This is a genomic window from Nocardioides nitrophenolicus (genome assembly GCF_016907515.1).
Lineage (GTDB): Bacteria > Actinomycetota > Actinomycetes > Propionibacteriales > Nocardioidaceae > Nocardioides > Nocardioides nitrophenolicus.
This window is the reverse complement of record NZ_JAFBBY010000001.1, coordinates 4,220,653-4,277,079: the sequence shown is the minus strand read 5'-3', so window position 1 is coordinate 4,277,079 and position 56,427 is coordinate 4,220,653. Positions and strand designations below refer to the sequence as shown.

At 72.8% G+C, this 56,427-nt stretch carries 53 protein-coding genes, 1 tRNA gene and 1 riboswitch (2 of these 55 cut by a window edge); of the genes, 28 read left to right on the top strand and 26 right to left on the bottom strand.

Annotated elements, in window-relative coordinates; translation table 11 throughout:
- Positions 1–844, bottom strand: the 5' portion of a protein-coding gene (locus JOD66_RS20580) for a helix-turn-helix domain-containing protein (RefSeq protein ID WP_204838671.1). The gene continues 188 nt to the left of window position 1, outside the view; 844 of the gene's 1,032 nt are visible here — the first part of the coding sequence; the start codon lies at positions 842–844; its stop codon lies off the left edge, out of view.
- A 338-nt stretch (positions 845–1,182) separates the two neighbouring features.
- Between JOD66_RS20580 and JOD66_RS20575 the strand changes: the two genes are divergently transcribed.
- Genes JOD66_RS20575 through JOD66_RS20565 form a run of 3 tightly spaced genes read left to right on the top strand, consistent with a single transcriptional unit; the run spans position 1,183 to position 8,737 of the window.
- The gene (locus JOD66_RS20575) at positions 1,183–1,746 is read left to right on the top strand and encodes a hypothetical protein (protein ID WP_204838670.1); all 564 of its coding nucleotides are present in this window, start codon (positions 1,183–1,185) and stop codon (positions 1,744–1,746) included.
- Positions 1,707–8,279, top strand: coding sequence for a CLIPPER-2 domain-containing protein (locus JOD66_RS29245; RefSeq protein ID WP_204838669.1), 6,573 nt, complete (start codon positions 1,707–1,709; stop codon positions 8,277–8,279). Before JOD66_RS20575 ends, JOD66_RS29245 begins: the two co-directional genes overlap by 40 nt.
- Entirely contained in the window at positions 8,276–8,737 is a 462-nt protein-coding gene (locus JOD66_RS20565; protein ID WP_204838668.1) for a hypothetical protein, read from the top strand. Before JOD66_RS29245 ends, JOD66_RS20565 begins: the two co-directional genes overlap by 4 nt.
- A 37-nt stretch (positions 8,738–8,774) precedes the next feature.
- Here the strand turns inward: JOD66_RS20565 and JOD66_RS20560 are convergent, their stop codons facing one another.
- From JOD66_RS20560 to JOD66_RS20540, 5 genes are all read right to left on the bottom strand, one after another.
- Entirely contained in the window at positions 8,775–9,053 is a 279-nt protein-coding gene (locus JOD66_RS20560) for a MoaD/ThiS family protein (protein ID WP_204838667.1), read from the bottom strand.
- A gap of 141 nt (positions 9,054–9,194) precedes the next feature.
- Positions 9,195–10,478 carry a threonine synthase gene (thrC, locus tag JOD66_RS20555; protein ID WP_204838666.1) on the bottom strand — a complete coding sequence of 428 codons (1,284 nt, stop codon included), beginning with the start codon at positions 10,476–10,478 and terminating at the stop codon, positions 9,195–9,197.
- 10 nt (positions 10,479–10,488) lie between these two features.
- A riboswitch (SAM riboswitch) is annotated at positions 10,489–10,632 on the bottom strand.
- Between the two features lie 78 nt (positions 10,633–10,710).
- Positions 10,711–11,562, bottom strand: coding sequence for a trehalose-phosphatase (otsB, locus tag JOD66_RS20550; RefSeq protein WP_372442661.1), 852 nt, complete (start codon positions 11,560–11,562; stop codon positions 10,711–10,713).
- Positions 11,563–11,628: 66 nt separating this feature from the next.
- A complete protein-coding gene (locus JOD66_RS20545) occupies positions 11,629–12,168 on the bottom strand; it encodes a LytR C-terminal domain-containing protein (protein ID WP_204838664.1) in 540 nt (179 codons plus the stop codon).
- A gap of 32 nt (positions 12,169–12,200) precedes the next feature.
- Positions 12,201–12,503 (bottom strand): DUF3263 domain-containing protein, encoded by a 303-nt coding sequence (locus JOD66_RS20540; RefSeq protein WP_204838663.1) that lies wholly within the window; start codon positions 12,501–12,503, stop codon positions 12,201–12,203.
- 104 nt (positions 12,504–12,607) lie between these two features.
- On the opposite strand from JOD66_RS20540, the gene JOD66_RS20535 reads away from it, so the two are divergent.
- Entirely contained in the window at positions 12,608–13,618 is a 1,011-nt protein-coding gene (locus JOD66_RS20535; RefSeq protein WP_204838662.1) for a Gfo/Idh/MocA family protein, read from the top strand.
- On the opposite strand, the gene JOD66_RS20530 is transcribed toward JOD66_RS20535, so the two are convergent.
- Positions 13,603–14,262: a response regulator gene (locus JOD66_RS20530; RefSeq protein WP_204838661.1), complete on the bottom strand. Its 660-nt coding sequence runs from the start codon at positions 14,260–14,262 to the stop codon at positions 13,603–13,605. The genes JOD66_RS20535 and JOD66_RS20530 overlap by 16 nt on opposite strands.
- Positions 14,259–15,539, bottom strand: coding sequence for a sensor histidine kinase (locus tag JOD66_RS20525; RefSeq protein ID WP_204838660.1), 1,281 nt, complete (start codon positions 15,537–15,539; stop codon positions 14,259–14,261). Before JOD66_RS20525 ends, JOD66_RS20530 begins: the two co-directional genes overlap by 4 nt.
- Positions 15,540–15,639: 100 nt before the next feature.
- Between JOD66_RS20525 and JOD66_RS20520 the strand changes: the two genes are divergently transcribed.
- The 6 genes from JOD66_RS20520 (at position 15,640) to JOD66_RS20495 (ending at position 22,886) form a co-directional block, all read left to right on the top strand.
- The gene (locus tag JOD66_RS20520) at positions 15,640–17,064 is read left to right on the top strand and encodes an alpha,alpha-trehalose-phosphate synthase (UDP-forming) (RefSeq protein ID WP_204838659.1); all 1,425 of its coding nucleotides are present in this window, start codon (positions 15,640–15,642) and stop codon (positions 17,062–17,064) included.
- Between the two features lie 29 nt (positions 17,065–17,093).
- A complete protein-coding gene (locus JOD66_RS20515; RefSeq protein ID WP_204838658.1) occupies positions 17,094–18,278 on the top strand; it encodes an alpha/beta fold hydrolase in 1,185 nt (394 codons plus the stop codon).
- A complete protein-coding gene (locus tag JOD66_RS20510) occupies positions 18,275–19,609 on the top strand; it encodes an MFS transporter (RefSeq protein WP_204838657.1) in 1,335 nt (444 codons plus the stop codon). Before JOD66_RS20515 ends, JOD66_RS20510 begins: the two co-directional genes overlap by 4 nt.
- Positions 19,599–21,023, top strand: coding sequence for a pyridoxal phosphate-dependent decarboxylase family protein (locus JOD66_RS20505; protein WP_239545359.1), 1,425 nt, complete (start codon positions 19,599–19,601; stop codon positions 21,021–21,023). Before JOD66_RS20510 ends, JOD66_RS20505 begins: the two co-directional genes overlap by 11 nt.
- Before the next feature lie 320 nt (positions 21,024–21,343).
- Positions 21,344–22,042, top strand: coding sequence for a uracil-DNA glycosylase (locus JOD66_RS20500; protein ID WP_307823632.1), 699 nt, complete (start codon positions 21,344–21,346; stop codon positions 22,040–22,042).
- 58 nt (positions 22,043–22,100) lie between these two features.
- Positions 22,101–22,886 carry a dioxygenase family protein gene (locus JOD66_RS20495; RefSeq protein ID WP_239545357.1) on the top strand — a complete coding sequence of 262 codons (786 nt, stop codon included), beginning with the start codon at positions 22,101–22,103 and terminating at the stop codon, positions 22,884–22,886.
- Between the two features lie 6 nt (positions 22,887–22,892).
- On the opposite strand, the gene JOD66_RS20490 is transcribed toward JOD66_RS20495, so the two are convergent.
- Together JOD66_RS20490 and JOD66_RS20485 are read right to left on the bottom strand one after the other, a co-directional pair.
- Positions 22,893–23,453 (bottom strand): hypothetical protein, encoded by a 561-nt coding sequence (locus JOD66_RS20490; RefSeq protein WP_204838655.1) that lies wholly within the window; start codon positions 23,451–23,453, stop codon positions 22,893–22,895.
- A 111-nt stretch (positions 23,454–23,564) separates the two neighbouring features.
- On the bottom strand, positions 23,565–23,864 hold the full coding sequence (locus JOD66_RS20485) for a MerR family transcriptional regulator (RefSeq protein WP_307823631.1): 300 nt from the start codon (positions 23,862–23,864) through the stop codon (positions 23,565–23,567).
- An 87-nt stretch (positions 23,865–23,951) separates the two neighbouring features.
- Here JOD66_RS20485 and JOD66_RS20480 point away from each other — a divergent pair, with 87 nt between their 5' ends.
- Entirely contained in the window at positions 23,952–24,395 is a 444-nt protein-coding gene (locus JOD66_RS20480; protein ID WP_204838654.1) for an Hsp20/alpha crystallin family protein, read from the top strand.
- A gap of 158 nt (positions 24,396–24,553) precedes the next feature.
- Here the strand turns inward: JOD66_RS20480 and JOD66_RS20475 are convergent, their stop codons facing one another.
- Both JOD66_RS20475 and JOD66_RS20470 read right to left on the bottom strand, forming a co-directional pair.
- The gene (locus tag JOD66_RS20475) at positions 24,554–26,113 is read right to left on the bottom strand and encodes a succinic semialdehyde dehydrogenase (RefSeq protein WP_204838653.1); all 1,560 of its coding nucleotides are present in this window, start codon (positions 26,111–26,113) and stop codon (positions 24,554–24,556) included.
- Entirely contained in the window at positions 26,110–27,765 is a 1,656-nt protein-coding gene (locus JOD66_RS20470) for a GMC family oxidoreductase (RefSeq protein WP_204838652.1), read from the bottom strand. Before JOD66_RS20470 ends, JOD66_RS20475 begins: the two co-directional genes overlap by 4 nt.
- Before the next feature lie 110 nt (positions 27,766–27,875).
- Here JOD66_RS20470 and pdxY point away from each other — a divergent pair, with 110 nt between their 5' ends.
- The 5 genes from pdxY (at position 27,876) to JOD66_RS20445 (ending at position 30,939) form a co-directional block, all read left to right on the top strand.
- Positions 27,876–28,739 carry a pyridoxal kinase PdxY gene (pdxY, locus tag JOD66_RS20465; protein ID WP_204838651.1) on the top strand — a complete coding sequence of 288 codons (864 nt, stop codon included), beginning with the start codon at positions 27,876–27,878 and terminating at the stop codon, positions 28,737–28,739.
- A 35-nt stretch (positions 28,740–28,774) separates the two neighbouring features.
- Positions 28,775–28,847, top strand: a tRNA-Thr gene (locus JOD66_RS20460).
- Positions 28,848–28,966: 119 nt separating this feature from the next.
- Positions 28,967–30,079 (top strand): ATP-dependent DNA ligase, encoded by a 1,113-nt coding sequence (locus JOD66_RS20455; protein ID WP_204838650.1) that lies wholly within the window; start codon positions 28,967–28,969, stop codon positions 30,077–30,079.
- A 41-nt stretch (positions 30,080–30,120) separates the two neighbouring features.
- Positions 30,121–30,648: a hypothetical protein gene (locus JOD66_RS20450; RefSeq protein ID WP_204838649.1), complete on the top strand. Its 528-nt coding sequence runs from the start codon at positions 30,121–30,123 to the stop codon at positions 30,646–30,648.
- 30 nt (positions 30,649–30,678) lie between these two features.
- Positions 30,679–30,939, top strand: a complete 261-nt coding sequence (locus JOD66_RS20445; RefSeq protein ID WP_204838648.1) for a hypothetical protein — start codon at positions 30,679–30,681, stop codon at positions 30,937–30,939.
- A 7-nt stretch (positions 30,940–30,946) separates the two neighbouring features.
- Here the strand turns inward: JOD66_RS20445 and JOD66_RS20440 are convergent, their stop codons facing one another.
- Positions 30,947–32,032: a DNA polymerase domain-containing protein gene (locus JOD66_RS20440; RefSeq protein ID WP_204838647.1), complete on the bottom strand. Its 1,086-nt coding sequence runs from the start codon at positions 32,030–32,032 to the stop codon at positions 30,947–30,949.
- Between the two features lie 30 nt (positions 32,033–32,062).
- A complete protein-coding gene (locus JOD66_RS20435; protein WP_204838646.1) occupies positions 32,063–33,529 on the bottom strand; it encodes an MFS transporter in 1,467 nt (488 codons plus the stop codon).
- A gap of 228 nt (positions 33,530–33,757) precedes the next feature.
- Here JOD66_RS20435 and JOD66_RS20430 point away from each other — a divergent pair, with 228 nt between their 5' ends.
- The gene (locus JOD66_RS20430; RefSeq protein ID WP_204838645.1) at positions 33,758–34,507 is read left to right on the top strand and encodes a TetR/AcrR family transcriptional regulator; all 750 of its coding nucleotides are present in this window, start codon (positions 33,758–33,760) and stop codon (positions 34,505–34,507) included.
- On the opposite strand, the gene msrB is transcribed toward JOD66_RS20430, so the two are convergent.
- Genes msrB through JOD66_RS20415 form a run of 3 tightly spaced genes read right to left on the bottom strand, consistent with a single transcriptional unit; the run spans position 34,470 to position 35,794 of the window.
- A complete protein-coding gene (gene msrB / locus JOD66_RS20425; protein WP_204838644.1) occupies positions 34,470–34,883 on the bottom strand; it encodes a peptide-methionine (R)-S-oxide reductase MsrB in 414 nt (137 codons plus the stop codon). The genes JOD66_RS20430 and msrB overlap by 38 nt on opposite strands.
- Before the next feature lie 33 nt (positions 34,884–34,916).
- The gene (locus JOD66_RS20420) at positions 34,917–35,348 is read right to left on the bottom strand and encodes a rhodanese-like domain-containing protein (RefSeq protein ID WP_204838643.1); all 432 of its coding nucleotides are present in this window, start codon (positions 35,346–35,348) and stop codon (positions 34,917–34,919) included.
- Positions 35,345–35,794, bottom strand: coding sequence for a cysteine dioxygenase (locus JOD66_RS20415; RefSeq protein ID WP_204838642.1), 450 nt, complete (start codon positions 35,792–35,794; stop codon positions 35,345–35,347). The genes JOD66_RS20420 and JOD66_RS20415 overlap by 4 nt, the downstream gene beginning before the upstream one ends.
- A 182-nt stretch (positions 35,795–35,976) precedes the next feature.
- Here JOD66_RS20415 and lysX point away from each other — a divergent pair, with 182 nt between their 5' ends.
- On the top strand, positions 35,977–39,255 hold the full coding sequence (lysX, locus tag JOD66_RS20410) for a bifunctional lysylphosphatidylglycerol synthetase/lysine--tRNA ligase LysX (RefSeq protein ID WP_204838641.1): 3,279 nt from the start codon (positions 35,977–35,979) through the stop codon (positions 39,253–39,255).
- Entirely contained in the window at positions 39,249–39,995 is a 747-nt protein-coding gene (locus tag JOD66_RS20405; RefSeq protein ID WP_204838640.1) for a DUF998 domain-containing protein, read from the top strand. Before lysX ends, JOD66_RS20405 begins: the two co-directional genes overlap by 7 nt.
- On the opposite strand, the gene hemQ is transcribed toward JOD66_RS20405, so the two are convergent.
- The 6 genes from hemQ to JOD66_RS20375 are packed head-to-tail and all read right to left on the bottom strand — an operon-like array spanning position 39,886 to position 46,559.
- Positions 39,886–40,617 (bottom strand): hydrogen peroxide-dependent heme synthase, encoded by a 732-nt coding sequence (hemQ, locus tag JOD66_RS20400; RefSeq protein WP_204838639.1) that lies wholly within the window; start codon positions 40,615–40,617, stop codon positions 39,886–39,888. The genes JOD66_RS20405 and hemQ overlap by 110 nt on opposite strands.
- A 20-nt stretch (positions 40,618–40,637) precedes the next feature.
- On the bottom strand, positions 40,638–41,297 hold the full coding sequence (locus JOD66_RS20395) for a response regulator transcription factor (RefSeq protein WP_204838638.1): 660 nt from the start codon (positions 41,295–41,297) through the stop codon (positions 40,638–40,640).
- Positions 41,294–43,408, bottom strand: a complete 2,115-nt coding sequence (locus JOD66_RS29615) for a sensor histidine kinase (protein WP_204838637.1) — start codon at positions 43,406–43,408, stop codon at positions 41,294–41,296. The genes JOD66_RS20395 and JOD66_RS29615 overlap by 4 nt, the downstream gene beginning before the upstream one ends.
- A complete protein-coding gene (locus JOD66_RS20385) occupies positions 43,405–44,118 on the bottom strand; it encodes a hypothetical protein (RefSeq protein WP_204838636.1) in 714 nt (237 codons plus the stop codon). Before JOD66_RS20385 ends, JOD66_RS29615 begins: the two co-directional genes overlap by 4 nt.
- A gap of 60 nt (positions 44,119–44,178) precedes the next feature.
- On the bottom strand, positions 44,179–45,519 hold the full coding sequence (locus JOD66_RS20380) for a protoporphyrinogen/coproporphyrinogen oxidase (RefSeq protein ID WP_204838635.1): 1,341 nt from the start codon (positions 45,517–45,519) through the stop codon (positions 44,179–44,181).
- A 35-nt stretch (positions 45,520–45,554) separates the two neighbouring features.
- Complete coding sequence (locus tag JOD66_RS20375) at positions 45,555–46,559, bottom strand: stage II sporulation protein M (protein ID WP_239545355.1); 1,005 nt, start codon at positions 46,557–46,559, stop codon at positions 45,555–45,557.
- A gap of 430 nt (positions 46,560–46,989) precedes the next feature.
- Between JOD66_RS20375 and JOD66_RS20370 the strand changes: the two genes are divergently transcribed.
- The 9 genes from JOD66_RS20370 to JOD66_RS20330 are packed head-to-tail and all read left to right on the top strand — an operon-like array spanning position 46,990 to position 54,249.
- A complete protein-coding gene (locus JOD66_RS20370) occupies positions 46,990–47,844 on the top strand; it encodes a hypothetical protein (RefSeq protein WP_204838634.1) in 855 nt (284 codons plus the stop codon).
- A 5-nt stretch (positions 47,845–47,849) separates the two neighbouring features.
- The gene (locus JOD66_RS20365; protein WP_204838633.1) at positions 47,850–48,263 is read left to right on the top strand and encodes a PIN domain-containing protein; all 414 of its coding nucleotides are present in this window, start codon (positions 47,850–47,852) and stop codon (positions 48,261–48,263) included.
- Positions 48,264–48,294: 31 nt separating this feature from the next.
- A complete protein-coding gene (locus JOD66_RS20360; RefSeq protein WP_204838632.1) occupies positions 48,295–49,122 on the top strand; it encodes an RDD family protein in 828 nt (275 codons plus the stop codon).
- A gap of 30 nt (positions 49,123–49,152) precedes the next feature.
- Entirely contained in the window at positions 49,153–50,211 is a 1,059-nt protein-coding gene (locus JOD66_RS20355) for an AAA family ATPase (protein ID WP_204838631.1), read from the top strand.
- Entirely contained in the window at positions 50,208–51,098 is an 891-nt protein-coding gene (locus JOD66_RS20350; protein WP_204838630.1) for a DUF58 domain-containing protein, read from the top strand. Before JOD66_RS20355 ends, JOD66_RS20350 begins: the two co-directional genes overlap by 4 nt.
- Entirely contained in the window at positions 51,082–51,582 is a 501-nt protein-coding gene (locus JOD66_RS20345; protein ID WP_204838629.1) for a hypothetical protein, read from the top strand. Before JOD66_RS20350 ends, JOD66_RS20345 begins: the two co-directional genes overlap by 17 nt.
- Positions 51,555–52,628, top strand: coding sequence for a VWA domain-containing protein (locus JOD66_RS20340; protein ID WP_204838628.1), 1,074 nt, complete (start codon positions 51,555–51,557; stop codon positions 52,626–52,628). Before JOD66_RS20345 ends, JOD66_RS20340 begins: the two co-directional genes overlap by 28 nt.
- Positions 52,625–53,545 carry a VWA domain-containing protein gene (locus tag JOD66_RS20335; RefSeq protein WP_204838627.1) on the top strand — a complete coding sequence of 307 codons (921 nt, stop codon included), beginning with the start codon at positions 52,625–52,627 and terminating at the stop codon, positions 53,543–53,545. The genes JOD66_RS20340 and JOD66_RS20335 overlap by 4 nt, the downstream gene beginning before the upstream one ends.
- On the top strand, positions 53,542–54,249 hold the full coding sequence (locus JOD66_RS20330) for a hypothetical protein (protein ID WP_204838626.1): 708 nt from the start codon (positions 53,542–53,544) through the stop codon (positions 54,247–54,249). Before JOD66_RS20335 ends, JOD66_RS20330 begins: the two co-directional genes overlap by 4 nt.
- A 327-nt stretch (positions 54,250–54,576) precedes the next feature.
- Here the strand turns inward: JOD66_RS20330 and JOD66_RS20325 are convergent, their stop codons facing one another.
- The 3 genes in view from JOD66_RS20325 to JOD66_RS20315 are tightly spaced (at most 2 nt apart) and all read right to left on the bottom strand, a layout consistent with a single transcriptional unit that may run on beyond the window.
- Entirely contained in the window at positions 54,577–55,308 is a 732-nt protein-coding gene (locus JOD66_RS20325) for an SRPBCC family protein (protein WP_204838625.1), read from the bottom strand.
- A 2-nt stretch (positions 55,309–55,310) separates the two neighbouring features.
- Entirely contained in the window at positions 55,311–56,168 is an 858-nt protein-coding gene (locus JOD66_RS20320; RefSeq protein ID WP_204838624.1) for an FAD binding domain-containing protein, read from the bottom strand.
- Positions 56,165–56,427, bottom strand: partial view of a xanthine dehydrogenase family protein molybdopterin-binding subunit gene (locus tag JOD66_RS20315; protein WP_204838623.1) — the 3' portion only. It continues 2,179 nt past the right edge of the window; 263 of the gene's 2,442 nt are visible here — the last part of the coding sequence; the start codon falls outside the window, past its right edge; it ends in the stop codon at positions 56,165–56,167. The genes JOD66_RS20320 and JOD66_RS20315 overlap by 4 nt, the downstream gene beginning before the upstream one ends.

Below are 56,427 nucleotides of genomic sequence, written 5' to 3'. Positions count from 1 at the left end.
CCGCCGCGATCCGGCTCACGGGCTCTCGGGGCCGCGCCAGCAGCAGGGCCGCGGCGCGATGGAGGCGCACTCGGCGCAGGTACGTCGCCGGACCGTCACCCGACCTCGTGAACAGCATCTCCAGGTAGCGCCGGGAGATCATGAAGTGACGGGCGACGTCGTCGATGGTCAGCCTCGGGTCGGCGTGGTGGTGCTCGAGGAACCACCGTGCGGTGACCAGGATCGCCTGGCCACTCATCAGGGCGCGGGATCGCTCGGAGTAGACCATGGGGTGCACCGCGACGTGAAGGAGCTCCAGGGCGAGCTCCTGATGCTCCTCGACCTCCGCGTCGCGGATGGCGGCGTCCATCGCGACCAGGCCCGCCAGGTAGCGCCGGAGCACGTGGAGGCCACCGAACTCGTTGGACATGGCCGCACTGGTGAGCTGCCGCAGGTCACGTTCGCGCAGGTCGAGACGAGTCCGGGGCAGGCGGAGGACGAGCAGGTCGTTGCGCTCGTAGCGCATGCTGTACGGCCGGTCGTCGTCCATGAGGAAGCCGCCGCCGCTCGACAAGGCCGCGATCCGCCCGTCCTGGAGGGTCACGCCGGCACCGGCGAGGAAGGTGCAGAACATGACGGTCTCGCGCGGGTCGGTCGCGACCGATCGGGCCGTGCGGGTCAGGGTCAGCGGGGTGGACGCGATCTGGCTGATGTCCAGCCCACCCACGACGCGCTGACGCAGCGCCCCCCGGAAGTCCTCGCCGATCGCATCGATCCGGAGGGGGACGTACGCCTGGGCACAGGCCTCGCGCCAGGCGTCGACGCCCACGATGCTGACCTGAGCGGTCGACGGATACCCACCCACGGCCCCGTGACTACCGCCGGATGGCGTGGGGACGACATGAGGTCGCCACTGGGTTCGCATTTCGTCGATTTCGTACCGGCGGAAATCGTCGTTTCGCGCAAGCGGCCGCCTGAACGCTGGCGATGGTCTCGCCCCGGCCAGCAAGGTGCGTTCGGGCCAGGCGAGAGCAGTGACGCTCCGCTCCCGACCGGGCTGCTGGCTACCTAAGGTCCGCACCGCTGCGGCCTCACCGCGAGAAGGAAAGGTGGCCGATGTCGAAGCGGCACCCTGTGGTTCGACCCTCGAGACTGCGCTCTCGCCTCGGCGTTCTCTGCGCGGCAGGTCTCCTCGGCAGTCTCGTGGCCGTCGTCGGGGTCAACGCCCCGCCCGCCGCCGCCGCGCCGCCCTTCGACTGCACGACGGTCTACTCCGAGAAGGGCCAGACCGCGCCCTTCGACATCCGCCGGGTCAACACCACCACCGGCGCCCTCACCACCGCCGGGGCGTTCGCCGCGGCCGGGGGGATCCTCAACGGGCTGGGCTTCACCGGTGACGGCCGCGCGGCGTACAGCGTTCGCTACCTCGCCTCCGGCGCCAACGCGGGCTTGGCGATCTACCGATGGGACGCCGCGACCGAGACCACGTCCACACCACTGTCCGGTCAGTCGTCGGTGTTCAACTCCACGCCCACGCACGGCGCGGTCAACCCGCGCACGGGCATCTACTACTTCGCCGGCGTCATCCCCAACACGACCAACATGGCGATCTACGGCTACGACCCGGCCAGCAACAGCTTCCTCGGCCAGGTCGCCCAGTCAACAGCGTCGGCGGCCAGGGCGGGACCAACGGCGACTTCGCCTTCGACGGTGCCGGGCGGGCCTACGTGTCGGTCGGCACCCAGACGCAGAGCCGGCTCTTCGTGATCGACGACCTGCTGCCGACCACACCCCAGTCATCCCCACAGTTCCCCACGAGCACCACGCTCACCACGATCGGCACGTCCAGCGCCATCAACGGGCTCGCGTTCGGCGGCGACGGGTACCTCTACATCGCCGGTCCGCAGCTACTCTTCCAGGTCCACCCGACGACCGGTGCGGTGATCCGGGAGCTGAACATGTCGGCGGCCGACTCGGTCGACCTGGCGTCGTGCGCCAGGCCGAGCACCGTCGTGGTCAAGAAGAACTTCCCCGAGGGCCGGGCCAACCCCGGGGAGCAGGTCGACCTCACCGTCACCGGCGGCGGCATCGCCCGCGGCAACACCGGCACCACGCGCGGCGACGACCCCGGCCTGCAGGACGCCGAGCCCGAGGAGTACGCCGGTCCGGTGCTCGGGCTGCCCGGGACGACGTACACCGTCACCGAGTCGGGTGCCGGCGCGAGCAGCCGCTACGCCCGCTCGTGGCGCTGCGTCAACGAGACCGACGGCACGGTCGTCGCGACGGGCCAGGGCACCACCGGCAGCTTCACGATGCCCAACGGTGGCGCGGCCGGCGCCGACGTGGTCTGCACGTTCTCCAACGTGCCGCTGCGCCCGGGGATCGAGGTCGACAAGCAGGCCGGTGCGCCGAGCGGCAACCGGGTCGGCGACACCATCACCTACACCTTCGTGGTCACCAACACCGGCAACGTGCCGCTGCAGACGCCGACGATCGACGACCCCAAGGTCGGCGCGGTCACCTGCCCCGCCGGCCAGGTGCCGCCGGGGCAGAGCGTGACCTGCACGGCGCCGCCGTACGTGCTGACCCAGGCCGACGTCGACGCGGGCGTCGTCCACAACACCGCGACCGTGACCGGGCGCCCGGTCGATCCGGACCTGCCGGTGGTCACCGACGACGACACGACCACCACGCCGATCACCCGCACGCCGCAGCTCGCGCTAGAGAAGCACGCCGGCACGCCCGTCGACGCCAACGGCTCCGGGCTGGTCGACGTCGGCGACACGATCCAGTACACGTTCACCGTCACCAACACGGGAAACGTGACGGTGCACGACCTGGCGATCGACGACGCCAAGGCAGGTGCGGTGACATGCGACCCGACCACGCTCGCTCCGGGCGCGGTCGCCACCTGCCGGGCCAACGATCCGTATGTGATCACCTCGGCCGACCAGAGCGCCGGTGAGGTGGTCAACACCGCGGTCGCGCTCGGCGAGGACCCGACCGACGCCGCGGTGCGCTCCAACGAGGACTCCACCCGCACTCCCGTCGACACGCCCGCCCCCCGGCTCGCGCTGGTCAAGCGCGCCGCGACCCCGGTCGACGTCAACGGCGACGGCCTGGTCAACGCCGGCGACACGGTGCAGTTCACGTTCACGGTGACCAACACCGGCAACATCCCGATCAACCAGATCCTGGTCGACGACCCGAAGCTCACGGCAGCCGGCATCGGCATCACCTGCGATGTCACCTCCCTCGCGCCGAACGAAGCGACGACCTGTCGCGCCGACGGCTTGTACACGATCACCGACGAGGACGAGGCCGACGCGAGCGCCGACAACGTCGCGACGGCGCGGGGCGTCGCCGCAACGGGGCGTCGTACGGAGTCGGAGCCGTCGGAGGTGTCGATCCCCCTCGAGGCGGCCGCGCCGGGGCTCAGCGTGGTCAAGGAGGCCGGCGACCCCGTCGACGCCAACGGGTCCGGCATCATCGACGCCGGCGACACGATCCAGTACACGTTCACGGTGACCAACACCGGCAACGTCACCATCGACGACCTCGTCATCGAGGACCCGATGCTGACCGACGCCGGCATCACGATCACCTGCGCCCCGACCACGCTGGCACCCTCCGAGGTCGCGACCTGCGCGGCCGACGACGTCTATGTCATCACCGCCGACGACGCCGCGGCCGGCGTGGTCAACAACACCGCCACCGCCGTGGGCGACGGCCCCGGCGGCGAGCGCGTCACGTCGGAGCCGGACTCCACCTCCACGCCCAGCGAGGAGGGCGCCGCCGCGCTCGAGATGGACAAGATCGCCGAGGCCCCGGTCGACGTCAACGGCAACGGCATCACCGACGCCGGCGACACGATCCGCTACCGCTTCACCGTCACCAACACCGGCAACGTCACCGTCTTCGACGTCGCGATCTCCGACCCCAAGCTCGAAGGGGCGGGCATCACCATCACCTGCGACCCGACCACGCTGCCGGTCGACCAGACCGCCACGTGCACGACCGACCGGCCCTACGTGATCACCGCGGACGACGAGGCCGCGGGCCTGGCCGAGAACACCGCTGCGGCCGTGGCCACGAACCCGGACGACGAGCCGGTCCGCTCGCCCGACGACACCACCCGCACACCCGTCGTGGCTCCCGCACCCGCGCTCAGCCTGGTCAAGACGGCCGACCAGCCGCGTGACGTCAACCGCTCCGGGATCACCGACGCGGGCGACTACATCCGGTTCCGGTTCGCGGTGACCAACACCGGCAACGTCCCCCTCACCGACCTGCGCATCGTCGACCCCAAGGTGGGCTCCGCGACCTGTGAGGCGACGTCCCTGGCCCCGGCCGCCTCGACCACGTGCGTGGCGGACGCGGTCTACGTCATCACCGAGGACGACGAGCGCGCCGGTCAGGTGCACAACACCGCGCTCGCCCGGGCGACCGACCCGGCCGACCCCGACGCCGGCCCGGTCGAGTCCGACGAGAGCTCCACGACGACGCCGGTGCAGACCCCGGACCCGCGTCTCGAGCTGGTCAAGCGGGCCGGCACGCCGACCGATGTCAACGGATCCGGCATCACCGACGCGGGCGACACCATCCAGTTCACCTTCACCGTGACGAACACCGGCAACGTGCCGCTCTCGCTGCTGAACATCGAGGACGACATGCTCGGCGGCCAGAGCATCCCGATCACCTGCGAGATCACGACGCTGGCGCCCGGGGCGAGCACCACCTGTCGTGCGGACCGGCCCTATGTCGTCACCGAGACCGACGAGGCCCGCGGCTCGGTCAACAACGTCGCTGTGGCCCGCGCCACCGACCCGGACGCCGGCCCGGTCACCTCGGACGAGAGCTCGACCTCGACCCCGGTGCAGACGCCGGCCCCGCGACTCGAGCTGGTCAAGGAGGCCGGTGACCTGGTCGACGCCAACGGCTCCGGCCGCGCCGACGCCGGCGACACGATCCGGTTCAGGTTCACCGTGACCAACACCGGCAACGTGCCGGTCCGCGAGGTCGTCGTACGGGACCCGATGCTGACCGACGCCGGGATCACGGTCACCTGCACACCGACCGCGCTCGCGCCGGGCGAGGTCGCGACCTGCACCACGGACGCCGACTACGAGGTCACCCAGGCCGACGTCGACCGCGGGGTCGTCGCCAATGTCGCCACCGCGCGCGGCGTCGACCCGGACGACGACCCGGTGGTGTCCGACGAGGCCGACACCCGCACGCCGCTCTCCAAGCAGGCGACGCTCAGCCTCGAGAAGGAGGTCAGTGCCCCGCACGATCTCAACGACTCGGGCATCACCGACGCCGGTGACGCGCTCGGCTATCGCTTCGTGGTCACCAACACGGGCAACGTGACCGTGTCCGACGTACGGATCGTCGACGACCTGCTCGACGGCGTCGGCATCGTGATCACCTGCCGCCCGACCACGCTCGCGCCCGGCGAGACCACGACCTGCACCACCAACCGGCGCTACTTCATCACCGAGGCCGACGAGCGCGCCGGTGTCGTCGACAACACGGCCACCGCCCATGGCATGGACCCGGACGACGAGCAGGTGGTGTCCAACGAGGACAGCACCTCCACCCCCGTCCAGACACCCGACCCGAAGCTGGAACTGGTCAAGCAGGCCGGCACACCGGTCGACACCAACGACTCCGGCATCACCGACGCCGGCGACACCATCACCTACACCTTCACCGTCACCAACACCGGCAACGTCCCGATCCGCGACGTGGCCGTGTCCGACCCGATGCTGAACGCGGCCGGCATCACCATCACCTGCGACCCCACCACCCTGGCCCCGCAGGAGACCACGACCTGCACCACGGACCAGCCGTACGTGATCACCACCGACGACGTCACCGCCGGCACCGTCGACAACACCGCCACCGCCACCGGCACCGACCCCGACGACGGCACGGTGACCTCCAACGAGGACAGCACCTCCACCCCAGTCCAGACACCCGACCCGAAGCTGGAACTGGTCAAGCAGGCCGGCACACCGGTCGACACCAACGACTCCGGCATCACCGACGCCGGCGACACCATCACCTACACCTTCACCGTCACCAACACCGGCAACGTCCCGATCCGCGACGTGGCCGTGTCCGACCCGATGCTGAACGCGGCCGACATCACCATCACCTGCGACCCCACCACCCTGGCCCCGCAGGAGACCACGACCTGCACCACGGACCAGCCGTACGTGATCACCACCGACGACGTCACCGCCGGCACCGTCGACAACACCGCCACCGCCACCGGCACCGACCCCGACGACGGCACGGTGACCTCCAACGAGGACAGCACCTCCACCCCCGTCCAGACACCCGACCCGAAGCTGCGGCTCGAGAAGTCGGCCGGGGCGGTCCGCGACGTCGACGGCTCGGGAACCGTCAGTGCCGGCGACACGATCGCCTACACCTTCACCGTCACCAACACCGGCAACGTCCCGATCCGCGACGTGGTCGTGTCCGACCCGATGCTGAGCGCGGCCGGCATCACCATCACCTGCGACCCCACCACCCTGGCCCCCGGCGCGGCCGCCAACTGCGCGGCCGACGACGACTACGAGATCACCCAGGACGACGTCGACGCCGGTCACGTCGTCAACGTCGCCACCGCACGTGGCACCGATCCCGACGGTGGTGCCGTCGCATCGCCCGAAGACGAGGCGACGACCACGCTGCCCCCGGTCATCGACCTGCGACTGGACAAGCTGGCCGGAGCCCCGACCGACGCCAACGGCTCAGGGATCACCGACGCCGGCGACACGATCCGGTACACCTTCACCGTGACCAACCAGGGCAATGTGACGGTCCGCGACATCGCGATCGACGACCCGAGGTTGGCCGCGGCGGGGCTCACCGTCACCTGCGATCCCACCACCCTGGCGCCGCAGGAGACCGCGACCTGCACGACCGACGGTGACTACGTGATCACCGCCGACGACGTCGAGGCGGGCACGGTCGACAACACCGCGACGGCGACCGGCGTCGACCCCACTGACGGGGAGGTGAGGTCGAACGAGGACTCCACCTCGACCCCGGTCACCCGGCCCGCCCCGAGCCTGCACCTGGTGAAGGAGGCCGGCACCCCCACCGATGTCGACGGCGACGGCGTCATCGCGGCGGGCGACACCATCGCCTACACCTTCACCGTCACCAACAACGGCAACGTCCCTGTCGACGACCTCGCCGTCTCCGATCCCAAGGTCGGCACGGTGAGCTGTGAGCGGACCCGGCTCGAGGTCGGCGCGTCGACCCGCTGTGCGGCGGACGCGGTCTACGTCATCACCGAGGCCGACCAGTCAGCGGGCCGGGTCGACAACGTCGCCGTCGCGAACGGGACCGACCCGGACGGTGGAGTCGTGGAGTCCCCGGAGGCGACCACGTCGACCCCGGTCGTCGCGCCGGACCCGAAGCTCGACCTGCTCAAGTCGGCTGCGGCGCCGGTGGACCGCAACGGCTCCGGGCGCATCGACGCCGGCGACACCATCGCGTTCACCTTCACCGTGACCAACACCGGCAATGTGCCGGTGAGCGGCATCCGGGTCGTCGACCCGCTGGTGGGCGAGGTGGCCTGCGACGAGACCACGCTGGCGCCGGGTGCCTCGACGCCGTGTCGCGCGGTCGAGCCGTATGTCCTGACCCAGGACGACATCGACGCCGGGACCGTGCACAACGTCGCGCACGCCGAGGGCCTGCCGCCGTCGGGCCAGCCGGTCGTGTCGCCCGACGCGGAGACCACGACGCCGATCAACCGCCAGCCGGGACTGTCCCTGGTCAAGCAGGCTGCGCTCCAGGACACCAACGGCAACGGCAAGGCGGACGTCGGTGAGTCGATCATCTTCACCTTCACGCTCACCAACACCGGCAACGTCCGGCTGACCGGCGTCACGGTGACCGATCCGATGGTCGGCGACGTGACCTGTGCCCGCACCAGCCTGGCGCCGGGCGAGCAGACCACCTGTCGCGCCGCGAAGCCCTACGTGGTGACCGCCGCCGACGCCGAGAAGGGCTCGGTGGTCAACGTCGCCACCGCGAGCGGCTCCGCCGGCGGCGACCAGGTCGTGACCTCACCGCCGTCCTCCACCACCACGCCGACCGTCCGTCCCGACGCGCCGAAGTCTCCGGATCCGACGTCGCCCAAGGAGCCGAAGGTGCCCGAGACGGCGGGGCTCCCCGATGCGGGCGGGCCGGCGGGGTGGCTGCTGGTCGGTGGGTTGGCGCTGCTGCTCGGTGGCGGCGTTCTCCTCCTCGGGGTGCGGGGGCGCCGGGGATGACGACGATCTCGACGCGGACCAGGGTGACGGCCCTCGGCGCACTGGTGGCGCTGGCCCTCACCGCCTGCGGCTCCGGTGGCGAGGAGCCCACCAAGCCGCGGCCGGACCAGGAGGCGACGAGCCGTCAGGGCACGACGGAACCGGACGCCGTGAGCGTCAAGCCCGGCGATGTGACCATCCCGGCGAAGGTGCCGAACCGGCCAGGCAAGCGTGGCGCGGTCGAGACGACCGAGTGTGGCCCGAGCGCCGGTGGATGGCAGGCCGCGGGGACCGCGACCGCTCGCGACAAGGCCCAGGAGTTCGTGATCACGGTGTTCTTCACCACCGAGCACGCCACGGTCGTGCAGTGGGGACGTACCCAGGTGTCAGTCGCTGCCGGGCAGAGCGCGCGCTGGCAGGTCGACGTGGACCTGGACGTCCGCGGCGAGCTGCGCTGCGTCCTGCGCGGCGTCGCCTGAGCTCGGATGTCCGGTCGCCGCGATCGGTCGTCCGGGCTCAGCAGCCGCCCGCGACCGCCGGGATCACCGAGACCTCGGCGCCGTCGGGCGTCGGGGTGGCGAGGTCCTGCTCGAAGCGCACGTCGTCGTTGTTGACGTAGACGTTGACGAAGCGGCGCAGCTTGCCGTCCTCGTCGAGGATCCGGCCCTTGATCCCGGCGTAGTTGGCGTCGAGGTCGTCGAGGATCTCCGCCAGGGTGGCGCCGGTGGCGCTCACCTCGGACTCACCGCCGGTGTAGGTGCGGAGGATGGTGGGGATCCGGACGCTGACTGCCATGGAAATTCCTTTGCTGTAGTGGTTGGGGAATGAGCGTCGCCTGGCGCGTGCGGCCGCAAGGCGGAGCCGCGCAGGCGACCTGGGAGCGAAGCGGTCGTCAAGCGGCGACAACGCCGCGGACGCTCCGCCAGGCGGCGCTCATCAGAGACCGGTCTCCTTGAAGGCCCTGTAGCTCGGGGCGATGGTGGCCGCGGCGCCGACCTGGCCGGAGACCGCGTCGAGGGTCTTCAGGCCGTGGCCGGTGTTGATGATGACGGTCTCGAGGGTCGGGTCGAGCTGGCCGGTCTCGACGAGCTTCTTGGTGACCGCGGTCGTCGTACCGCCGGCGGTCTCGGTGAAGATCCCCTCGGTGCGGGCCAGCAGCACGATGCCCTCGCGGATCTCCTCGTCGGTGACCTCCTCGACCGCACCGCCCGTGCGACGGGCGATGTCGAGGACGTAGATGCCGTCGGCGGGGTTGCCGATGGCCAGGCTCTTGGCGATGGTGTCGGGCTTGACCGGGCGGATCGCGTCGGTGCCGGCCTTGTACGCCGTCGCGACCGGACCGCAGCCGGTGGCCTGGGCGCCGAAGATCCGGTACTCCTTGGCCTCGACCAGGCCGAGCTTGATCAGCTCCTGGAAGGCCTTGTCGACCTTGGTCAGCTGGGAGCCGGACGCGACCGGGATGACGACCTGGTCGGGCAGCCGCCAGCCGAGCTGCTCGGCGATCTCGTAGCCCAGGGTCTTGGAGCCCTCGGCGTAGTAGGGACGGACGTTGACGTTGACGAACGCCCAGCCCTCCTCCTCGCCGGCGATCTCGGAGGCGAGCTTGTTGACGTCGTCGTAGTTGCCGTCGACGGCGACCAGGTTCTCGGTGAAGATCGCGGAGTTGACCTGCTTGGGCGTCTCGAGGTTGCTGGGGATGAAGACGACGGTCTTGATCCCGGCCCGGGCTCCGGCGGCCGCGACCGCGTTGGCGAGGTTGCCGGTCGAGGGGCACGCGAACGTCGTCGCGCCCAGCTCGCGGGCGGCGCTCAGCGCGCAGGCGACGACGCGATCCTTGAAGGAGTTGGTCGGGTTGGTGGAGTCGTCCTTGACCCAGAGCTTGGCGATGCCGAGCTCGGCGGCCAGGTTCCTCGCCTCGAGCAGGCGGGTGAAGCCGGGCTCGGTGTTGGGGCTGGTCTCGATGTCGTCGGGGACGGGCAGCAGCGCCTTGTAGCGCCAGATGTTGCGGGGGCCGGCCTCGATCTGCTCGCGGGTGACGGCCGGGAAGTCGTAGGAGATCTCCAGCGGCCCGAAGCACTCCGGGCAGGCGTAGAACGGGCCCAGCGCGACCTGGTGGCCGCACTCGCGACACGACAGGGCGGTGGCATTGCCGAACGCGCCCTCGCGCAGCCCGGACGGGTTCGACTCGGTCGTCTCGACCTCGGTCACAACGGCGCTCATGGGTTCCTCCTTCTCATCTGTCCCGGCGGCTCTCGCACGGGTCGGATTTGGCACCGTTTCCGCGACGTCGGCCTCTGCGAGCAGTGGTCGGCGGGAGTTCGCGGCGGTTGCCGGGACTTCTCAGGGCCGTTCCCTCAGTCCCTCTGGATGAGCACGCACAGCCTAGGGGCGATCCACCACCGGCACCCAATCGGGATCCCGGATGTCGAGACTGGCGTCCGAAATGTGAGACTCAGGGGGTGCGACGGGCCGCCCGCGCGTCCGTGGCGAGCCGCCGGAGCAGCTCGAGCACGCCTTCGGGACCGTGGACGACCACGTCCGAGAGCGTCACCAGCGCGCTCTGCTCGTCGGACGCCGAGCAGACCCGCAGCGCGGCCACCCCACGCTCGGCGAGCTCCTCGACCGCCTCGAACGCCTCGACGTCGCCGAGGTCGTCGCCCGCGAACAGGAAGCCCTCCGCATCGAGCACCGCGGCCAGCCGGTGCACCACCAGACCCTTGTGGGAGCCCGCCGAGCGCACCTCGATCACCGACTTGCCCGGCTCCAGCACCAGACCGTGCCGGTCGGCGAGCTCGCGCAGCGGCGGCAGCAGCCGGTCGAAGGCGCCCTCCGGGTCGGGCAGCCGGCGGGTGTGGACGGCGACCGCGAGGCCCTTGTCCTCGACGTACGCATCGCTGGCGTCGGCCCGCCGCAGCGCCCGCGGCAGGTCCCGCTCGAAGGTCGCCAGCCCCCGCGGCGGCCGGGCTCCCCGGATCCGGCGCTGGCCCGAGCTCCAGCGCTCGTTGCCGTACTGCCCGAACACGAACAGCTCCTTGCCGGCCGCCTCCAGGGCGTCGCCGACCTCCTCCAGGCCACCGAGGTCGAGCGCCTGACGCGCCGGCCGGCCGGTGATCACCGCGATCGCTGCGACCTCCTCGGCCAGCTCCATCAGCACCTCGGGCGCGTCGGGGTGGATGTGCGCCCGGCCCGGGTCGTCGACGATCGGCGACAGGGTGCCGTCGAAGTCCAGCCCGACGACGGTCCGGGACGCGACGCGCACCAGGGCGTCGTAGCGCTGCTGACCGGAGTCCGAGGTGAACCTCACGCACCCCATCCCATCACGTCACCCGCGACGGCGGATGACGGGTGGGTGAACGCTCGCCTTATCGGCTCAATCGAGCTCGCCCGTCAGGATGACGGTGATGTTGGTGTCGCTCATGTCGCTGTCGGTGTCGGCCGGGAGCACCCGGGCGATGCCGAGGTCGAGCGCGAGGAGCTGGGCCACGGCCTTCTTGCCCTTGGGGAAGTAGACGGTGGTCGCGGGAACCGTGCCGTACCAGTTGTCGGCGGCGGCGACCTTCCAGCCGGCGGCCTTGACCTTCTCCGAGACCCGGCCGGCGAGGCCGCGGATGCGGGTGTTGTTGAAGACGACGACCGCGTGGTCACCGCGGACGACGGGCGGGGGCGCCGGCTTCTCGGTGGCGGCGTCGGTCGGCTCGGTGGGGGCGTCGCTGGGCTGGTCGGCGGTCGCGGTGGGGGTGGCGGCGGCCTTGGTGGCGGAGATGTCGCGCTCCGCGGGGCCGTCACCGCGGGTGGCGACGAAGGCGATGGCCGCGAGGGCCACCGCGACGATGGTGAGCAGCACCACGGGCGAGGGCAGGACGGCGCCGCGTTCGTCTCGGGTGCGAGTGGGCCAGGTGGGGAAGGTCATGGCCGCCTCTCCGGGTAGCTGGTTCGGTGGGTTCAGATCTCGAAGCCCAGGCGCCGGGCGGACCGCTGACGCTGACGCTGCGAGCGCAGCCGCCGCAGGCGGCGCACGAGCAGCGGGTCGGCCTCGAGGGCCTCGGGGCGGTCGATCAGGGCGTTGAGCACCTGGTAGTAGCGGGTCGCGCTCATGTCGAACTGCTCGCGCACCGCGCTCTCCTTGGCGCCGGCGTACTTCCACCAGTGCCGCTCGAACTCGAGGATGGCGCGATCGCGGTCGCTGAGGCCACCCGGATCGGCCGCGCCGGCGGCGTTCTCCTGGGTCTTGCGCTCGGCGGTCATAGGTCTCCTCGACGCGTCAGAGATGTGCTGACTCGTACTGTAACCCGCGAATCACAACGATGTCATTCGGCCGCGCCGGGCGTTGCGCGCCCTAGGGTCGGATCATGACCGGCACCCCGGATCCCCTCGGCTGGGGCATCCTCGCCACCGGGAAGATCGCGCGCTCCTTCGCCACCGACCTCGCCCTGGTCCCCGGCTCCCGGCTGGCCGCCGTGGGCTCGCGGAGCGAGACGTCCGCCCGCGCCTTCGCCGAGGCGTACGGCGACGGGCGCACCCGCGCCCACGGCGACTACGCGGCGCTCGTGGCCGACCCCGCGGTCGACGTGGTCTACGTCGCGACCCCGCACTCCCTCCATCTCGACGGCTCCCGCGCCGCCTTCCGGGCCGGCAAGCACGTGCTCTGCGAGAAGCCGCTGACCCTGCGCGCCTCCGACGCCGAGGAGCTGGTCCGGCTGGCGCGCGAGCACGACCGCTTCCTGATGGAGGCGATGTGGACGGCGTGCCACCCGGTGATCCGGCAGCTGCGCCGTGAGCTGGCCAGCGGTCGGTTCGGTACGCCGCGCCACCTGGCCGCGGAGCTGGGCTTCCGGGTCGACGCTCCCCCGACCGACCGCCTGCTCGCCCCCGAGCTGGGCGGCGGGGCGCTGCTCGACATGGGCGTCTATCCACTGACCCTCGCCCACCTGCTGCTCGGCGAGGCCGAGGAGCTGCGCGCGGTCGGCGTCGTCACCGACGGCGGCGTCGACCTCGACCTCGCGATCGCGGGGCGCTATCCGGGTGGCGCGATCGCCAGCCTGCACGCCTCGATGACCTCGTGGTCCTCCCGGGCCGCGGCGCTCGCCACGGACCTCGGCCGGATCGAGCTCGAGGGCGACTTCCACCATCCCACCGCGGCGGTGTTCACGCCGGTCGGGCGGCCCGACCAGCGGGTCGTGCTGACCGGGGAGGAGCCGGTGGTCGGGCGCGGGTACGGCAACGAGATCGCGGAGGTGGAGCGGTGCGTGCGCGCCGGACTGCGCGAGAGCCCGCTCGTCCCCCACGCCCAGACCCTCACCGTCCTGCGCCAGCTGGACGCGCTGCGGGCCGACCTGGGGATCCGCTACCCGGACGACTGAGCGTCGGCGCGCAGGAAGCGGACCACCGCCAGCACCCGCCGGTGCGACTGGTCGTCGTCGGGGCTGAGCCCGAGCTTCGCGAAGATCCGCTGGGTGTGCTTCTCGACCGCGGCCAGCGAGACGACCAGCGCGTCGGCGACGGCGGCGTTCGACCGGCCCTCGGCCATCAGCGCCAGCACCTCCCGCTCGCGCGGGGTCAGCGCGCCGAGGGGATCGCTTCGGCGGCCCATCAGGTGCTTGACCACCATCGGGTCGAGCACGGTCCCGCCGTCGGCCACGCTCACCAGGGCGTCGAGGAACTCGCCGACCTCGCTCACCCGGTCCTTGAGCAGGTAGCCGACGCCGCCCTCCCCCGTGGCGAGCAGCTCGTCGGCGTACGACGCCACGACGTACTGCGACAGCACCAGCACCCGCGCCCCCGGCCAGGAGCGCCGGCAGGCCACCGCGGCGCGCAGGCCCTCGTCGGTGTGGCTGGGCGGCATCCGGACGTCGACGATGGCGAGGTCCGGGCGGTGCGCGAGCACCGCGTCGACCAGGGCCGGGCCGTCGCCGACGGCGGCGACCACGTCGTGGCCGGCCTCCGCGAGGAGCAGCTGCAGCCCCTCGCGCAGCAGCACGGAGTCATCGGCGACCACGATCCTCACCTCAACGGCACCTCCGCGCGCAGCCGGGTCGGGCCACCCTGCGGGGAGACCACGACGAGGGCGCCGTCGACCCCGGCCAGGCGCTCGCGCAGGCCCGCCAGCCCGTGCCCCGGTACGGCGGCCGCCCCGCCGCGCCCGTTGTCGACGACGGTGACCCGCAGCCGCCCGCCGACCGCCTCCAGGGCGACGTCGGCGCGGTCGGCGCCGCTGTGCTTGACGACATTGGTCAGCGCCTCGGCGGCCACGAAGTAGGCGGCCGTCTCGACCGCGAGCGGCAGCTCGGGCGGCAGGTCGGCCGTCACCCGCACCGGGATCGGCTGGCCGTCAGCCATCTCTCCCACCGCGGCGGCCAGGCCGCGGTCGACCAGCAGCGGCGGCGCGATCCCGCGGGACAGCGCGCGCAGCTCCTCGACCGCCTCCCGGGTCTGGGCCACGGCGGCGTCCAGGGTGCGGGCCGCGGTCGCCGGGTCCTGGGCGAGCTGCACCCGGGCCCGGCCGAGGTCCATGCCGAGCCGGATCAGCCGCTGCTGCGGGCCGTCGTGGATGTCGCGCTCCAGCCGGCGCAGCGAGTCGGCCTCGGCCCGGTGCGCGGACTCGCGGCTCTCCTCGACCCGGGCGACCCGGCCCTGCAGCTCGGCCCGGCTGGTCAGCAGCACCGACGCCAGGCTGGCGTGCACCACGGCGGCGAACCTCAGCGCGAACGGCAGCGTGACCAGGGCGGCGACGCCGATCGAGGAGACCAGCCCCACGTCGGCGGTCCGGCTCTCGCCGAGCCCGATCAGGTCGGCCAGGCTCTGCGCGTCGCTGCCGTCGCGCGGGATGAAGCGCTCCCAGAACCAGTAGCTCAGCCCGCCGAGCGCCGTCGCCCACCAGGTGATCGCCACGCAGAAGGACACGACCGCGGTGATCCAGCCGACCAGCGACCACACCACGTCCAGCCACGACTGCGGATCGCGCAGCGGCGTGAGCGAGCGGCGCCAGAAGCCGTCGCCGGCCCGCGCGCGCAGGTACGCCGGCTCCGGCACCGCCCGGCCGGACAGCGCGGCGAGGCGGCGCCGCTCGACGTGGGCGAAGCCGCGGGCGGCGTACACGCCCACGACGAGCACGAACACGCCGCCGACCACCACCGACAGCCCGAGCCCGGACGCCACCAGCGCGATCACCACGACGAGCGCGACCAGGGCCACCGGCAGCGCCGCGAGGGCATAGCCGGTGTCGCGCAGCCACCGCATCGCGGGGCGGGGCGCGGGCGGGCTCGTCACCAGGGCGTCGGTCATGGGTCCAGCATCGTTCCGGGGAGGTCGTCGGCAACATCCTGCCAGCGCGACACCGCTTGTCGGGCCAGCCCGACAACCTCCGTCCCACTAGGGTGACCACGTGGGCCATGACCTCGTGATCGTCGCCAACCGCCTTCCCGTCGACCGCGTCACCGACCACGCCGGGAAGGCCCGCTGGCGCCGCTCTCCCGGTGGCCTGGTCTCGGCGATCGAGCCGGTGATGCGCGCCCACGACGGAGTCTGGGTGGGCTGGCCGGGCGGCACCCAGAAGTTCAAGCCGTTCAAGGTCGACGGCCTCGACCTGGTCCCGCTCGCGATGTCCGCGGAGGAGATCGAGGAGCACTACGAGGGCTTCTCCAACGGCACCCTGTGGCCGCTGTACCACGACGTGGTCGCGAAGCCGGAGTTCCACCGCGAGTGGTGGGACACCTACGTCAAGGTCAACCGGCGCTTCGCCGAGCGCACCGCCGAGCTCGCCAACGACGGCGCCACGGTGTGGGTGCACGACTACCAGCTGCAGCTGGTGCCGCAGATGCTCCGCGAGCTGCGCCCGGACCTGCGCATCGGCTTCTACCTCCACATCCCGTTCCCGCCCGCCGAGCTGTTCCAGCAGCTGCCGTGGCGCCGCCAGATCCTCGAGGGCCTGCTCGGCGCCGACCTGGTCGGCTTCCAGCTGCCCGGCGCGGCACAGAACTTCATCCGCCTGGTCCGCCAGCGGGTCGGCCACAAGACGCACCGCGACCTCGTCTACCTGCCCGACGGCCGCACCGTGCGCGCCGCCGCGTTCCCGATCTCCATCGACGCCGCCGGCTTCGAGGAGCTGGCCCGCTCCGAGGCCGTCGCCGAGCGCGCGGACGCGATCCGCGACGCGCTCGGCAACCCGCGCAAGATCTTCCTCGGCATCGACCGCCTCGACTACACCAAGGGCATCCACGCCCGGCTGCGTGCCTTCGGCGAGCTGATCCGCGACGGCGCGCTCACCGTCGACGACGCGGTCTTCGTCCAGGTCGCGGTCCCCTCCCGCGAGCGCGTGGAGCACTACCGCAACCTGCGCGACGACATCGAGCTGCTCGTCGGCCGGATCAACGGCGACCTCGGCCGGATCGGCCGCCCGGCGGTGAGCTACCTGCACACGTCGTACCCCCGCGAGGAGATGGCCGCGCTCTACCGGGCCGCCGACATCATGGTCGTCACGCCCTACCGCGACGGGATGAACCTGGTGGCCAAGGAGTACGTCGCGTGCCGCATCGACGACGACGGCGCCCTGGTGCTCTCGGAGTTCGCCGGCGCGGCCGACGAGCTGCGCCAGGCCTGGCTGGTCAACCCCTACGACATGAACGGCATGAAGGCAGCGCTGCTCGAGGCCTACGCGGCCGAGCCCAAGGAGCTCACCCGCCGGATGAAGGCGATGCGCCGTCAGATCGCGCAGCACGACGTGAAGGCGTGGGCCGACAGCTTCATGACCGAGCTCGAGGACGAGAGCCACAGCCACACCAAGTCGGTACGTCCGGCGACCCGCTCCTGAACCCGGCTACCGCGCGGTAGCGTTCGGCCATGGATCTGGTGCCCCTGCGCTCGGTTCCGGGCGCCGGCCTGCTCCCCGCCCCGGACCAGGTCGTCGCTGCCGCGAGCAATGTCGCCCACAAGCTGCTCTACGGCGGGGTGGCCGACCTGCGCCCGATGCCGCGCACGCTGATCGACGACGGCACCCTGCGCGAGGTCTACCACTACCGACCCTCGGGCCACGTCCAGGAGCACGGCGACCCGGTGCTGCTGGTGACCCCGCTCGCCGCGCCGTCGAGCTGCTACGACCTGCGCCGCGGCTGCTCGCTGGTCGAGCACTTCGTCACCGAGGGCCGGCCGACCTATCTCGTGGAGTACGGCGAGGTCTCCTTCCGCGACCGCAACCTCGGCATGGAGCACTGGGTCGACGAGGTCGTGCCGACCGCGATCCGGGAGGTCTCGGCGCACGCCGGCGGCCGTCCCGTGCACGTCATCGGCTGGTCCCTGGGCGGCATCTTCTCGCTGCTCACCCTCGCCGACCAGCGCTCCGGCGACCTGCCCGTCGCGTCGCTGAGCGTGGTCGGCTCGCCGATCGACATCTCGCTGGTGCCGCTCCTGGCGCCCTTCCGGCCGCTGCTCAACCTGTTCAACGGCAACGGCCCGATCACCAAGGGCTACCAGATGCTGGGCGGGGCGCCGAAGCCCCTGGTGAAGTGGGCCTTCCAGCTCACCGCCTTCCAGAAGCTGGTCACCAAGCCGATCGCGCTGGCGACCCATGTCGACGACCGCGAGTTCCTCGCGCAGGTCGAGGCGGTCGACCACTTCACCGCCAACATGATCGCCTACCCCGGCCGCACCTTCGGCCAGCTCTACCACCGCTTCGCCAAGGGCAACCAGCTCGCCAGCGGTACCTTCGAGCTCGACGACCGCACCATCGACCTCGGCGAGATCACCGTCCCCGTGCTGGTGTTCGGGGGCGCGACCGACGGCATCGCCCCGGTGCCCGCGGTGCGGGCCGTCGTACCCCTGCTGACCAAGTCGCCGGAGGTGCGCTTCGAGGTGGTGCCCGGCGGTCACCTCGGCATGCTGACCGGTCGCGCGGCCCGGACCACCACCTGGCTGGCGATGGACGAGTGGATCACCCAGTGGTCCACCGACAACCGGCCCACCACCCCGATCGGCACCAACCGGAGGCGGCGGCACTCCTCGGCCGCCTCGCGAGCACTCGGGAAGTGAGCGCCCCCACGACGCCGCTCCCCCGGCGGGTCCGGATCGGGTACGGCGCGGGCTCGGTCGCCACCGGCGCGTTCGGCACCGTCCCGGGACTGATGCTGCTGCCCTATCTCACCGACACCCTCGCCGTGCCGGCCCTCCTGGCGGGCGCGATCGTGTTCCTCCCGAAGGCGTGGGACGTCGTGCTCAACCCGGTCGCGGGACGGATCAGCGACCGCACCGTCGACCCGCGCGGCCCGCGACGCCCCTGGCTGCTGCGCGCCGGGCTGCTGCTGGGCCTGTGCTTCGCGGTGCTCTTCGCCGGGCCCGACCTCGGCTCGCGGGCGTTCGACGCGGCCTGGGTGCTGGTGGCCTTCCTGGCCTGCGCGACGGCGTACGCCTTCTTCCAGGTGCCCTATGTCGCGATGCCCGCCGAGATCACCGACTCCTACGCCGAGCGCACCCGCCTGATGACCTGGCGGGTCGCGATCCTGGCGTTCACGATCCTGCTCGCGGGCGCCAGTGCCCCGGCGATCCGGGACGCGGTCGGCGGCCGCGACGGCTACCGGGTGATGGGCGTGGTGATGGCCGCGATCATCGTCACCGGCGCCCTGCTCGCCTACCGCGGCACCCGTGGCGCACGGACCGGAGACGTGGCGCCCGGCCCCGGCGGCCTGCGCGACCAGCTCCGCCTGGTCGCGGCGGCGCGGGACTTCCGGCTGCTGCTGGTCACCTTCGTGGTGCAGGCCCTCGCCACCGGCTGCATGCTCGCGGGAGTCGACTACCTCGCGGGCGACGTGCTGGAGCGCGACGGCGCCTCGACCGTCCTGTTCGTCTGCTTCGTCGGGCCGGCGCTCCTGCTGACGCCCGCGTGGGCGGCGATCGGACGGCGGATCGGCAAGAAGCGCGGGTATGTCACGTCCTCGCTCGTGCTCGCCGTCGGCGCCGCCCTGGCGGTACTGGCCGGGTCCGCGCCGGCCGCGGTGGTCTTCGCCGCGGTGGGACTGGTCGGCGTCGGGTACGCCGGCGTCCAGGTGTTCCCGATGGCGATGCTGCCGGACGCGGCGGCGGTCGACGCGCGGCGTACCGGGTCCTCGCGGGTCGGCGTCTACACCGGCGTCTGGACGGCGGGCGAGACGCTCGGCCTGGCGCTGGGCCCGGGTCTGTTCGCGGTGGTGCTCGCGCTCGGCTCGTACCGCTCCAGCGCCGGCGGCGACGTGGTGCAGCCGGACTCCGCCGTCACCGCGATCACGCTCGGCTTCTCGGTCCTGCCGGCGATCCTGGTGCTCGCGAGCCTGTGGTGGCTGCGCGGCTACGCCCTCGATGAGAGAGAGGTCGACCTCGTTGACGCCTGATCAGATCCGCGCGCGGCTGGCCGCGCTCCAGGCCGACGACCTGCCGGTCCACGGCGGGCGCACCCTCGCCTACGTCTACGACGCCGGGCTCGCCGAGGTCGACGCGCTCGCGCGCGAGGCGGTCGCCGCCTTCGCCGGCAGCAACGGCCTGGACCCGACGGCCTTCCCGAGCCTGCTCGCGATGGAGAACGAGCTGGTGTCCTTCGCCCGCCCCCTCGTCGACGGGCCGGCCACCATGGTGGGGACGCTGACCTCGGGCGGCACCGAGTCCTGTCTGCTCGCGGTCCAGGGCGCGCGCGACGCGCGGCCCGAGGTGCGCGACCCGGCGATCGTCGTACCCGACACGGTGCATGCGGCCTTCCACAAGGCCGGGCACTACTTCGGCGTGCGGGTGGTCGTGGTGCCGACCGGGCCCGACCACCGGGCCGACGCCGCCGCGATGGCGGCCGCCGTCGACGACTCGACGGTGCTCGTCGTGGCCAGCGCGCCGTCGTACGCCGACGGCGTGGTGGACCCCGTCCCCGAGATCGCCGCGGCCGCGGCGGCCCGCGGGGTGCGCTGCCACGTCGACGCCTGCATCGGCGGCTGGGTGCTGCCGTACGCCGCCCGGCTGGGTCGCCCGGTGACGCCGTGGACCTTCGCGGTCGAGGGGGTCACCTCGATCTCGACCGACCTCCACAAGTACGCCTACGCGCCGAAGGGCGCGTCGCTGCTGCTGCACCGGGATCCCGCGCTGCGCCGCCCGCAGTACTTCGCCCACGCCGGCTGGCCCGGCTACACCATGCTGAACGCGACGCTCCAGTCCACGCGCTCGGGCGGTCCGACCGCGGGCGCCTGGGCGACGGTCCAGGCCATCGGCGACGCCGGCTACCTCCGGCTCACCGAGCAGGCGCTGACCGCGACCGACGCGATCGCCGCCGGCATCGCGGCGTTGCCCGGACTCTCCCTCGTCGCGCCGCCGGAGTCGACGCTGGTCGCCGCGGTGGCGGACCCGGATCTCGACGTCTTCACCGTCTGCGACGAGATGGCCGAGCGCGGGTGGTTCGTCCAGCCCCAGCTGTCCTACGGCGAGCGCCGGCCGTCGCTGCACGTCGCGATCAGCGCGGCCACCGACCCCGCCGCCTTCCTGGCCGCGCTGGCGTCGTCGGTGGACGCCGCGCGGGAGGCCGGCCCGGTGCCGGTCGACCCGGGCGTCGCCGACCTGCTCCGCACGCTCGACCCGGCCACCCTCGGCGACGCCGAGTTCGACCTGCTGCTCGCGGCCGGCGGCCTCGCCGGCGACGAGGGGCTCGGCCTGCCGGAGCGGATGGCGCCGGTCAACGCACTGCTCGACGTCGCCCCGCCCGCACTGCGCGAGGCGGTCCTGGTCGCCTTCCTCGACCGGCTCGCCCGGCCGTTCGCACCCGGGACATAGTCCCAAAGGACTAGCGGGTCCCGGCCTCGTTCCCGATGCCCGGCCCCCCGCCCGCTCCGTAGATTCCTCGGTACCGACGCGGACCTCAGAGCCCGCTGGAGGGAGCCCCACCGGGTCCGGCACCCCATTGCCGGGAGTGCCCCCGGAGGACCAACGGGCTCGGGATCCGCGTCGGAGCCACGCACGCCGGTCGTGGCGCCCCTGGGAGGGAGAGGGGCGCCCGCCGGCCGCGCGGCCACCGGAGCAGCAACCACGGCCGGACCTCGGGAGGGTGGGGGTCTGGGGGGACCGCGACACCTTTGGTGTCCTAGGGTTCGGCCGTGGGTGCTCTCCAGGGACTCGTCGACCAGGGCCTGATGGCCGCCGACTGGGCCGAGGCCCTCGCCCCGGTCGAGGACCGGGTCGCCGCGCTGGGGCAGTTCCTGCGCGCCGAGATCGCCGCGGGGCGCGCCTACCTGCCGGCCGGCGAGCACGTGTTCCGCGCCTTCCGGCGCCCACTGGCCGACGTACGCGTCCTCATCGTGGGCCAGGACCCGTACCCGACGCCCGGTCACCCGATCGGGCTCAGCTTCGCGGTCGACCGCGGGGTGCGGCCGATCCCGCGCAGCCTGGTGAACATCTACCAGGAGCTCGCCAACGACGTCGGCTTCGTCTCCCCCGGCCACGGCGACCTCACCGGCTGGGCCGAGCAGGGCGTGATGCTGCTCAACCGGGTGCTGACCGTGCGCCCCGGCGAGCCGGGCTCGCACCGCGGCCAGGGCTGGGAGCACGTCACGGCGTGCGCCATCCAGGCCGTCGTCCGCCGGGCGGAGGCGGGCGCGCCGATCGCCGCCATCCTGTGGGGCCGGGACGCGCAGACCCTCAAGGCCCATCTCGGCCCGATCCCGTCGGTCGAGTCGCCCCATCCCTCCCCGCTGTCGGCCTCGCGCGGCTTCTTCGGGTCGCGACCGTTCAGCCGGGTCAACGCGCTGCTCGTGGAGCGCGGCGGGCAGCCGGTCGACTGGACCCTGCCGGCCTGAGCCCTTGTCCGGAGCGGCGTCGGGGAATATAGTTGAACTCTCAACTATTGGAGTGGACATGACGACGGACACCAGCACCCGGATGCCGGCCCTCTACATCGGGCACGGCGCTCCCCCGCTCCTCGACGACCCGCTGTGGTCGAGCCAGCTCGCCGCCTGGGCCGGCGACCTCCCGCGACCGAAGGCGATCCTCATCGTCAGCGCGCACTGGGAGTCGGCGCCCCTGTCGCTCACCGCGAGCGGCGTGCCGCTGGTCTACGACTTCGGCGGGTTCGCGCCGAAGTACTACCAGATGACCTACGAGACGCCCGACGCCACGGCGTTCGCGCAGCGGGTGGCGGCGATGATGCCGCGCACCGAGCCGATCCACCAGCACGCCTCGCGCGGACTGGACCACGGCGCCTGGGTGCCACTGAAGATCATGTACCCCGCGGCCGACATCCCGGTGCTGCAGATGTCGATGCCCACCCACGACCCGGGCCGGCTGATGGAGATCGGCCGCCGGCTCCGGCCGCTGCGCGACGAGGGCGTGCTCATCATCGGCTCCGGCTTCCTGACCCACGGCCTGCCCTTCCTGACCTCCTGGGAGCTCGACGCCGCCGCCCCCGGCTGGTCGAGCGACTTCGACGCCTGGGCCGGCGAGGCGATGGCGCGCGGCGACGTCGACGAGCTGGCGTCGTACCGCGACAAGGCGCCGGGCATGCCGTTCGCGCACCCGACGGTGGAGCACTACACGCCGCTCTTCGTCACCCTCGGCGCCGCGACCGACCCGACCACGCCCGGCGACCAGGTGATCGACGGGTTCTGGATGGGCCTCTCGAAGCGGTCCCTGCAGGTCGCCTGATCCGCCCTACGAACGGCGGTACAGGTTGACACCGCACGCCCGCCGCACGTCGTCGACCGCGCGACGCTCGGCCGCCGCCACGGCGACGCGGTCGACCGCCCCGGCGGCTCGTCGTACGATCCGCGCCTGGCGGGCCGTCAGTCCCGTCGTGTCGCCGCGGTGGGCCGCCACGTAGCGCTGCGCCGAGAGGCCGCTGCGCCGCACTCCGTCCGCGAGCGCGCCGAAGCCCCGCCGCACCCGCCGCCAGTCGCGGCGGATCGGCCGCGGCGCCCGCTCCGCGAACGCGGCGAACCGGTCCTCGGCGGCGTCCGGGTCGTCGAGCATCGGGACCAGGAACAGGCCGCCGAACCGCGCCGAGAAGTCGCGCGCCGCCGCGCAGTAGTCGAACGGTGGGGTCGGCGCCGGGCTGCTCGGCGCGGGACTGCTGGGCGCGGGACTGCTCGGCGTGGGGCTGCTGGGCGTGGGGACGGGAGTCGGGTCGGCCGTCGGCGCCGGCTCGCGACCGGAGCACCCGCCGAGGACGGCGAGCAGGAGGAAGGCGACGACACCGGCGATGAGGCGGCCCATGGACGACCATGCTTCGAGCGCCGCTCGCCCGGCGCCACCCCGGAGCGCCCGGATGTGCGCAGGACGACGATTTCCCGCGCGGCGCCCGTCGACGCCGGTGGCTCAGGCGGCTCAGGTCGGGCGCGCCAGGCGCGCCCGCAGCCGGGCGACCTCGGCCTCGAGCTCGAGCACCCGCGCGATGCCCGCGAGGTTGAGCCCCTCGCCGAGCAGGTCCCGGATCCGGTGCAGGGTCTCGATGTCGGCCCGGCTGTAGAGGCGGGTGCCGCCGTCACTGCGGGCCGGCTCGAGCAGTCCACGCCGTTCGTAGACGCGCAGGTTCTGGATCTGCAGCGAGGTCATCTCGGCCGCGACCGAGATCGCGAAGACGCCCCGCGTGTGCTCACCACGATCGCGCGTCCGCCCTTGATTCACAGGCACAGATTATCTATAACAGACATTGCAGATCAACGCACCGCCCGGCACACCTCGGTGCCGGCGTACCCGAAGGAGGAACCTGTCATGTTGCTGCGTACCACCGACCCGTTCCGTGACTTCGACCGGCTCGCCGGTCAGCTCCTGGGCGCCGGACTCGGTACGACGAACCGGCCGGCCGTGATGCCGATGGACGCCTGGCGGCAGGGCGAGCAGTTCGTGCTCGAGTTCGACCTGCCCGGCATCAGCAAGGAGAGCATCGACATCGACGTCGAGCGCAACGTGCTGACCATCAGGGCCGAGCGGGTCGCCGGCAACGGCGACTGGCAGCGGCTGGCGTCCGAGCGCACGCACGGCCAGTTCTCGCGTCAGCTCGTCCTCGGCGACAACCTCGACCTGGAGCGGATCGAGGCGGCGTACGAGAACGGTGTGCTGCGCCTGGTCATCCCCGTCGCGGAGAAGGCCAAGCCGCGCAAGATCGAGATCGCCGGCAAGTCCCCCGCGGGCGACCGCGACGCGATCGAGGCCTGACCGCCGACCCGGCAGAAACTGGATGTTGGATTGCGCCGACCCGGCAGAAACTGGCGCGTAGACAGCGCCGACCCGGCAGAAAGTTTCTGCCGGGTCGGCGCAATTCCGGAGCTACCTTCTGCCGGGTCGGCGGAAAACCGGCGCAACTTTCTGCCGGGTCAGCGGACGCGGAGCTTCTTCATCAGCTTGAGCGAGGTCAGCATCTGCTTGACGTAGGCGTCGTAGCCCTGGCCGGGGCGCGGGCCCATGACCTGCTTCTTGAGCACGGCGACGTTCTTGGCGTCGGTGTACTTCAGCAGGCCCTGGTCGCCGTGGCGGGCGCCGACGCCGGACTTCTTGACGCCGCCGGACGGCGACCCCTTCGACGCGTACGCCGTCGCGAGGGCGTCGTTGATGTTGACGTTGCCGGACTCGATCCGGGCCGCGACGGCCTCCGCGCGGGCCAGGTCCCCGCTCCACACCGAGGCGTTGAGGCCGTAGTCGGTGTCGTTGGCGAGGTGGATCGCCTCGTCGACGGTGCGATAGGGGTAGAGCGCCACGACCGGGCCGAAGGTCTCGGTGTGGCCGGCGAGCATGTCCTTGGTGACGCCCTCGAGCACGGTCGGCTCGAAGAAGGCCGGGCCGATGTCGGGCCGGGCCCGGCCGCCGGTGAGGACGGTGGCGCCCTTGGCGACCGCGTCCTCGACGTGGGAGGCGACCCGGTCGCGGTGGTCGGGGCTGACCAGGGACCCGATCTCCGGCCCGAAGTCGTACGCCGCCCCGATCCGCAGGTTCGCGGCCCGCTCGACGAAGGCGGACTTGAGCTCGTCGTACCGGCTCTCGGGGAGGTAGATCCGCTCGATGTGCATGCAGATCTGGCCGGTGTTGCCGAAGACGCCGAAGGTGGTCCCCTCGACCCACTCCTCGACGTTGACGTCGTCGAGCACGATCATCGGGTTCTTGCCGCCGAGCTCGAGGCAGCAGCCGATCAGGTTGCGGCCCGCGCGCTCGCCGATCACCCGTCCGGTCGCGGTGGAGCCGGTGAACATGACGTAGTCGGCGTTGTCGATCAACGTCGGGCCGATGTCGGGGCCCTCGCCGCAGACGACCTGGAACAGACCCTTGGGCAGACCCGCCTCCTCGAGCAGCGAGATGCCGTAGAGCGGCGACAGGGCGGTCTTGTTGTCCGGCTTCACCACGACGGCGTTGCCGGCGATGAGCGCGGGGATCGCGTCGGAGAGGCCCGTCGCGAACGGGAAGTTCCAGGGCGCGATGATGCCGACGACGCCCTTGGGGACGCGGATCTCGGTCGAGCCGGAGACGACCGGCACCGGGCCGCCGTGCTTCTTGGGGGCGAGCAGCCTCTTGGCGCGCTTGAGGTAGTACGACATCACCATCGGCGGGTCGCAGGTCTCCTCGATCGCCATCCGCCGGTTCTTGCCGCTCTCGACCTGGATCAGGTCCGCGGTCGTGTGGGCGTTGTCGACGAGCAGCGTGTGGGCGCGGTCGAAGACCTCGAGCCGCTTGGCGACGGGCCACTGGGCCCACAGCGCCTGCGCGGCGCGTGCCTTCGCGAACGCCTCCTCGATGTCCTCGGGCGTCGACTGCGGCAGCTCGACGAGGACCTCGCCGGTGTAGACCTCGGTGAGCTTCCAGGTCGCGCCGGAGCGGCCGGGGACCCGGGCGACCAGGCGCTCGAGGAGCTCGTCGGTGACCGAGGCGGGACGCGTCGTCGTCACCACCGGACGCCGCCCAGGATGAGCTCGGCCGCCTTCTCGCCGATCATGTAGCACGGCGCGTTGGTGTTGCCGCCGGTGATGCTCGGCATGATCGAGGCGTCCGCGACGCGCAGCCCCTCGATGCCACGGACCTTCAGGTCCGGCGTGACCACCGCGCGCTCGTCGACGCCCATCCGGCAGGTGCCGACGCCGTGGTAGACCGACGTCGAGCGGTTCTTGAGCGCGACCCGCAGCTCCTTGCCGTTGGGGATCGACGGCCCGGGGTGGATCTCCTCCTTGACCCCGCCACCGAACGCCGCGGAGGCCATGATCTCGCGGATCATCTCGGTGCCCTCGGCGAGCACCTCGACGTCGGCCGGGTCGGTGAAGAAGCCGTAGTCGATGAGCGGCGCGGCCGTCGGGTCGGACGACGCGAGGCGCAGCGTGCCGCGGCTCTTGGGGTAGATCAGCGTCGAGAAGACGGTCAGCGACGGGCGCCCGTCGGGGATGTGCCGGATCGGCTCGTCCTGGTTGGGGCTCGGGTAGGCCCACGGGAGCATGTGCAGCTGGAGGTCCGGTACGTCGGTGGCGGCCGACGTACGCACGAAGCCGACGGACTCGAAGACCGAGTTGTCGAGGAAGGAGCCACCGCGGGTCAGGTCCTTGGCCATGCCCTTGAAGAAGGTCCACGCGTTGCCGCGGAACTGCACGCTCGGGACGTGGAAGGACATCGGGTGGAACAGGTGGTCGTGCAGGTTGTCGCCGACGGGCAGGTCCGCGACGCAGTCGATCCCGACGCTCGCGAGGTGGTCGGCGTGGCCGATGCCCGAGAGCATCAGCAGCTGGGGCGTGTTCGCGAAGCCGGCGGAGAGCACGACCTCCTTGCCGGCCCGGATGAAGCGGCGGGTGCCGCCACCCTTGCCCTGGTCGATGACCTCGACGCCGGTGGCGCGGCCGTTGTCGATGACGACCTTGGCGACGTGCACCTCGGTCTGCAGCTCGAGGGTGCGCGGGGCGAGGTGGTGGACGTAGCCGCGTGACGACGAGTACCGCAGCCCGTCAGCAGTGTTCTGCTGCATCCGCGCGATGCCCTCCTGCTCGGCGGCGTTGTAGTCGTCGAGCACCTTCACCCCGAGGGTGTCGGCGGTGGCCTGGATGAACTGGAGGGTGCCCTCCTGCGGCGTCTTGTTGCGGGTGATCTTGATCGGGCCGCCGGCGCCGCGGTAGGCGTTCTCGCCGTCCTCGAAGTCCTCGTAGCGCTTGAACGCCGCGTTGACGCTGTCGGCGTCCCATCCGGTGTTGCCCTCGGCCGCCCACGAGTCGTAGTTGGCCCGGTTGCCGCGCACGTAGACCATGCCGTTGACCGAGCTGGAGCCGCCGACCACCTTGCCGCGCGGGGCGGGCATCCGGCGTCCGTCGAGGCCGGGCTGCGGCACCGAGCGGTAGCCCCAGTCGAAGAGCCGCTCGAGCTTGGGCTCGGAATGCATCGGGCCGATCATGCCGGGCTTCTTGGTGAAGTAGCCGTGCATGCCCTTGTCGTCGGACTTGCCAGCCTCGATGAGGATCACGCTCGCGCCGGACTGGGCGAGCCGCCCGGCCACGATCGACCCGGAGCTGCCGGAACCGACCACCACGTAGTCGGCCTCGTTGCTGTACCTCGCACGCTTCGCCATCGGCGCTTCCTATCCTTCGCTCGGTGACCGGGGTCGTCGGGGGCCCGGCGACGTCACTGTAACGCGTTCTAGTTTCTTCACGAAAGTGTTTCGTTTGCGAGAATGTCCGGGTGCGGATCCTGTCCATCCAGTCCTCGGTCGCCTACGGCCATGTCGGCAACTCCGCGGCGGTCTTCCCGCTGCAGCGCCTCGGCCACGAGGTGTGGCCGGTGTTCACCGTCCACTTCTCCAACCACACCGGGTACGGCGCCTGGCGCGGCCCGCTGCTCGACCCGGCCGACGTCGCCGACGTGATCACCGGGATCGAGGAGCGCGGCGCGCTCGCGACCTGCGACGCCGTGCTCTCCGGCTACCAGGGCTCCCCCGCCGTGGCCGCCGTGATCGTCGAGGCGGTGCGCAAGGTCAAGGCGGCGAACCCGGCCGCGACGTACACCTGCGACCCGGTGATGGGCAACGCCAGGTCGGGCTGCTTCGTCAACCCCGAGATCCCGCCGATCATCCGCTCCTCGGTCGTCCCCGTCGCCGACATCCTGACCCCCAACCAGTTCGAGCTCGGCTTCATCACCGGGCGCGACGCGCTGTCCGAGCCGGCGCCGATCGAGGCGGTGCTGGAGGCCGCGGACGAGGTCCGCGCCCTCGGCCCCTCGACCGTCCTGGTCACCTCGGTCGAGCGGCTCGGCGCGCCCGCCGACGTCATCGAGATGATCGCCGTGACCGGCGACGGCGCCTGGATCGTGCAGACCCCCCGCCTGCCCATGAAGGCCAACGGCTCCGGCGACATCACCGCCGCGCTGTTCACCGCCCACCTCCACACCACCGGCTCGGCTTCGGTGGCATTGGGGCGGACCGTGGCGTCGGTCTACGACGTGCTCGCGGCGACGCTCGAGTCGGGTGAGCGGGAGCTCCGGCTGATCGCGGCGCAGGACGCGATCGCCGTGCCGGATGAGCGGTTCGAGGTCGCGCGGCTGCGCTGACTAGGATGGCGCGGACGCTCGCCCCGCGGGCGCCGGCCGGTGTAGCTCAGTTGGTAGAGCGCCTCTCTTGTAAAGAGGATGTCGCGGGTTCGAATCCTGTCACCGGCTCCGATCCGGCGTCGCATCTGACGAATGGGTCGCGCAGCGCCGCGAAACTCAGCCCGTTCGTCAGATGCGCCGCGAGAACCCGACCGATGAGTGTCGGAACCCTGACTAGTCTCACCACCGTGGACCTCCCCGTGCAGCCGCCCGTCCTGCCCATGCTCGCGAAGGCCGTGTCCGGCGTACCCGACCCGGCCAAGTACGACGAGCGCGGCCTGAGCTTCGAGCCCAAGTGGGACGGCTTCCGGTGCATCGTGTTCCGCGACGGCGACGAGATCGAGCTGGCCAGCCGCAACACCAAGCCGCTGACCCGCTACTTCCCCGAGCTGGTCGAGGCGATGCGCGCCGAGCTGCCGCAGCGGTGCGTGCTCGACGGGGAGATCTTCGTGGCGCTGGACGGCGCCGACGGGAAGGGGCGGCTGCAGTTCGAAGTGCTGCAGGAGCGGATCCATCCGGCGGCGTCGCGGATCAACCTGCTGGCCGAGCAGACGCCGGCCGACTTCGTCGCCTTCGACCTGCTCGCGCTGGGCGACGACTCGTACGTCGACCGCCCGTTCGCCGAGCGGCGCGCGGCGCTGGAGCAGGCGCTGGGCCACCTGAGCGCCGACGCCGGGCGCTGCCACCTGACCCGCACGAGCACCGACCCGGCGGTCGCCGAGGAGTGGTTCCACCAGTTCGAGGGCGCGGGCCTCGACGGGGTGGTGGCCAAGCCGCTGAGCGCGCCGTACTCCCCCAACGCCCGGACCATGCTCAAGATCAAGCACGAGCGCACGGCCGACGTGGTCCTCGCCGGCTACCGCGAGCACAAGACCAGCACCCCCGAGAACCCGCTCATCGGCAGCCTCCTCCTGGGTCTGTACGACGGCGGCGAGCTGCAGCACATCGGCGTCAGCGCGTCCTTCACCGCGGCCCGGCGGGCCGAGCTGTGGCACGAGCTGCAGCCGCTCGTCGTCCCGATCGAGGAGCACCCGTGGGGCCGCTGGCAGGAGTTCCTGGTGGCCAACCCGGGCCGCCAGCCCGGCACCCAGAGCCGGTGGAGCCAGGGCAAGGACCTGTCCTTCACCCCGCTGCGGCCCGAGCGCGTCATCGAGGTCAAGTACGACGCCATGGAGGGCCGCCGGTTCCGCCACACCGCCCATTTCAAGCGCTGGCGCGACGACCGCGACCCCGAGTCGTGCGGCTACGACCAGCTCGAGCAGCCGGTGCGCTACGACCTCGCGGACGTGCTCGGGGGCTGACGGGGCTGACGCGGCGACCGCCCGCCGGGCAGGATGGTGCCATGAGCACCGCGCCCCGCGAGGAACCGTACGCCGTCGTCCTGCTCATCGAGCAGGCGCTCACCGCCGCCGACGCCGCCCAGGTCCGCGGCCTGCACCAGGAGCTCGACGACGACCCGACGATCGAGGTGCAGTACCACGTGCTGCTGCCGATGGCGGACGCCGCGGCCGCCGTCGAGGCCTCCCTCGGCGTCATCGGCGGCGCCGACCTGATCGCGCCGCCGATCACCCCGTCGCCCGACGAGATCGAGCGGCTGCGCGGCGAGTACCGGGAGCAGGCCGAGCGCGACCTGGCGACCACCCGGGAGGCGCTGGTCGCCGCCGGCGCGATCATCGGCTCGGTGTCGATCGTCACCGAGCCGCCGGTCGACGCGCTGATCGCGAAGGTCAAGGAGGTCGACGGCCGCGAGTCGATCATCCTGACCCGGCCGCACCTGGTCGCGGAGTTCTTCCACGTCGACTGGACCTCGCGGGCGCGCCGCAAGCTCGGCGTACCCGTGCTGCACCTGCTGGAGCACGAGCAGTCGTAACGCCCCGACCGCGCAGGTCGTTGACCGGTCATGTCGGCCCCGCACACCCTCGACGTCCACCTCCTGGCGGCGCTCGCGGCCGCGCACCTCTCCCCGGCCGACCGAGACCGGGTGCTCGACGTCTGCGACGGCGCCGTCGACGCGGTCCGCTCGCTGGCCGTCGCCCACCCGGGGCGGGCGGTGCGTGAGGTGGTCCTGCTGATGCTCGGCGAGGACGCCCCGCGGCTCGACCGACGGGTGCGCGGCGACCTGGCGCGGCTGTGCGAGGTCGAGGTGGTGCGGGGACTCTAGGGGAGGCTCAGGAGACCCGGTTGCCGTCCTCGTCCCAGTGCTCGGCGACCTTCTTGCTGGGCTGCACCCGCGGCGGCTCACCCGGCATCTTCGGGTAGTCCGGCGGGAAGTTCAGCTCCCCCTCGCCGTCGGCGACCTGCCGGTCCCACAGGTCGAGCAACGGCTGGAGCGAGTAGGCCTCGTCGTCGATCCCGGCCCACGGGTCGCCGGCGGCCATCCGCTCGGGCACCGTGAACAGGTTGAACTCCGCCGGGTCGGTCACGGCGGCGAGCTCGGCCCACGTCATCGGGGTCGAGACCGGGGCGCCGGGCTTCGGCCGCAGCGAGTACGCCGAGGCGATGGTCCGGTCGCGGTTGTTCTGGTTGAAGTCGATGAAGATCCGCTCGCCGCGCTCCTCCTTCCACCAGGCGGTGGTGACCTGGTCGTCGCGCCGGGCGAGCTCGCGACCGAACGCGATCGCGGCGTGGCGCACGTCGGTGAACTCCCAGCGCGGCTCGATCCGCACGTACACGTGGACCCCGCGGTTGCCCGAGGTCTTGGGGAATCCGGCCAGGCCGAGCTCCTCGAGCAGCTCGCGCGCCACGCCGGCGACCCGGACGGCGTCGCCGAAGGTGGTGCCGGGCTGGGGGTCGAAGTCGATCCGCAGCTCGTCGGGATGGTCGACGTCGGCCCGGCGTACCGGCCACGGGTGGAAGGTGAGCGTGCCCATCTGGGCGCACCACACGGGTACGGCGATCTCGGTCGGGCAGATCTCCTCGGCGGTGCGGCCGGAGGGGAAGGTGATCCGCACCGGCTCGAGGTAGTCGGGAGCCCCCTTGGGGACCCGCTTCTGGTAGAAGCCCTCGCCGTCGTCGCCGTAGCCGGTGGAGAGCCGGAAGCCCTCGCGGTAGCCGTCGGGCCAGCGCTCGAGCGCCGTCGGCCGGTCGCGCAGCGCCCGCATCAGGCCGTCCTCGACCGCGACGAAGTACTCGGCCACCATCAGCTTGGTGACCTCGGGCGTGCGCTCGGTGGCCTCGTAGATGACCCGGTCCGGGCTGGACACCCGGACCTCGCGGTCGCCTGCCTGGACCATCGCCGCCGCGGTCTTCGCCATGGCCCCAACCTAACGGTCCGGCCCGCCGGATCAGTGCTCCTCGGTCGAGCGGGAGGCGGTGAGCGTGCGCCCGCCGACGACGGTGATGACCGCGACCAGGCCGGCCAGGACGGCGAACCCGATCCGCTGGCTGTGCAGGAACTCCTCGACCACCGCCGCGCTCCACCGACCGGTCGGCAGCGAGCTGCCCATCACCGCGGCGGTGACGGTGCCGACCACGGCGACACCGAAGACGTTGCCGATCTCCTGGGCGGTGTCGTTGAGCGCCGAGCCGATGCCGGTGTGGTCCTCGGGCAGCGCCTCGATCAGCGCGACCGCCGAGGTCGTCATCACCATCCGCATCGCGACGGCGAGCAGCAGCATGCCGGCGGCGAAGAGCGGGTAGCCGGTGCCGAGCGCGACGTACGCGACGGCGAGCGAGACCAGCAGCGACGTACTGCCGACCAGGGCGGTGGTCCGGTGCCCGAGGCGCGCGACGAGGGCGTCGGTGAGCGGCCCGGACACGAACATGCCCGCCACCATCGGCAGGGTGCCGAGCCCGGCCTGGAGCGGCGTCCAACCCCACGCGAACTGGAACAGCTGGGTCGACGCGAACATCACGCCGACCATCGCGACCATCACGCCGGTCTGCAGGATCGCGCTGCCGCGCACGGTACGTCGGCCGAGCAGGCGCAGGTCCAGCATCGGGTCCGCGGCCGACCGCTCGCGCAGCACGAAGCCGACCGCGGCGGCCACCGCGCCCAGCGCGACGACGAGGGTCGCGGGCGAGGTCCAGCCCTCGTCGACCCCGAGGGTGAGGGAGAACAGCCCGAGGCCGAGCATTGCGACCGAGAGCACCGCGCCCGGCACGTCCGCGCCGCCGGTACGCCGCTCGGCCGGGTCGTCGGCGGGGATGCCGTGCGCGACTCCCCACCAGGCGATCGCGGCGACCGGTGCGTTGACGACGAGCAGCGCCTGCCAGGGCAGGTGGGTGACGGCGAGACCGCCGAGGACCGGGCCGACCATGACGCCGACCATCGCGACGCTGACGATCAGCCCGATGGCCCGGCGGCGCAGCTCGTCGTCGTCGAAGAGCCGGAAGATCAGCGACATGGTCCCGGGCGCGATCAGCGCGGCGAAGACGCCGCACAGGGCGCGCACCGCGATCAGCTGCCACGCCTCGGTGGCGAGCAGCACCAGCGTCGAGGACAGGCCGAAGCCGGCGATGCCGACGAGCAGCATCCGCCGGCGCCCGAGCTTGTCGCCGAGCGTGCCGCCGACCATGAGCAGGCCGCCGAAGGTGAGTGAGTAGGCGCCGACGATCCACTGCAGGCCGGTGGGGCCGACGGCGAGGTCGCGGCCGATCGTCGGCAGCGCGACGGACAGCACGGAGTTGTCGACCATCTCGACGAGCATGGTCAGGCACAGGGCGAGGATCGCCGGCGCGGCGGCGCGGAGCGTGGTGGGCTTCGCGGCCCGCGCGGTGGTGGGCGTCGATGACGCGGAGGTGGCGCTCATGACGGCCTCCCTTCGGGACGAGGGTGCTCGAACAGCGTTCGAGTCGAACAATGTTCGAGAATAGAACGTTGTTCGAGAATGTCAAGGTGGGGGCGGGGCGGGGGCGGATTCATCACGGGATGTAGGCGAAGCACCGGTTCTGTAGTGGAACTCCGCACGGGAAGCCTCTACTCGCCTACATCCCGTGATGAATCCCAGCCCCCAAGAGCCGCGCCCTACGCTGAGGGCATGCCAGGACGCCCCCGGACGACCCGTCGCGCGACCCATTCGCTCGACCAGATCGTCGACGCCGCGATCGCGATGCTCGACCGCGAGGGGGCCGGCGGCCTCACCCTGCGCGGACTGGCCGCGGAGCTGGGCGGCGGCCTCGGCAGCGTCTACTGGTACGTCGCCGGCAAGGCCGAGCTGCTCGACCTGGCCTGCGACACGCTGGTCGGGCGCGCCCTGGAAGCGGTCGACGTACCCACGCCGCCGATGGAGGTCGAGCTCGACACCGACGACCCGGTCGTCCTGGAGGCGGCCGCGACGGTCCGCCGGATCTCACTGGCGCTGTTCGCGCAGATAGACGAGCACCCCTGGCTCGCCGGCCAGTCCCAGCTCGGCACCGGGAACCGCCCCAACGGGCTGCGGGTGTGGGAGCAGGTCGGCCGGGCGCTCGCGACGATGGGACTCTCGCCGCGCCAGCAGTTCCACGGCAGCACCGCGATCACCGGCTATGTCGGCGGCGTGGGCGCCGCGATGGCGGCGCAGGACGAAGCGGCCGACCTGACCCTCTCCAAGGAGGAGCAGTTCGACCGCCTCGTGGCCCGCTGGCAGGGCGAGGAGTACGACGAGCTCCCGTGGATCCGCTCCATGACCGAGCAGTTCCGCCGGCACGACGACCTCGCCCAGTTCGCCGCCGGCCTGGACCTGCTGATCCTGGGCCTGGTCCGCCAGGCGGTCAGGCCGGGGAAGCCGGGTCGGCCGGCTCGAGGCTGAGACTGATCGAGTTGATGCAGTAGCGGTCGCCGGTGGGCGTGCCGTAGCCGTCGGGGAAGACGTGGCCGAGGTGCGAGCCGCAGTTGGCGCAGCGCACCTCGACCCGCTTCATGCCGTGGGAGTTGTCCTCGAGGTACTCGATCGTGTCGCTGATCGGCTGGTAGAAGCTCGGCCAGCCGCAGCCGGAGTGGAACTTCGTGTCGGACTCGAAGAGCTTGGCCTGACAGGCCTTGCAGCGGTAGACGCCCGTCGTCTCGGTGTCGGTGTACTCACCGGTGAAGGCGCGCTCGGTGCCGGCCTGGCGGAGCACCTGGTACTCCTCGGGCGTGAGCTCGGCACGCCACTCCTCGTCCGTCTTCTCGACCTCGTATGCCATGCGACGAGCCTACTCAGCCGACCTCGGACCGGCTCAGGCAGCGAGCCCCGAGACGGGCATGCCGGCCGCGCGCCAGGCCGCGAAGCCGCCCACCACGTCGGTCGCGCGCTCGACGCCGATGCTGCGCAGCGCGTCCGCGGCGAGCGAGGAGGTGTAGCCCTCCTGGCACAGCACGATCACCCGCAGGTCGTACGACGCCTCCGGCAGCCGGGCGTCGCTGCGCGGGTCGAAGCGCCACTCGAGCACATTGCGCTCGACCACGAGGACCGGCAGCGAGCGCGCCACCTCGCCCTCCCGGGCCCGCTGCGCGGCGGGCCGGATGTCGACGAGCACGGCACCGAGGGCCACCAGCTCCTGGAAGGCGGCGCGGGCGCTGATCCGGTCCAGCCGGGACCGGGCGTCGGCGAGCAGGGCGTCGACGCCGTCGTACCTGACGGGGGTGGGGACGGGGGCGAGGGCGCTCACCACTCCTCCCCCGCGCGCTCGACGCCGAGCGCCTCGAGCCGGTCGCCGTGGAACTTGAACCGGGTCATCGTGTGCAGCCGCGGGGAGTACGCGTGCAGCGAGAGGGCCGGCTCGTCGGTCGCGTTGCGGACGTCGTGCGCGTAGCCCGCGCCGAACGCCCTGCCGTCGCCGGGACCGAGGTCGATCAGCCGGAGCCCGCCGTCGAAGGTGTGCTCGGTGAGCCGGCCCTCGAGGACCGTGAAGGCACCGGACGAGGAGCCGTGGTCGTGCCAGTCGGTGGCGGCGCCGGCGGGCCACGAGATCAGCCAGAGCTCGTAGTCGTCGGTGGTGAGCAGACGGATCCACGAGCGCTCGTGGGGATCGTGCTCGAGCAGGTGGTGCAGGTCGGGGTCGGCCGCGTGGTTGCGGACGACCTCGAGCAGGGGCAGGACGGCGAGCTGGGTCATCGGAGTTCTCTCTCTGCGGGACGCGGGGCTGGGACTGGAGGGGTGAGGGCAGTCAGCAGCCACGACAGCGCCGCCGGGCGCCACGGATCACGGGGCTGGGGGCTGCGAGGAGAGTGGTCATGGCTCCATTGTGTAGTAAGTCGATCTAGTTTGCAAACAACGCGGGGTCGTAGGGTTTCGGCGTGTCCCGCTCCCTGGCCGCCGGCGCCGCCGGCTCGCGGTCCACCGGCGCCCGCCGGCTGCTCACCGAGACGGTCCCGCGGCTGAGCGCGACCGTGGTCGCCTGCTGGGCAGCGCTGTGCGCCGTCGTCGCGCTGTTCCCCGCCCTGCGGCACGCGCTGTGGCACCCGCTCATGTTCGTCAGCGAGAACGTCCTGCTGATCCTGCCCAACCTGGCGTATGCGACCTTCCTGGCACTGCTCGCCGCGGCGTTGAGCACCGGCAAGCGCGCGGGATGGCGGATCCTGGTCGTCGTCCTGGTCGTCAACCTGGCCGACGCCGCGGGCGAGATCACGGTGCGGCCCCGCAGCAGCGTCGCGATCGCGGTGGCGACCCTGCTGCTCGTCGTGGTGCTGCTGTCCCGCAACGGCTACCAGACCCGGGTCCGGTCCCGCTCGGTGCTGAAGGCGGTCGCCGTCCTGGTGCCCTGCCTGCTGCTGAGCATCGGGCTCGGCTTCCTCCTGCTCGAGCTCTTCCACGGCACGCTGCCGTCCGACCAGCGGCTGCTCTGGTCGCTCAACCGGGCCACCGGTGGCGTGATCGGGCCGCGGGCATTCGACGGCCGCCCGGCGGAGTGGGTCAGCGACCTGATCGGCTTCCTCGGCGGAGTCTCGCTGCTGGGCGCGTTCGCCGTCGTGTTCCAGTCTCAGGCACTCCGGGCCACCCTGACCGCGCCCGAGGAGCGGGCGGTGCGCACCCTGCTCGACGAGTACGGCCGCCATGACTCGCTCGGCTACTTCGCGACCCGTCGCGACAAGGCGGCGGTGTTCTCCGAGGACGGGCGGGCGGCGGTGCTGCACCGGGTCGAGGTCGGGGTGTGCCTGGCCAGCGGCGACCCGGTCGGCGACACCGGCTCCTGGCCCGACGCGATCGCGCGCTGGCAGCGGCTGGCCCGCGACCACGGCTGGTCGCCCGCCGTCCTGGGCGCCAGCGAGCGCGGCGCCCACCAGTACGAGCGCGCCGGCCTGACCGCGCTCCAGCTCGGCGACGAGGCGATCATCGAGGTCGCCGAGTTCAACCGGCGCCGCCCCGGGCTGCCCACCATCCAGCGCGCCGTACGCCGGGCGCGCCGGCACGGCGTGACGGTCCGGATCCGGCGCCACCACCAGGTCCCGGCCGCGGAGCTGGACGAGATCCGCCGGCTGGCCGACGCCTGGCGCGGCGACGAGCCCGAGCGCGGGTTCTCGATGGCACTCGGCCGCCTCGGCGACCCGGCCGACGGCGACTGCCTGCTCGCCGAGGCGCTCGCACCCGACGGCTCGGTGCTGGCCCTGCTGTCGTTCGTGCCGTGGGGCAGGTCCGGCATCTCCCTCGACCTGATGCGCCGGGACCCGAACGGCCCCAACGGCGTGATCGAGTACCTGGTCAGCATGCTCGCCGAGCAGGGCGCCGAGCACCGCGTCGCGCGGATCTCGCTGAACTTCGCGGTGCTGCGCTCGGTCTTCGAGGAGGGCGGGCGGATCGGCGCCGGCCCGCTGCTCCGCGGCTGGCGCCGGGTGCTCCTCGTCCTGTCGCGCTGGTGGCAGCTCGAGGCGCTCTACCGCTCCAACGTGAAGTACGAGCCCGCGTGGTTCCCGCGCTTCCTCTGCTACGACGACGCCCGGATGATCCCGCGCGTGGGCGTGGCCGCGGGGATCGCGGAGGGCTTCATCGACATCCCGGAGCGGATCCGGACCCGCCGGCCCCTGCAGCCCGAGCATCTGTCCCCCGAGCGCGCCGAGGAGATCGTGGCCGCGGTCGCGGCCCATCAGGAGCTGCGGGCGCGGGGCCGCCGGCGTCCCGAGCAGGTCCGGATCAGGATGGAGCGGATGGCGGCGATGGCCGCGGCGGGCCGCGCCCCCTATCCCGCCGCTGGGGCGCGCCCCAGCGCGACCGCGGCCGCGCTCGCCGCCGACGACGGAACGGCGGTCACCGTGGCGGGGCGGCTGGTGGCGCTGCGCGACCACGGCGGCGTGGTCTTCGCCGAGCTGCGCGACTGGCACGGCTCGGTCCAGTGCGTGCTGCAGGCCGCCGACCTCGGGCCGGACCTGGCCCGGTTCGTCGGCGACTGCGACCTGGGCGACCTCGTCGAGCTGCGCGGGACGGTCGGCGCCAGCCGCAGCGGCGAGCGCTCGGTGCTCGCCACCTCCTGGCGGATGCTCGCGAAGTGCCTGCACCCGCTGCCCGGACGGGTGAACGGCCCGCTCGCGCCCGAGCTCCGGGTGCGCCAGCGCCAGCTCGACCTCGCGATGAGCGACGACGCGCGCGAGCACCTCCGCCGCCGGGCCCAGGTGCTGCGCGGGATCCGCGAGACGCTGCACCGCCAGGACTACCTCGAGGTCGAGACGCCGGTGCTGCACACCGTCCACGGCGGGGCCAACGCGCGGCCGTTCACGACCTACAGCAACGCCTACGACCTCCCGCTGTCGCTGCGCATCGCGCCCGAGCTCTACCTCAAGCGGCTGTGCGTCGGCGGGGTGGAGCGGGTCTACGAGCTGGGCCGGGTGTTCCGCAACGAGGGCGCCGACCGGACCCACAATCCCGAGTTCACCACGCTCGAGGCCTACGCCGCCCACGGCGACTACACCACGATGCGCCGGCTGTGCCAGGAGCTGGTCACCGCCGCCGCCATCGCGGTCCACGGCCGTCCGCTGCTGGTCCACCGCGACGCCGACGGCGGAGCGCGGGAGCTCGCCGTCGACGGCGCCTGGGCGGTGCGCACGGTGCACGGCGCGGTCTCGGAGGCGATCGGCGTACCGGTGGACTGGGCGACGCCGGCCGAGGAGCTGCGCGCGCTGGCCGGCGTCCACGGCATCGCCGCGGGCGAGCTGAGCGCCGACCAGATCGTGCTCGAGCTCTACGAGGCGCTGGTGGAGCCCACCACCGTCGCCCCCACCTTCTACACCGACTTCCCGACCTCGGTCTGCCCGCTGACCCGCGCCCGCGACGACAACCCCGCGCTCGCCGAGCGCTGGGACCTGGTCGTGCTCGGCATGGAGCTCGCGACGGCGTACAGCGAGCTCACCGACCCGGTCGAGCAGCGCCGGCGGCTCGAGCAGCAGTCTTTGCTCGCCGCCGGCGGGGACCCCGAGGCGATGGTGACCGACGAGCAGTTCCTCCAGGCGCTGGAGCTCGGCATGCCACCGACCGGCGGCCTCGGGATGGGCGTCGACCGGCTGCTCATGCTGCTCTCGGGCGACCCGATCCGCTCGACCGTCACCTTCCCGCTCGTCCGTCCCGACGCCGAGGAGACCGCATGGTGACCCGGCGCCTCGCGCTCGGGCTGCTGGTCCTCGGTGGCCTCGGGTACGCCGACTGGGTGCTCCAGCTGGTGCTGCCCGTCGACGCCGACCTCCGCACCAGCTTCATCAGCGAGCTCTCCGCGCCCGGCCAGCCCTTCCACGAGCTGTTCCGGCTCGCCGACGTGGTCGCGGGGCTCGCGCTCGCGGCCGGCGCCGCGCTGGCCTGGCGGCTGACCCGCCGCGCCGCCGGGGTGTGGCTGCCGCTCGTCGTGCTCGGGCTGTGCGCGGTCTTCGAGGCGGCGGTGCCCCTGTCGACGTCGTACACCTTCGGGGCGGACCTCCCGGACCCCGGCACCGGCGCCTGGTGGGCCAAGGTGAGCGAGCCGCACGGTGTGTCCAGCTTCCTGGAGACGGTCGCCTATCTCGTCGTGCTGCTCACCTGCAGCCTGGCGCTGCGGCGCGACGGCGCGGACCGGCGCCGGCTGGGCCTGGCCGCCGTGGGGATCGTCGCGGCGCTCTGCGGCGCCCTCGACGCCGTGCTCACCGCGTCGCTGCTCCTCAGCGGGGACGCGGACTACCTCGGGCTGGTGCAGCGGCTCGGCGTCACCCTGACCGCGGTGTGGCTGGCGGTGGCGCCGACGTGGCTGCTGGTCAGGGCAGCCGGGCCAGCAGGTCCGCGACCTCGATCCGGCGACCGGTGTAGAACGGCACCTCCTCGCGGACGTGCCGACGCGTCTCCGAGCCGCGCAGGTGACGCATGAGGTCGACGATCCGGGTCAGGTCGTCGGCCTCGAAGGCGAGGATCCACTCGTAGTCGCCGAGCGCGAAGCTCGGGACCGTGTTGGCCCGCACGTCGGGGTAGCCGCGGGCCATCTGGCCGTGCTCGGCGAGCAGCCGGCGACGCTCAGCGTCCTCGAGGAGGTACCACTCGTAGGAGCGGACGAAGGGATAGACCGCGGCGTACGCGTGGGCGCGCTCGTCGGCCAGGAACGCCGGCAGGTGGCTCCGGTTGAACTCCGCCGGGCGGTGCAGCGCCATCTGCGACCAGACCGGCGCGAGCCGCGACCCGAAGGAGGTGCGGCGCAGCCGGTGGTAGGCGTCCTGGAGCCGGTCGCTGGTCGCGGCGTGCCACCAGACCATCAGGTCGGCGTCGGCGCGCAGCCCGGCCACGTCGTAGACGCCCCGGACGACGACGTCCTCGGCGGCCAGGTCGGCGAGCAGGGCCTCGACCTCCTCGGTCTCCTGCTTGCGGACCACGTCGTCGGGCCCCAGCGGCTGCTCGAGGCGGAACACCGACCACATGGTGAAGCGGATCGTGTCGTTGAGCTCGTTGATCTTCGCCGCGTTGGTCTTGAGGTGCGCCTGGGGGTCCTGGTCCGACATGCCCCCATTCTGCCGGGCCCTCAGTCGCGACCGTAGCCCGCCTCCCGTGCCCGGACGATGGCGTCGGCCCGCCCGGTCGCGTGCAGCTTGGCGTAGATCGCCGAGACCGTGTTGCGCACGGTCTTGTTGGAGACGTAGAGGGCGGCCGCGATCTCGTCGTTCGTGCGGCCCGCCGCGATCCGCTGGAGGACGTCGCGCTCGCGGTCGGTCAGCTCGGGGAAGGGCTCGGCCTCGGTCGGCGCGGCCGGCACCGCGCCGGCGAAGAAGCCGGCGACCTTGGCGGCCAGGCTGGCGCCGAACACCATGCCGCCGGCCGCGGCGGAGCGGATGGCGTGCTGCACCTCGTCGGCGCCGGCCCCCTTGAGCAGGTAGCCGCAGGCGCCCGCGCGGATCGCGCTGAGGACCGTGTCGTCGTCCTCGTTCATGGTCAGCATCACCACGCGCAGCGCCGGGTCGCGGCCGGTGAGGAAGCGGGTGGCCTCGATGCCGTCGAGGTGTGGCATCTGGATGTCCATCACGACGAGGTCGGGCGCGGTGTCCTCGACGACGTGCAGCGCCTCCCGGCCGTCGGCGGCCGACCCGACGACCTCGATGCCGTCGAGCGCGCCGAGCAGCGAGCTGAGTCCGTCGCGGACGATCTGGTGGTCGTCGACCACGACGACCCGGACCGGGCTGGTCATGCGGGGCTCCTGAGGGGCAGTCGGGCCCGGACGACGGTGCCGCCGCCGGGAGGGCTGGAGATGGTGGTGGTGCCGCCGAGCTCGGCGGCCCGCTCGCGCAGGCTGGCCAGGCCGACGCCGGCGGCCCGGTCCGCGGGGATGCCGCGGCCGTCGTCGGCGACCTCGAGGACCAGTGCGTCCTCCATCGTCTCGACCAGCAGCCGGACCCCGTTCGCGTCGGCGTGCCGGGCGACGTTGGTGAGCGCCTCCCCCGCGATCCGGTACGCCGCGACCTCGACCGCCGCCGGCAGCCGGAGCTCGTCGGGCGCGGTCACGTCGAGCGGCACGGCGAGGTGCTCGGCCTGCTGGCGCAGGGCGCCGACCAGGCCGCGGTCGTCGAGGGCCGGCGGGCGCAGGTCGTGCACCAGTCGGCGGACGTCGGCCACCACCTCCTGCACCTGCGTGCTGACCGTCTCGAGCTGGGCGCGGGCCCGGGCCGGGTCGCGCTCGACGGTCATCCGGGCCGCCTCGAGCTGGAACACGATGCCGCTCAGCGCCGGCCCGAAGCCGTCGTGCAGGTCGCGCCGGATCCGGCGCCGCTCCTCCTCGCGGGCGGTCACCAGCCGCTCCCGGCTGTGCTGGACCTCCTCGGCGAGCTGGCTGGTGCGGGCGGCGGTCGCGGCCTGCCGGACCAGGTCGCCGAGCAGCTCCTCGTCGCGCACGGTGAGCCGGCTGCGCAGGCCCCGGGCCGGGAGGACCAGCCGGCCGATGGTGGTCTCGCGCCAGGTGATCGGGAGCGTGCGCACCTCCGTCGGCCGCTCCCCGACCGTCGTCACCAGCCGCTCGCCGTGGCCGCGGTCGACCTCCACGCTGACGAACGGGATGGCGAACGCCGACGCCACGGCCCGGGCCACCGCCGTGAGCTGCTCGACGCTGTCGTCGGTGTTCTCCAGGGTGGAGGCGAGGCCGGCCACCGCGTCGTACCGGTTGCCGCGCTCGCCGAGCATCACCCGGCGTACGCCGGCCGAGAGACGCTGGCGCAGCGGACCGTAGAGGATCACCGACACCGCCAGCACCACGCCGACCACCTGGGCCTGGGTCAGCTCGTCGTCGAGGACCAGGGTGAACATGCCGAGCACCGCGGCGTCCGCGGCGAGCAGGACCACGAGCACCGCGGCCAGGACCACGGTGCGGCTGAGCAGGTCCTGGATGGGGACCAGGGCGGGCCGGACGATCGCGACGGTCATCGCCGCGGGCGGCACGACGGCGGCGGAGACCGCGCCGAGGAAGGAGCCGCCCGGGACGTCGAACGCCAGGGTCACCACGACGACGGCGACGATGACGACGACGCTCCACAGCAGCCAGCGCATCCGGTCGCGCTCGAGACCCTGCGAGCGCCGGTAGCGCACCACGACGGTGAGCAGGGAGAAGAAGAAGCCGACTCCCCCGAGCGCGAGTCCGAGGGAGGAGACCTGGGTGCCGTGTCCGGAGAGGAGGTCCAGCGTCGTGGGGTCCGCGTCGACGCTGGGCGGCAGGTCGCGCAGGGCCGGGTCGCCCTCGGAGGGCATCACCATGAAGGCCACGCCGCTGAGCGCCATCGCGCCGACCGCGCACCACGACGCCGGGCGCCAGCGTCCCGGCAGGAAGCGGCCGGTCGGGAAGACGAGCAGCACCACCGCGGTGACCGAGGTGAGATAGGAGGTGAAGCGGAGCAGGAACCACAGCGCGAAGGTCATCCCGGGCCAGGCGCTGGTGTCGGTCAGGCCGGCCCGGACATAGCTCTGGGAGAGCCCGTCGAGCGCCCAGAACAGGCCCGAGAAGGCCAGCAGCCAGCCGAACTTCTGTCGCCGGTCGTGGACCAGCACGATGCCGGCGAGGACGCCGAGAACGGCGCCGATCAGCTGCCACGGCCAGCCCGGCCCGCCTGCGAGGTCGACTCCGGCGCCACTGTCGGGCGCACCCATGTCGAGCCACGCGCCGAGCGGGACGAGGAGCACGCAGAGGGCGGGAACGACGAGGACCGCGACGGCCTCGAGGCCGCGCGGGCGGTGGTCGGGCCGGTCCTGCACCGGCACATTGTGCAGCCGGTCCGCACCGCCGTGGTGCGGACCGACCGAATTGGTGGGCGTCACGAGCGACCGCGGAACGCCTTGTCCCCGGCCAGGAAGCCGAGCGCGATCACGATCAGGCCGATCGGGCCGGTCATCCCGGCCATGTACTGCAGCGGCGAGACGCCCAGCAGCAGGGTCAGCCCGCCGCCGACCAGGCCGACCAGGCCGATCCACTTCGGGACGCCGCCGTGGCGGGCCGCGCCGAACAGGGTGAGGCCGGACAGGCCGAGCAGGCCCCAGCACCACGGCACGGTGCCGATCCAGTGGTTGAACATCGCCGCGTCCTCGGGGATGACCAGCTCGGGGTCGCCGGCGGCGAAGATGAACTCGGTGTCGAGGCCGGAGCCGACGATCAGCATCACCGCGGTGATCAGCACGCCGGAGAAGGCGACCAGCGGCAGCACGCTGTCGGCCGGGGTGGCCGCCTTGAGCCGGCGGAACAGGCCCGCGGCGAACGGGACCATCAGCACCGCCGCGAGCATCGCGCAGACGTGGAAGGCGAGCATCTGCGGCACCATGTCGCCGAGCGCCTTCGAGATCGCGGGCGCGTCGCCGGCGTACTTCTCGTCGTAGACGGCGTTCACCAGGGTGGACGAGACGATGGCACCGACGCCGGCGAGGCCGGCGCCGAGGCCGGCCAGCGCCCAGCGGGTCGGCGGGTAGACGACCGGCTCGTCACGCGGCGCGGTCTGGTCGAGGGCGGTCGGGGGAACGTGGGTCTGAGCTGTCATGGCACGACCATCGCGGGCCCGGTGTCCCGCGGGACAGGGACAACGGGGCAAGCTTCGCGCTCAGCCCAGGAGGCCGGTCACCGCGCCGCGGGCGGAGCCGATGGTGGCGGGGATCCCGACGCCGTCGTACGCCGCCCCGCACAGCGCGAGGCCGGGCACCTCCGCGACCGCCGCGCGGATCCGGGCCACCCGGTCGGCGTGCCCGACCCAGTACTGCGGCAGCCCGCCGCCCCAGCGCTGGACGACGGCGTCGACCGGCTCGGCGGCGAGGCCGGTGGCCGCGGCCAGGTCGGCGCGCGAGGCCCGGACGAGCGCGTCGTCGGGGACCTGCAGGGTGTCCTCCTCGCCGTAGCGGCCCAGCGAGGTGCGCAGCACCAGCAGGCCCTCCCCCGCGCGGCGGACCCAGTCCCACTTGGCGAAGGAGAAGGTGGACGCCTTCACCCGGCGGCCGTCGACCGGCGGGACCAGGAAGCCGGACGCGCCGGTGTCGAGCGCGTCGACGACCGCGGGGTCGTCGGCACGGAAGGCGAAGGTCACCAGCGCGACCGAGGCGTAGCCGACCTGCTCCAGCTCGCGGGCCGCGGTCGGCGCGAGGTCGGCGAGCAGGCGCGCCGTCGGGGCGGCCGGGGTCGCCAGGACCAGCAGCTCGGCGTGCTCGTCGCCGGTGGGGGTGGTGACGAGGAAGCCGCGGCCCGGGTCGCGACGGACGCCGGTGACCGGGGCGTCGTAGCGCACCTCGGCATGCTCCCCCAGCCCGGCGGCGAGCGCCGCGGGCAGCCGCCACATGCCGCCGTCGACCGCGGCGAACACCGGCGGCCCGTCGGCGGGCGGCGCCGGGACGCTGACCTGCTCCCGGGTGAGCAGGTCGAGGAGCTGGGGCGCGGCGGAGCGCGCGGAGATCCGGCAGGCCTGGCCGGCGTACACCCCGCCGAGGAGCGGCTCGACCAGCCGGTCGACCACCTCCGCGCCGTACCGCCCGGCGACCAGGTCGCCCACCGAGACGTCGTCGGCCGGGTGCGGGACCTCCTGGTGGCGCGCGCGGTCCAGGCCGTCGGGCGAGAGGATCCCGGTGGCGGCGAGGTCGTCGAGGTCGAGCGGCGCGCCCATCAGCGTGCGCGGCAGGCGGCGCAGCGCGTCCCGGGTCCACACCCGCGAGGCCGCCGGCGTGGGATGGGTCAGCGGCAGGCCGAGCTCGGCGGCGAGGGCGCTCCCCTCGGGACGCCGGTGCAGCATCGCCTCGGCGCCCACGTCGACCCTCACGCCGGCGACCTCGCCGGCACGCAGCTTGCCGCCGGGCCGGTCGGTCGCCTCGAGCACCAGGACGTCGGCCCCCGCCTCGACCAGGTCACGGGCCGCGGTCAGTCCGGCGATCCCCGCCCCCACCACGACCGCCCGACTCATGGCGCCAGCCTAGGGCGTGACTCCCGACGAGAGGCTCAGGCCTGGGTGGCGACCCGGTCCTCGAGCAGCGAGGCCGACACGTCGCCGGTGACGCCGCGGGAGTGGGCGGCCCGGCCGACCACGAAGACATAGGCGAGGAAGCCGAGCTCGGCGAGCACGCCGATCGCGATCCGGGCCCAGGTCGGCAGCGGCGAGGGCGTCACGAAGCCCTCGATGATCCCGCTGACCAGCAGGCACACCGCGAGGCCGAGGGCGACCGTGACCGACGTACGCCCGGCGCGGGCGAGGGACCCGGCCCGGGAGAGCTGACCGGGCTCGACCCACGACCAGAACAGCCGCAGGCCCACCCCGCCGGCCACGAAGACGCAGGTCAGCTCGAGCAGCCCGTGGGGGATGATCAGGCCCCAGAACAGCTCGCCGCGGTCGTGGCGGATCATGATCGAGCCGACGATCGCCAGGTTCGCGATGTTCTGGAAGAGCAGGTAGAGCACCGGCAGCCCCAGGATCCCCAGCGCGATGCACAGCGCGCTCACCCAGGCGTTGTTGACCCACACGTGGGTGGCGAAGGCGCCCGCGGCGTTCTCGCTGTAGTAGCTCTCGAAGTCGCTGTCGACGAGCTGGTCGACCTCCTGCGGCGAGAGCAGGCTCTGCTCGACCTGGGGATGCTGGCCGAGCCAGATCATCATCACCGCGGTCACCAGGACGTTGCCCGCCAGACAGCCCAGCCACCACCAGCGCAGGTGGTAGAGCGCCGCCGGGAACCGCTCGGTGAAGAAGCCCGCGAACCCCCGCCAGCTCGGCACCCGGGAGGCCAGCATCGCGATCCGGGCCCGGCCCAGCAGCGACGACAGGTGGGCCACCAGCTCCCCGTCGGGCGCCGACGTACGGACCACGGAGAGGTGGGTCGCCACCTGCTGGTAGCGGTCCACCAGCTCGTCGGCCTCCGCCCCCGACCGCCGGCGCTGGCGCACCAGCTGGTCCAGACGGGTCCACGAGCCCGCGTGGGTGGCGACGTAGGCGTCGAGGTCGATGCGGGGCATGGGGAGGATGATATTTGGCCGTCCTTCGCTCCGGCATGTCGCCGAGCGGGTTTTCCGTCGGGCGCGCCGCGTTGCCTGGACGAAGCGCAGCGAGCGCCAGCGAGCGAAGCGAAGGAAGGCAACGCGCAGAAGCGCGCCCGACATGCGAGCGCAGCGAGCCAGACAAACACCGTGAGTCCCTCACGCAGCGCACCAGCCCCGCACCCAACTGCCCCCACCCGGCACCCACACCCGACCTGCAGGCCCGGCGAGATCCGCGCCGAGATGGCCCGGCGCGGGAGCTCCGCCGCGCCGAAGGGCTCCGCGTCGAGCGCTGGTGACGGACTCGGGGCCGCGTCGGCGCGGCCATCGCGGATTCTGTCGGAGGTTCGGCCGATCATCGGTGTGCTGCCCAGACTGGATGCAGAATCGACCTGAGGAGGTGTCGGTCATGACGAAGGACCTCGAGGTGCGGCTCATCGGCGCGCCCGTTCCCGACGGGGAGGTCGTGGTGAAGGATCTCGCCGCGCTCGCCACGGCGCTCCAGGAGCTCGCGACCCGCGTCGGACGCGATGTCGTGAACACGCCGGGCCCCGGCCGCACGATGAGGTTCATGGAGGAGTTCGCCCAACTTCGCCTCCGGTCGGTCGAGGCGGGCAGCACCATCCTTCGGTTCAGCAAGGGGCCGGCGGACAAGCTCGACGTCGATCTCGAGCAGCACGAGCGGGCTGACGAGCGGTTCTGGCAGGTCATCGAGGCGATCCGCGCCGACGAGCGTCCCGAGTGGGCCTCGGACCTCATCGCCGAGAGCGCGGCCCGGCTCGTCACCGCGTTGCGGGAGGCCGCTCCTCGCGCCCTGATCGGCGACGCAGCGCACGAAGCGGTCGAGATCGAGTCTGCTGCGATCCACGCGGAGACCTGGACTACCCGACGGGTCGCGACGGGCATCGTGATGACCGCGAAGGGCCGGCTCGAGAAGGTCGACCTCCGCTCTCACGAGTTCCGGGTCCGCGACGACGTCGGCCACGCCGTCGACCTCAAGCACGTCGCGGACGATCTGCCGGCCGCCCATCTCGTCGGCCAATGGGTGCTCGCCACGGGCGAGGGCGTCCTCGCCTCCGGACAGCTGGTCGCCCTGGACGACGTCACGATCACCAGGCTCGACGATCCCGCCACACGGTTCGAGGACGTCGACGTCCAGGACCTCGACGAGATCCTGGCCTCGGCTCCCGGCCCCGACCCGGACGGCGGAGTCGACCTGAGCGAGGAGGAGTTCTCCTCATTCCTCGAAGCAGCGCGAGGATGAACAGCGTGACGGTCGCCGTCGTCGACACCGACGTGTTCAGCCATCTGTTCATTCACCGGAGCTCCGCGGACCCCCGCCTTCCGGAGTGGCGCGACGTCCTCCGTGACCGCCGAGTGCTGATCTCCTTCCAGACCAGGGCGGAGGTGCTCGCAGGTGCGCTCGTGGCCGGGTGGGGTCCTCGGCGCCTGGCGCAGCTCCGCTCGGTTCTCGACAGGACTCCGACGATCCGCTCGGATAACCAGGTGGTGGAAGCCCACGCAGACCTGACGTCGATGTGCCGACGCACCGGACACGCGCTGCACGCCAAGCACCACGCAGGGGATCGGTGGATCGCGGCCAGCGCGATCGCGAAGGGAGTCGAGCTGCTTGCGGGCGACGGGATCTACCTGGGCGCTCCCGGGCTCTCTCTGATCGCCTGACCTCGTTCCGGATCCCCGTAGGCTGCCCCCGATGCCCCCCTCCGACTTCGCCACCGTCACCGCCGACGACCTCGTCACCGGCGAGGGGGTGGCGCTCGACCTCCCGGCGGCCTCCCTGGGCCTGCGGATGGCGAGCGGGCTGATCGACGTCCTGGTGACGGTGGCGACCCTGATCGTGCTCTACGTCCTGCTGCTCGTCGGCGCGTCGGTGGCGCACGACGAGGCGCTGCTCGGGGCGGGGATCGTGCTGACGTCGGTGGTGACCTTCCTGGTGGTCCCGACGGCGCTGGAGACGCTGACCCGGGGCCGCTCGGTCGGCAAGCTCGCGCTGGGGCTGCGCACGGTCCGCGACGACGGGGGGCCGATCAGCTTCCAGCATGCCCTGGTCCGGGCGCTGATCGGGTTCGTGGAGATCTACGCCTTCTCGGGGGCGCCGGCGTTCTTCTCGGTGATGCTCAGCACCCGCGGCAAGCGGCTGGGCGACTACGCCGCCGGCACGTACGTCGTGCGCGAGCGGGTGCCGCTGCGGCTGCCGCCCCCGCCGCCGATGCCGCCGCAGCTCGCGGCCTGGGCCCGGCACACCGACCTGGCGGCGCTTCCCACCGGCACCGCGCTCGCCGTGCGCCAGTTCCTGGGCCGGCTCGCGACCCTCGACCCCCAGTCCCGTGACCGGGTGGGGCGCGCGCTGCTGGCCCACGTGGCGCCGTACGTCGCCCCGCCCCCGCCCCCCGGGGCCCCGCCGGAGCTGGTGCTGATGGCCGTGGTGGCCGAGCGCCGGGAGCGCGACCTGGCTCGGCTGCGGCGCGACGACCAGCTGCGCGGCCGGCTGCTCGCCGAGGACGCGCGACAGCAGGGGTGACGGCGAGGGTCGCTGGGTAGGTTGGGCCGCATGACGCAGGTCAACCAGCCGCCGACCGCTCCCACCGGCCGCAGCCGGCGTACGCCCGACGAGCCGAGCACGCCGCTGAACGTCGAGGAGCTCGCCCAGGCGACCGAGGCGATCAGCCGGGTCTCCGACGCCTTCTCCAGCCGGGTCGTCGGCCAGCACCGGGTCCGCACCGCGCTCCTCGTCACCCTCCTCGCCGAGGGCCATGTGCTGCTCGAGAGCGTGCCGGGCCTGGCCAAGACCCTGGCGGCGTCCACGCTGTCGCAGGCCGTGAGCGCGCGCTTCGCCCGGATCCAGTGCACGCCCGACCTGCTGCCCAGCGACATCATCGGCACCCAGGTCTATGACCCCCGCCGCCACGAGTTCGAGACCCAGCTCGGCCCGGTGCACGCCAACTTCGTGCTGCTCGACGAGATCAACCGCGCGAGCGCGAAGACCCAGTCGGCGCTGCTGGAGGCGATGCAGGAGCGGCAGACGTCGATCGCCGGCGCGATCCACCCGCTCCCCGACCCGTTCATGGTGCTCGCCACCCAGAACCCGATCGAGGAGGAGGGCACCTACGTCCTCCCCCACGCCCAGATGGACCGCTTCCTGCTCAAGGAGATCGTCGACTACCCGAGCGAGGACGACGAGCTGATGGTCCTGGAGCGGATCGACGACGGCACCCTCGGCCAGCACATGACCGACGTCACCGCCGTGATCACGCCCCACCAGGTCGCCGAGCTGCAGGAGCTGGTGCGGCGGGTGTACGTCGACCCGGCGATCCGCCGCTACATCACCTCGCTCGTCCGCGCCACCCGCGATGTCACCGGCCTGCTCGGTCCCGAGCTCGGCAACTACGTCGAGATCGGCGCGAGCCCGCGCGGCTCGATCGCGTTCTTCCAGGCCGCGCGCGCGATGGCGGTGGTGCAGGGCCGCCACTACGTCATCCCGGAGGACGTCCGCGAGCTGCGCCACAGCGTGCTGCGCCACCGGCTCCATCTCAGCTTCGAGGCGCTCGCCGACCGGGTCCGTCCGGAGACGGTCATCGACGCCGTCTTCCGGGCGGTGCCGACCCCGTGACGGCGCACCTGACGCGGATCAAGTCGCGGCTGGCCATCCATGCGCACCGCAAGGTGTGGGGCCTGCTGGAGGGCGAGTACGCCGCGATCCACGTCGGGCGCGGGATCGACTTCAACGACCTGCGCGAGTACGTCCGCGGCGACGACGTGAAGGACATCGACTGGAAGGCGTCGGCCCGCAGCCGCCAGCTGCTGGTCAAGAGGTACGTCGCCGAGCGCAAGCACACCGTCCTGCTCTGCGTCTCGACCGGCCGCAGCATGGCCGCGCTCAACGACGCCGCGGTCGCCAAGCGCGAGCTCGCGGTGCTGGTCTCCGGAGTCCTGGGCTATCTCGCCGTCCAGCACGGCGACCTCGTCGCCCTCGTCCACGGCGACGAGCGGCGCCGCCACGTCGAGCGTCCCGGCTCCGGCGAGCTCCAGCTGGAGCGGCTGCTCGGCACCATCCACGACGCGATCACGCCCGACGGCCCCCACGGCGACCTGCCCGGGCTGCTGCGCCACGTCGTGCGCACCATCCGGCGCCGCACCATCCTCGTCGTCGTGACCGACGAGGTGACGCTGTCGGAGGAGTCCGCGATGCTGCTGCGCCGGCTCACCGCCCAGCACGAGGTCCTCTTCCTGACCGTCGGCGACCTCGACCCGACCCGGCGCGAGGTGGCCGGCCGGCGGCTCGTCGATGTCGACGCCGACGCCGAGGTGCCGGGCTGGCTGCGGCGCGACGCGCGGCTGCGGGCGGAGTTCGCGGCGCTGGTCGACGAGGAGGGCCAGCGGATGCGCCGACGCCTCGACCAGCTCGGCGTCGCCCACGAGGTGGTGCGCGACCACGACTCCGCGGTCACGGCGGTCTTCCGGCTCCTGGAGAGGCATCGCCATGCCCGCCGCCGCTGACCTCCCCGAGGAGTTCACCGGACCCGTCGCGTACGCCGACCGCTGGCTGTGGATCGCGGTCGGGCTCGCGGTCGCGCTGGTCGCCTACTACCTGCTCGCGTGGTGGTTGACCCGCGCGCCCCGGCCCGCGGCCCTCGCCCGGCCGGGCGTCCCGCTGCCCGACGTACGCCAGCGCCATCTCGCCCGCCTCGACCGGATCGAGGCCCAGGTCCACGCCGGCGAGATCACCCCGCGCGCGGGCCACCAGCAGCTCAGCGAGGTGGTGCGCGACTACGTCGCAGCGGTCACCACCCTCCCGGCGCGGACCATGGCCCTGGCCGACTTCCGCGACCGGGCGCCGGCGACCCTGGTCGAGGTGCTGGAGCTGGTCTACCCGCCGGAGTTCGCGCCCGACGACGACCTGGCGCGCGAGCTGTTCGAGACCGCGGTCGACCGGGCGCGGGACCTGGTGACGTCGTGGACCCCGTCGGGGAGCGCCGGCTGATGTGGGACACCGACACCACCGGCTTCCGCTGGCCCTGGCTGGCGGTGCTGCTGGGCGCGCTCGTGCTGCTGCTCCTCGTGCTCTGGCTGCGACCGTGGCGGCGTCCCTCCCACGCCGGGGCGTCCTATGTCGCGCACGCGGCGCGGCTGCAGTCCCTGCCCCGCTTCCGGACCCTGGTCCGCCGCCAGGTGGTGCTCGGCGCCTGCCTGAGCCTGTGTGCGCTGGTCGCGTGCACCGGCGCGGTGATCCTGGCCGGCCGCCTCCAGCAGCGCCAGACGATGACGCAGGAGGAGCGCACCCGCGACATCGTGCTGTGCCTGGACGCGTCCGGGTCGATGGCCGAGGTCGACGCCGAGGTGCTGCGCGAGTTCCGCGCGATCATCTCCGGCCTGCGCGGGGAGCGGATCGGGCTGACCATCTGGAGCGGCGCCGCGATCACCGTGTTCCCGCTGACCGACGACTACGCCTACGTGCTCGAGCAGCTCAACGCCGCCGAGAAGGCGTTCGCCTCCGGCGACGTCTACAGCGACGACTACGCCATCTTCACCGCCGGCACCGTGCTCGACTGGGACATCCAGTCCCAGCTCGGCGACGGCCTCGCCTCGTGCGTGCAGCGCTTCGACCGCAGCGACGAGGACCGCAGCCGCGCGATCGTGCTCGCCTCCGACAACGAGCCGATCGGCACCGGCATCTTCACCGTCCCCGACGCCGCGGCGTACGCACGCGAGAAGAAGGTGGTCGTCCACGGCATCGCCGCGCCCGCCACCGCCGAGCGTCCCGCCGCCGCGCAGGAGTTCGAGGCCGCGGTGACCAGCACCGGCGGCATCTTCTCGATGCTCGGCGCCGACGGCAGCACCAAGGCGGTGGTCGACGCGATCGCCCGGCTCGACGCCAAGCCGATCAAGCGGCCGCCGCTGGTGCAGGTGCTCGACCGGCCGCGGCTCGGCACCGTCATCGTCGGCGTCGGCCTCGCCGGACTGGTGGTGCTGTGGGTGGCGCAGGGCGCGCTCGTGCTCCGCGACCGTCGTACCGAGGAGCGCCGATGACGACCTCGACCGCCCTCGTGCTCGCCCGCCGGGTCGGGATCGTGCTGATGTTCGTGGTGATCCTGCTGCGGCCCGGCTTCGGCCGTGCCGAGGTCCCCGCCCAGCTCTCCGACCTCGACGTCATCGTCGTCATCGACCGCACCCGCTCGATGGCGGCGCTCGACTACGACGGCAAGCAGCCCCGGATCACCGGCGCCAAGGCCGACCTGACCGCGCTCGCCGCGGCCCTGCCCGGCGCCCGGTTCGGCATGCTCGCCTTCGGCACCGACGCCCGCGTGGTGCTCCCCCTCACCACCGACAGCGCGGCCTTCGGCGCCGCGGTCGACACCCTCTACCTCGAGAGGCCCAAGGACGGCGTCGGCTCACGCGCCGACCGGCCGGTCCCCGAGCTGAAGGACCTGCTCGAGCGCTCGGCCGAGCAGGCGCCCCACCGCCGCCGGCTGGTCGTCTACGTCGGCGACGGCGAAGACACCACCACCGAGGGCGAGGACGCGTCGTACGCCGACGTGCGCGACGACGTCGCCGGCGGCGTCGTCCTCGGCTACGGCACCACCGGCGGCGCCCCGATGCCACAGGACGACCAGCTCGACGGCGACCTCGGCCTGGTCCAGGATCCCGCCACGGGCGACACCGCGCAGTCCCACGCCGACCTCGACCACCTCCAGCAGATCGCCGACGAGCTCGGCGTCCCGTTCGAGCACCGCACCCGGGCCGGCGGGATGGACGCCCTCGCGGAGTCCTTCCAGGCGTCGTACTCCGACGGCGCCGGCGGCCACCGCCGCCCGGCCAAGCACGACCTGACCTGGTTGGCCGGCGTGCTGCTGCTCGGCCTGCTCCTGCTCGAGCTGCACGCCGGCTGGCGCGCGGTCTGGTCCTCCCGGCAGGTGCTCTCCCCTCGGAAGGAGACGGCCCGATGACCAACCCCCGAGGCCGGATCCGGCTGGTCCTGCTCCTGGCCGGACTGGTGCCCGCGCTGCTGGTCGCGGCGTACGCCGTCAAGGTGGGCCTGATGCTGCAGGCCAACGCCTCGGGTCGCGACGCCTTCGACCGCGGCGACCTCGACGGCGCGGCCGCGGAGTTCGCCGGCACCCGCCGGCTGAACTGGCTCGAGCCCTGGATCGCGCCCTTCGACGAGGGCGCCGCCGAGCACGCCCAGGGCGAGTACGCCGACGCGATCGCCGCCTACCAGGCCGCGCTGGAGGACGTGCCGCGCCGCGACGAGTGCACCGTGCGGATCAACCTGGCCCTCGCCCACGAGGCCGTCGGCGACGCCGCCGTCGAGTCCGGGGCGAGCGACGAGGCCCGGTCGGCGTACCAGGCCGGGATCGAGGTCCTGGCGGCCGGCGAATGCCCGCAGGACTCCGGACGCGGCAAGGAGCAGACCGAGGACGCCGGCGCGGTCGACGAGCGGCTGCGCGCGAAGCTCGAGCAGAACCCCGAGGAGCCGCAGCAGCCCGAGGACCAGCAGCCGCCCGAGCAGCAGCAGGACCCCCAGGACCCCGGCGACTCCGACCCGCGCCGCGACCGCCTGCAGGAGCAGAACGACCGCGGCGCGGACCAGCGTCACGAGGACCAGGGGCTCTACGACGACGAGGACTACACCCGGCCCGACGCCTGGTGAGGCGGCGGGGGTCGGGTCGGGCTGGCGTGGCGTGGCTGGCGTGGCGCTGTAACACGGAGTCCGCCGCTCCTCCCGACCCCAGCACGCTGTACCGGACCCGCACAGCACCACCCGCGCGACGTCCCAGGTCAGAGAGAACAGCGGACTCCGTGTTACAAGCCCAGGCGCAGACCAGCGGCGCAAGGGAGGCGGCCCCCGGAGCTGTAACACGGAGTTCGCCGCTCCTCCCGACCCCAGCACGCTGTACCGGACCCGCACAGCACCACCCGCGCGACGTCCCAGGTCAGAAGGAACAGCGGACTCCGTGTTACAGCCCAGAGAACCAGCTCACCGCCGCCGCAGCCTCCGCAGCAGCACGATCCCGAGCAGCACCGCCACCGCGGCCCCGATCTGCTTGCCGTACGTCTTGACCAGGATCGGCAGCACCGCCGAGCCGAGGTCCAGGGCGTCGTCTCCCGCGGCGGCGACCGGCGCGGCGCCCGGCGCGGCGACCGGCGCGGGCCGGGGAGCCGGTGGGGTGGGTGCCGCGGCCGCCGGCTCGGGATCGGTCCCGGCGGCCGCGGCGTCGGTGGGCTCCTCGGTGGAGGCGGGCGCGGCCTCGGCGGCGAGGCGCTGCTCGAGGCAGGCGACGAACTGGCCGAGCAGCTTGTCGGACACGTCCTGCATCACCCCGCGCCCGAACTGCGCGGGCTTGCCGGTGATCGCGAGGTCGGTGACGACGTCGACCCGGGTGGCACCGGCGTCGGCCTCCGCCATGGTCACCGTGACGGTGGCGCCCGCGGTGCCGTTGCCGCGCTTGTCGCGGCCCTTCGCGTCGACGACGAACCGCCTGCCCGCCTCGTCGCGCTCGACGAACTTGCCGGACCCGGCGTACACCAGTGCGATCGGGCCGAGCTTGACCTTGCAGGTGCCCTCGAAGGTCGGCGCGCCGTCGTCGGCGGCGCCGACCGAGGTGACCTGGGCGCCCGGGAAGCACTCGGCGAGCGCGCCGATGTCCTGGAAGTGCGCCCAGGTCGCGTCGGGCGACGTCGGGACGGTGAAGGAGTGGCTGAGGTCCAAGGTCAGCCCCTCCCGGCTGCCGCGAGCACGGCCCGGCGGGTGAGCACCGTGGCGAGGTGGCGGCGGTAGTCGGCGTCGCCGTTGAGGTCGCTCGGCGGGTTGGTGCCGTCGGCGGCGAGCGCGGCCGCGGCGGCCACCCCCTCCTCCGTGGCGGGTACGCCGGCCAGCGCGGCCTCCGCGGCCCGGGCCCGCACCGGCGTGGAGCCCATGTTGGTCAGGCCGATGCGCGCCTCGGCGATGGTGTCGCCGTCCATCCGGACGGTCGCCGCGACCGCGACGATCGGCCACTGGTGGGCGATCCGCACGAACTTCTCGTACGCCGCGCCCCAGCCGTCGTGCTTCGGGACCCGGACCTCGGTGAGGATCTCGTCGTCGGAGATCGCGGTCTCGAAGAGGTCGACGAAGAACTCCTCGGCCGGGATCTCCCGGGTGCCACCGGGCCCCTGGACCACGAACGTCGACCCCAGCGCCAGCGCCGGCGCGCCGAGGTCGCCGGCCGGGTCGGCGTGCGCGAGCGCGCCGCCGAAGGTGCCGCGGTGGCGCACCTGGGCGTCGGCGAGGTGGGTGATCGCCTTGCTGACCAGCAGGGCGTGCTCGTGGACGAGCGGGTCCTGGCCGACGTCGTGGTGGGTGGTCATCGCGCCGATCGCGAGGTGGTCGCCGCCGTCGCGGATGCCGCGCAGCGAGGCGATCCGGCCCAGGTCGATCACCCACTCGGGCGCGTTGAGCCGCATCCGGAGCACCGGAAGGAGGCTCTGACCACCGGCGATGATCTTGGCGTCGTCGCCGTGCTCGGCGAGCGCGGCCAGCGCCTCCTCGACCGAGGCCGGGGCGACGTACTCGAAGGCTGCGGGGATCACTGGGCTGCTCCTTCCGACTCGTCGAAGTGGGGTGCGGCGGCCTGGGTCGTCTCTCCCCCGGACCCACCGCTGTTGATCGCCCGCCAGACCCGTTCGGGCGTGCAGGGCATCGCGACGTCGTGGACGCCGTAGGGACGCAGCGCGTCGACCACCGCGTTGACCACCGCCGGGGTGGAGGCGATGGTGCCGGCCTCACCGACGCCCTTGGTGCCGAGCGAGTTGGTCGTCGCCGGCGAGGTGGTGTGGTCGAGGTCGAAGC

What these genes read in the sequence shown, in the direction of transcription:
- hemQ (WP_204838639.1), bottom strand. Translation starts at nt 40,617, where the DNA reads ATGTCGGACCAGGACCCCCAGGCGCACCTCAAGACCAACGCGGCGAAG.
- JOD66_RS20470 (WP_204838652.1), bottom strand. Translation starts at nt 27,765, where the DNA reads ATGGCGAAGCGTGCGAGGTACAGCAACGAGGCCGACTACGTGGTGGTC.
- JOD66_RS20430 (WP_204838645.1), top strand. Translation starts at nt 33,758, where the DNA reads ATGCCAGGACGCCCCCGGACGACCCGTCGCGCGACCCATTCGCTCGAC.
- JOD66_RS20535 (WP_204838662.1), top strand. Translation starts at nt 12,608, where the DNA reads ATGACCGGCACCCCGGATCCCCTCGGCTGGGGCATCCTCGCCACCGGG.
- JOD66_RS20330 (WP_204838626.1), top strand. Translation starts at nt 53,542, where the DNA reads ATGACCAACCCCCGAGGCCGGATCCGGCTGGTCCTGCTCCTGGCCGGA.
- JOD66_RS20360 (WP_204838632.1), top strand. Translation starts at nt 48,295, where the DNA reads ATGCCCCCCTCCGACTTCGCCACCGTCACCGCCGACGACCTCGTCACC.
- JOD66_RS20560 (WP_204838667.1), bottom strand. Translation starts at nt 9,053, where the DNA reads ATGGCAGTCAGCGTCCGGATCCCCACCATCCTCCGCACCTACACCGGC.
- JOD66_RS20355 (WP_204838631.1), top strand. Translation starts at nt 49,153, where the DNA reads ATGACGCAGGTCAACCAGCCGCCGACCGCTCCCACCGGCCGCAGCCGG.
- JOD66_RS20480 (WP_204838654.1), top strand. Translation starts at nt 23,952, where the DNA reads ATGTTGCTGCGTACCACCGACCCGTTCCGTGACTTCGACCGGCTCGCC.
- JOD66_RS20395 (WP_204838638.1), bottom strand. Translation starts at nt 41,297, where the DNA reads ATGACCAGCCCGGTCCGGGTCGTCGTGGTCGACGACCACCAGATCGTC.
- JOD66_RS20405 (WP_204838640.1), top strand. Translation starts at nt 39,249, where the DNA reads ATGGTGACCCGGCGCCTCGCGCTCGGGCTGCTGGTCCTCGGTGGCCTC.
- JOD66_RS20515 (WP_204838658.1), top strand. Translation starts at nt 17,094, where the DNA reads ATGGATCTGGTGCCCCTGCGCTCGGTTCCGGGCGCCGGCCTGCTCCCC.
- JOD66_RS20375 (WP_239545355.1), bottom strand. Translation starts at nt 46,559, where the DNA reads ATGCCCCGCATCGACCTCGACGCCTACGTCGCCACCCACGCGGGCTCG.
- JOD66_RS20415 (WP_204838642.1), bottom strand. Translation starts at nt 35,794, where the DNA reads ATGACCCAGCTCGCCGTCCTGCCCCTGCTCGAGGTCGTCCGCAACCAC.
- JOD66_RS20445 (WP_204838648.1), top strand. Translation starts at nt 30,679, where the DNA reads ATGTCGGCCCCGCACACCCTCGACGTCCACCTCCTGGCGGCGCTCGCG.
- JOD66_RS20495 (WP_239545357.1), top strand. Translation starts at nt 22,101, where the DNA reads ATGACGACGGACACCAGCACCCGGATGCCGGCCCTCTACATCGGGCAC.
- JOD66_RS20435 (WP_204838646.1), bottom strand. Translation starts at nt 33,529, where the DNA reads ATGAGCGCCACCTCCGCGTCATCGACGCCCACCACCGCGCGGGCCGCG.
- JOD66_RS20545 (WP_204838664.1), bottom strand. Translation starts at nt 12,168, where the DNA reads ATGACCTTCCCCACCTGGCCCACTCGCACCCGAGACGAACGCGGCGCC.
- JOD66_RS20335 (WP_204838627.1), top strand. Translation starts at nt 52,625, where the DNA reads ATGACGACCTCGACCGCCCTCGTGCTCGCCCGCCGGGTCGGGATCGTG.
- JOD66_RS20450 (WP_204838649.1), top strand. Translation starts at nt 30,121, where the DNA reads ATGAGCACCGCGCCCCGCGAGGAACCGTACGCCGTCGTCCTGCTCATC.
- JOD66_RS20565 (WP_204838668.1), top strand. Translation starts at nt 8,276, where the DNA reads ATGACGACGATCTCGACGCGGACCAGGGTGACGGCCCTCGGCGCACTG.
- JOD66_RS20540 (WP_204838663.1), bottom strand. Translation starts at nt 12,503, where the DNA reads ATGACCGCCGAGCGCAAGACCCAGGAGAACGCCGCCGGCGCGGCCGAT.
- thrC (WP_204838666.1), bottom strand. Translation starts at nt 10,478, where the DNA reads ATGAGCGCCGTTGTGACCGAGGTCGAGACGACCGAGTCGAACCCGTCC.
- JOD66_RS20370 (WP_204838634.1), top strand. Translation starts at nt 46,990, where the DNA reads ATGACGAAGGACCTCGAGGTGCGGCTCATCGGCGCGCCCGTTCCCGAC.
- msrB (WP_204838644.1), bottom strand. Translation starts at nt 34,883, where the DNA reads ATGGCATACGAGGTCGAGAAGACGGACGAGGAGTGGCGTGCCGAGCTC.
- JOD66_RS20380 (WP_204838635.1), bottom strand. Translation starts at nt 45,519, where the DNA reads ATGAGTCGGGCGGTCGTGGTGGGGGCGGGGATCGCCGGACTGACCGCG.
- JOD66_RS20385 (WP_204838636.1), bottom strand. Translation starts at nt 44,118, where the DNA reads ATGACAGCTCAGACCCACGTTCCCCCGACCGCCCTCGACCAGACCGCG.
- JOD66_RS20525 (WP_204838660.1), bottom strand. Translation starts at nt 15,539, where the DNA reads ATGACCGACGCCCTGGTGACGAGCCCGCCCGCGCCCCGCCCCGCGATG.
- JOD66_RS20345 (WP_204838629.1), top strand. Translation starts at nt 51,082, where the DNA reads ATGCCCGCCGCCGCTGACCTCCCCGAGGAGTTCACCGGACCCGTCGCG.
- JOD66_RS20440 (WP_204838647.1), bottom strand. Translation starts at nt 32,032, where the DNA reads ATGGCGAAGACCGCGGCGGCGATGGTCCAGGCAGGCGACCGCGAGGTC.
- JOD66_RS20490 (WP_204838655.1), bottom strand. Translation starts at nt 23,453, where the DNA reads ATGGGCCGCCTCATCGCCGGTGTCGTCGCCTTCCTCCTGCTCGCCGTC.